Genomic DNA, 45532 nt, shown 5'->3' on the forward strand with positions numbered 1-45532 from the left:
GTACACCCGCATGTTGCGCCGCCGCTCCGATTTAAGCTTGAACAGCAGCGGAAAATCAACCTGCGTACTACCAATTTCCTGGTTCTCAATCTCCTTGGGGTCGTTGGGATAGGCCTCTGTATTCTGCGTATACCCCTGGCTTTTGAACTCGATCCGGCGGGTCAGGAAGCTCACGCCGGGCGCAAAGTTCAGGGCCCCATAGCGGCCCAGGCGCAAATCGCCCAGAAAGCCCACCGAAAAGCCCGGGCTGATTATCGAGTTGGCCGACACCTCCTGATCCGGATAAAGATCGGACTGCTCGACTAAGTAGCGCGAGAAGTTGGGGGCTATATACAGGCCCAGGTGCAGCGCCCGGTCGTCGTAGCCCACCAAATTATCCGTCGTTACCGACTTCACCTGACCGTTGCGGCCGATGCTGGCGCGGCTACGGCTGGTTTTCTGGGCGGCGGCGCCCAGCGGCAGGGCCAGCACGGCGGCGGCCAGCAGGGTGTGCCGCATTATTTTTGCGCCGTGTAGATGGAGCTTATGCCGAACGTGAGGGGTTGCCATGCGGGAGAGTTGAAGCCGATTTTGCGCAGAATCGCCAGAAATTCCGGACCGTCCGGGAAGGCCTGCACCGATTCGGGCAGGTAGGTGTAGGCGGCGCGGTCTTTGGAAATTAGCTTGCCGAAAACCGGCAGAATGTTCTTGAAGTAGAAATTGTAGGCCTGTTTCATGGGGAAGGCCGTGGGTTTGGAAAACTCCAGTACCACCAGCTTTCCACCCGGCCGCAGTACCCGGTACATTTCGGCCAGTCCTCGTTCGAGGTGAGCAAAGTTGCGCACTCCAAACGAGGCCGTTACGGCATCGAACGAGTCGTCTTCAAACGGCAGGCTTTCCGAGTCGCCCAGCTCCAGCTGGATGCGGTGGCCCAGCCCCTTGGCGGCCAGCTTGCGCCGGCCCACTTCCAGCATGCCTTCCGAAATATCGATGCCTGTTACCTGGGCTTCGGGCGCAGCAGCGCGCAACGTTTCGATGGCGAAATCGGCCGTGCCGGTGGCAATATCGAGGATGCGGGCCGGGCGTAGCTGCCGCAATTCATCGACAGCCTTACGGCGCCAGTAAATATCAGTACCCGCACTCAGAAAGTGGTTCAGGAAGTCGTATTTGCCGGCAATGCTGTTGAACATCTGGGCAACCTGCGACTTTTTGTCGGCGGCGTCATCTTTGTAAGGAACTACGGACATGGCTCGTGGAGCAAGAAACGGCGTAAGGGCGGGCAAAATTGCCTCATTACAACGGGTTTCGCCCTATTAAGTTAAAAAAAGGCGGGCCAAGCATAAAGCCCGGCCCGCCCGTTTTATTCAGAATACCAACGTTTAGTCGTTGTCGGTCTTCACTTTAACCTTGTTGCCTTCGGCGTCTTTGGCCTTGGCATCAATAGTACCGTCCTTGGTTACGGTCTTGCTTTTCTCGTCGTTCGGGCCTTTGGTTTTCACCTTCACTTTGTCGCTGTCCTCGTCAACCTTGGTTTTGATCTTGGTGCCGTCTTCGAGCTTTACCTTGCTTTTGCCAGGCTGCAAGGGTACAGTTGTGCTGGTGCCCATACCCATTCCGGTACCGGTGCCCGTGCCCGTGCTGCCCGAAGGCTTAGGAGCCGCCGGACGGTTCATGTTCGGCACGCCTTCTCCTTCCTTCACAATCACGCGGAAGTCGGTGCGGCGGTTGAGCTGCATGTTCTCCGGCGAATCGTTGGGGGCTACCGGACGACGCTCGCCGTAGCTTACCGTTACCATGCGGGTTTCGGCAATGCCGGCCTTCTTGAGGTAGTTGTAGGCTACGTTAGCACGATTCCGGCCAAGTACCATGTTGTACTCGTCGGTGTTGCGCGAGTCGGTGTTGCCTTCAATCGAGATGTTGATGCCGGGGTTGGCGGCCAGCAACTGGCTCACCTTGTTCAGCTCCACAATCGACTCGGGCCGCAGCGTGTACTTGTCGGTGTCGAAGTAAATCGGGTTGATGTTGGCCATGTTGGCCGCCGTCGTATCGATGTAGTTGACGTAGAAGTCCTTTTCGATAACCGTCGAGTCGTTGGTCGAAATCGGCACAGCAAACTCCTGTGTTTCGATATTCTTGCCATCCTTGCTCACGGCCACCTGGTAGGTACGGCCCGATAGCAGGTTCACTTGGTACTCGCCCGTCAGCGGCTTACTTACGTCGCGGTAGCTCAAAGCCGTTTTGTCGGCCTGGGTTCCGCTGAACACCAGTTCGGCACCCGGAATGGCGCTGCTGTCCTGCATGGCCAGCACGCGGCCCCGAATGGTCGCGTTCTTGATGTAGTTGATAGTGTAGATGTCCTTCTCACCGTAGCCACCGATGCGGTATGACGACAGGTAGGCGTACGAACCATCGGGGCTCAACCGGTAGTACGTATCATCGTCGGGCGTGTTGATGGGGTAGCCCATGTTCTCGGGACGGCCCCACTTGCGGCCAATCGAGTCGTACTCCGACTTGAAAATGTCGTAGCCGCCCATGGTGTTGTGGCCCCGCGAAGAGAAGTACATCGTCTTGCCGTCGCGGCTCAGGTACGGGCTATCGTCGTCGTAAGGCGTGTTGATGGCATTGCCGATGCTCTTGGCCGGACCCCAGTCGCCGCCGGGCACACGCGTCGACGTGTAGATGTCGAGCGAATTGTCTTCCGAGTATTTGCCCGTAGAGAAATAAAGCGTCAGGCCATCGGGCGTAATGAAGGCGTCACCCTCATAAGCCGAAGTATTGATGTTCTTGTTGAGCTTCTTGGGCTCGGTCCAGTCAGCAGCCCCCTTCTCCGAATAGAAGATGTCACCATCCTCATCGTTGCGGTACATGAGCAGCTTGGTGTCGTTGTCGAACACCTGAATCGAAGCATCGTGGCCTTTACCGTTGAGCACACCGCTCAGCGAGCGGGGCTTGTCCCAGTTATCATCGTCGATGCGGCGGGCCTCGTAAATGTTCTCGTAGTACTGTCCGTCGGCGGCCAGCTTACCCTTGTCCTTCGTGTTACCGGCCTCACCCACCACCGGGGTGTTGCTCATGTTGTCGGAGCGCGAAGTGAAGAGTAGGATTTTATCGTCGTTGGAAATCACGGGGCTGTGTTCCGACCACTGGGTGTTGATAGTCGGGCCCAGGTTTTTAACGAAGATGTCCTTGGGGCTGTTGAACTGCACCTTGGCGTTCTTGCTGTGCTGAATCAGCTGCGCCAGTTCGCGCTTGCGGCTGTCTTTAGCCTTAAGCGTGGTGTTGTAGGCCTGGAAGTGAGTAATGGCCTCGTCGAAGTTGTAGTTCAGGTGGTCAACCCGGCCAAGCCAGTATTCCACGTCCTTGGCTACATTTTTCTTCAGGCGCTGTGCTTTATAGATATAATCGCTGGCCTTCTCCTTATCAAAGGACATATAAGCAATACCTGCCCGGAACAGCGCCTCGGCGTTATTCGGGTCTTTAGCCAACACCTGCTCATAGTAAGGCAGTGAAGCCCGGAAGTTTTCCTGGCCGAAAAACTTATTAGCCGTTTTCAGTTGCTGTCGGGTGCTTTGAGCCAGGGCAGGCTGGGCCATAGCAGTCGTGAGCATGACAGCGCACGAGGCTTTTAATAACCTTCTGACTAAGTTGTCCATTGAGGAGGGGTTAGGGAAACGAGGGATTGCAAGGGAGAAAGTATCGACCGCCAATTACGCAAGCTCAGTTTAGGAGTTGCCTCTTATTACTGAATTTTGGCAACAGAGTTGAGAAATGGAGGGAAAAAAAGTCAGACCCAGGGGTTGAAAACCGCCTTTTGCTACCCCATTCCGCCCTGTCAATCGGTGGGTGATACGCTTAACGGGCAAAGATATAAATTTTATAATACAGCCTTAGCCCTATCCTATTCCAACAGAATGAGGATATTGGAGTACTTATCACCGTTGCCAAACAAGCGCTTCAGGCGCTCATTCAGTAGCGAACGAATGTGCAAATATAGGTCAGCCTTATAAACTACAAGGTTTTTCTTCAAAAAATGATGATCCGATCCGGCCAAGATGGAATATTTACCTTTGTCCTTTCCAATCAACTGCCCCAGATGCTTATTCAGGACGCCAGATTTTTAACGAGTAACTCGCGGGCCGAAGAATGCCCTGCCCCTACGCTGCCCGAGTACGCCTTTATCGGCCGCTCCAACGTGGGTAAGTCGTCGCTCATTAATATGCTTACCAACCAGAATGGCTTGGCTAAAACATCGTCGCAGCCCGGCAAGACCCAGCTTATCAACCACTTTCTTATAAACAATGAGTGGTATCTGGTCGATCTGCCAGGGTATGGCTACGCCCGTATCAGCAAGGATGCCCGGGCCAAGTGGGCGCGCATGATTAACTTCTACCTGCGCCACCGGCCCAACCTGACCTGCGTAATGGTGCTGCTCGACTCGCGCCATGCCCCGCAGGCCGCCGATTTGGAGTTTATGGATCAGCTCGGCACCGAGGGCATACCGTTTGTAATGGTGTTCACTAAGGCCGATAAGCAGTCGTCGTCGCGGACCAGCCAGAACGTGGTGCAGTACCTGGAAAAAATGCACGAAACCTGGGATGAGCTGCCCCAGCACTTTGTTACATCGGCCGAAGACAAGATGGGCCGCGACGAGCTGCTGGGTTTTGTGGCCGATACCAACCGGCAGTTGGCTACTGAGGCCCAGGGCGAAGCCTAAGATGGCGTTGTTCTTGCTGGTAGCGAGCCGGCTGGCTTTCCCGCGGCCTCTTCTTTTTACCTCAACTCTGTTTCCTTTGAAGATGACTAAAGCATTTTTCCTGCTCGGCCTTGGTGGTCTGCTGGCTCTTACCACGGCCCGGGCCCAGGCCCAGACGGCTCCTAAACCCGCTACCGAAGCAGCCGAAGCGACTGTTAGTAGCAAGCATACCAGCAAGGTTATTCCGGTGGCCGAGTACTACGAGGGTGGCCAGGAGGCCATGTATGCCTTTATAGAGCAGGAGCTGAAATACCCTGTTATGGCCCGGCGAAACCGCATTCAGGGGCAGTGCATTGTCAGCTTTACGCTCAACACCGATGGCACGCTCTCGGGCATCAAGCTGGTAAAGCAAATCGGTGGTGGCTGCGGCGACGAGGCCCTGCGGCTGGTTAAGCTGCTCAAATTCAACAAGCCCGATTACGCCGTCCTGACCAGTCTGCCCATCACCTTTAAGCTGTAAGCAGCTGCGCCGCCGGCCCGTTCGCGGGCGTTGCGTACCTTCGCCACTTCAACCACTGCTTTTTTTGCTATGCCCTACGACCTGAAGGAAATTGCTGCTATCAGCGGAATGCCCGGTCTGTACCGCCTCGTTCGCCCCACGCGCGCCGGCGTCATCATTGAAGCCCTCAACGACAAGGGCACCCGCTCGGTAGCCGCTGCCCAGAACAAGGTGTCGCTGCTCCAGGAGATTTCCATCTACACCCAGGATTACGACCAGACGGTACCCCTGACAGAGGTGTTCGACCGGATCCATCAGCAGCACGGCGCCGAGTTGGCACTGAACAACAAATCGAACGACCAGGAACTGGTGTCCTTCATGGAAGGCATCATCCCGGATTACGACCGCGAGCGGGTGTATCTGTCGGACATTAAAAAGTTGGTGCAGTGGTACAACATCGTTGGTCAGCGCCTCGAGTACCAGGCCCCGGCCACCGAGGATGAGGCCACGGAGCAAGCCGATCAGCAGGAAGCGCCCGCCGTTCCGGTGGCCGCCGACACCGCGCCCAAGAAGAAAGCAGCCAAGAAAGTGGCCGAGCCCGCCGCCGATGAGGCCATGAGCACGGCCGGCATCATTCCGGCGCCCGAGGCTGATACGGCCCCCGGCAACCCCGAAGCTGCCGTTGCCAAACCGGCCAAGAAAGCGCCGGCCAAGAAGAAGGGCGAGTAGTCTTTTGGCAAACCATAAAAAAGCGCCGGCGGCCCATGGGCCGCCGGCGCTTTTTTATGGGTGCTGAACTGAGGCGCTTACTGTGCGGCCTCGTTGTGCCGCACCTCGGCAGCCAGGAATTCCTCGGCCTTTTCCACCATCTCCATTGAGCCGATGAACACCGGGCACCGCTCGTGCATGTCGGTAGGCTCCAGTTCCAATGTACGGCGGCGACCGTCGCTCGACTTGCCGCCCGCCTGCTCTACGATGAAAGCCAGCGGGTTGCACTCGTACATGAGCCGTAGCTTGCCGTTGGGCACCTTGCTCGTACCGGGATAAATATAGATGCCGCCCTTGAGCAGGTTGCGGTGGAAGTCGGCTACCAGCGAGCCAATGTAGCGGGCCGAGTAGCTCTGCTCCTTGCAGTAGGCCACATAGTTCTTCATGCCCTCAGAGAAGTACTCCGACGTGCCCTCGTTTACTGAGTACACTTTACCCATGGCAGGAATCTGGATGTTGGGGTGCGAGAGGAATAACTCGCCCAGGCTGGGCTCGTAGGTGAAGCCGTTCACGCCATTGCCGGTCGTGTACACCATCATGGTGCTGGAGCCGTAAATCACGTAGCCGGCCGCCACCTGATGGGTGCCGGTTTGCATGCAATCCTGGGCCGTACCTTCGCTGCCGGTAGGCGACACCCGGCGGTAGATGCTGAAAATGGTGCCGATACTCACGTTCACGTCGATGTTAGACGAGCCGTCGAGCGGGTCGATGGCCACCACGTACTTGCCCTGCACGTTGCCCGTCTGGATCATGTCCTCATCCTCTTCCGAGATGATGGTGCACACTTCGCCACCGTTGCGCAGTGCCCGGATGAAGCGGATGTTGGCAATCACGTCGAGCTTCTGCTGGTCTTCGCCCTGCACGTTGCGGTTGCCGTAGGCGCCGGCAATATCAATAAGGCCCGAGCGGTTGATTTCGCGGTTGACGATTTTGGCGGCCAGCGCAATATCGCGCAGCAATTGGCTCAGTTCGCCGGTCGCGTAGGGAAAATCCTCCTGCTTACGCATGATGAAACGGTCGAGGGTGGTGCCGACGGGCAGCGCGAGCTTGTCGTGATTATCCATTAGAAGATGTGGGAAGATGAGATTCGGGGGGAAAGCTCAAAAGTAACCAATTCGGGTCGGCCAAAGCGAATCTTCGCTCCGTTTTTCCCGGCAACGTTTGCGGGCCGGCTTGAGCCGAAGCCGCGCGCCGGCCCTACATTTGGGGCCATGCACGAGTCAGCTCAACTAAAAGTTTACAAATTTGGCGGGGCCTCAGTGAAGGATGCCGCCGCTATTCGCAACCTGGGCCGCATAGTAGCCGAGCACGGCCGCCCCGGCCCGCTGGTGATTGTGGTGTCGGCGATGGGCAAAACCACCAACGCCCTGGAGGCCCTGCTGCAACTCGCCCATGCCGGCCAGCCTTATGCCGCCGAGCTGGCCGAGCTGCGCGACTTCCACGCCAACGTGGCCGCCGAGCTGGACCTGCCCGCCGACGAGCTGTTGGACGAGTTGCTGGCCGGACTTCAGACCCAGCTAACAGCCGCGGCCACCGTTTCTGAGGCCGACCTTGACCGGCACTACGACCAGGTGGTGAGCTTCGGCGAGCTGCTGGCCACGCACATCGTGGCCGCGTTTCTGCGGGCCCGCTGGCTCGACTGCCGCCCGCTCATCCGCACCGACGAAACCTGGCGCGAGGGCCGCCTAGACTGGGTTGCCACCGAAGCTGCCTTGCGTGCCGCTTTGCCACTTGAAGATCTGGTCCAGGGCCCGCCGGTGGTGACGCAGGGCTTCGTGGGCGGCACGGCCAGCGGCCTCACTACCACGCTGGGCCGCGAGGGTTCCGACTTCACGGCCGCCATTCTGGCCTACTGCCTGGAGGCCGAATCGGTCACCATCTGGAAAGACGTGGCGGGTTTGCTGAACGCCGACCCAAAAATCTTTGCTGACACGGTGCGCTACCCGGAAATCAGCTACCAAGAAACCATCGAAATGGCCTACTACGGGGCCTCGGTCATTCACCCCAAAACCATCAAGCCGCTGGCCGTGCGCGGTATTCCGCTGCTGGTGAAGTCGTTTCTGGACCCCACGGCCGAGGGCACCCGTATCCACGACTGCCGCCATGGGCTGCTCGTGCCGGCCTTCATCCGCAAAACCGACCAGTGCCTGGTTTCCTTCGAGTCGAAGGAGCTGGACTTCATTTCGGAGGAAAACCTGGAGGTGATTTTTGGCGTGCTGGCTCAGGTACGGCTGAAAATCCGACTCATGCAGAATTCAGCCATCAGCTTTTCGGTGTGCACCGATTTTCTGCCGGCCCGCCTCGAACAGCTGCTGGCGCGGCTGCGCGACCAGTTCACCATTCACTACAACACCGGCCTGGAGCTGTACACCATCAAAAACTACGATGCCCCCAGCCTGCAGCGGCTGACGGCCGGCCGCGAGCTGCTGCTGGAGCAGCGTACCCGCCAAACGTTCCAGTTCGTATGCCGCGGCGCAGGGGAAATGGAGGGGTAGCAACACGTCATTCAGCGCGAAGCGAAGAACCGCGCGTACCACCGTAGCCCTGATGCAGGCAGTACTTTGACCCGCGCGATTCTTCGCTTCGCGCTGAATGACGTTCTTTGCTCTTCCTGTTCTTTTCAGCTTTTGCACTACATATGACGCCCGAATTCATCCTCGTAACGCCCCAGGCGCGGCCCCAGGTAGCCCTGATTCAACTTAACCGCCCCAAGGAGCTCAACGCCCTCAACCTGCAGCTGATGCAGGAAGTGGCTGCCGCCCTCAAGCAACTCGACCAGGACCCTGAGGTGCGCGTGATTGTGCTGGCGGGCAACGAGCGGGCCTTCGCCGCCGGCGCCGACATCAAGCAGATGGCCGGCCGCACGGCTATTGACATGCTACTGATTGACCAGTTCAGCATCTGGGACCAGATCCGGCGCACCACCAAGCCGCTGCTGGCCGCCGTGTCGGGCTTCGCGCTGGGCGGCGGCTGCGAGCTGGCCATGACCTGCGACATGATTGTGGCCTCGGAAACGGCCAAGTTCGGGCAGCCCGAAATTCGCATCGGCACCATGCCGGGCGCGGGTGGCACCCAGCGCCTCACCCGCGCCATCGGTAAGGCCCGGGCCATGGAAATGGTGCTGACCGGCGAGCCAATGGGCGCCGACGAAGCCGCCCGCCACGGCCTCGTAAACCGCGTGGTGCCCGTGGGCCAGTACTTGGAGGAAGCCTTCCGCCTGGCCGCCAGCATGGCCAAAATGTCGCCCGTAGCGGCCCGGCTGGCCAAGGAATCGGTGAACCGCGCCTTCGAAACCCACCTAGATGAGGGCCTGCACTTCGAGCGCAAGAACTTCTACATGACCTTCGCCTCCGAAGACCAGAAGGAGGGCATGGCCGCCTTCGTGGAGAAGCGGCCGGCCGAGTTTAAGGGCCGGTAAGTAACCAAAACCACTGGCGTCCTGCGCTTGCGAAGGCTCTATGCAGCCGCTGTTCCCAAAGGAAGCGGGTTCTAACCGGGTCTTTCACAAGCGCAGGATGTCAGGCTACTTTATTTCCCCAAACGCCCCGAATGAAACAATTTTTCTTTCGCAATGCTTATAGGCTTATCTTTGCGGAGAATTATTCTTATCTGTGCACGATCATCAACACCCTCATTCAGCTCTTACGCCCGAGCAACTGCAACAGCAGCTGGCTGATGCCGGGTTGCGGGCCACCCGCCAGCGCCTCCTGATTCTGGGGAGCTTGCTGGTGCTGCCCGGCCACCCAACCGCCGAGCAGGTGCACCAGCGCGTGACCGAGCAGTTGTCATCGGTTTCGCTGGGCACTGTGTATAAGGCGCTCGATTCGTTTGTGGCCGCCGGCCTCACGCGCCGGGTCGCCTCGGCCGAGGGCTCGCGCCGCCGCTACGATGCCGACTGCACCGAGCACCACCACCTAGTCTGCGCCGATACCCAAGAAATCATCGACTACTGCGACCCGCAGCTAGATGACCTGATTCGGAATTTTTTTGCGGCCAAGGGACTGCCGGGCTTCCAACCGCACTCCTTCTCGCTGCATGTAACGGGCAACCGCGTGGCTGATTCGTCCGCTGCCGGCCCAGCCAAACAGACCACCTGACGGCTGGGGCTTACGGCCGCTTCTTCCTAACTTTTCTTTTCTGATTCGCCGCCCGGTTGCGGGCGGCCGTCAGCTTACGGGCTTACTTACCCAGTCATCACTCAGTCATTCACCTTCAACCTTAATTTTAAAAACGCATGGCAGTTCTTGTTGGTAAACGCGCTCCTTCTTTCAAAGCCACCGCCGTTATTGATGGCGAGTTCGAGGAGGATTTCTCCCTCGACCGGTATTTGGGCAAGAAGCACGTCATTTTCTATTTCTACCCCGCCGACTTCACCTTCGTTTGCCCCACCGAAATCATTGCTTTTGAGGACCGTCTGGCCGATTTCGAGGCTAAGGGTGTCGCCATTGTGGGCTGCTCGACCGATACGCACTTCTCGCACTTCGCCTGGCTGCAGACGCCCCGCGACAACGGCGGCATCGAGGGCGTAACCTACCCGCTGGTGGCCGACGCCACCAAGACCATTGCCTCCAACTACGACGTACTCGGCGGCCACTACGACTACAACGAAGCCGGCGAAATGACCTTTATCGGCTCGCCCCTGGCCTACCGTGGTCTGTTCCTGATCGACAAGGACGGCATCGTGCGCCACCAGGTGGTAAACGACGGCCCACTGGGCCGCAGCATCGACGAAGCCATGCGCATGGTAGATGCCCTGCAGTACTTCGAGGAGAAGGGCGAAGTTTGCCCCGCCAACTGGGAGGAAGGCAAGGAGGGCATGCAGGCCACTCGCGAAGGCGTAGCCAACTACCTCGGCAAACAGTCTGCTCACTAATAGTAGAAGGGAGACTCGATTACCGTCTCACCTCTCACTTCTGAAACGAGAAGCCTCTGCCCTGCCGGGTGGGGGCTTTTTGTTTGATGTGGGCCGAAGGGCGTACTTTTGTAGTGGGCAGCTTCGGGCTGCTCGTTTCACCCGCCTTCTTTCGCTTGCTTTTGCGCCTACTGTATTCTCTTGGTCTGCGACTGTATGCGCTGCTGCTGCGGCTGCTGAGCCCTTTCGTGCCCAAGGCTGCCGCCTGGGCGGCCGGGCGGCGCGGGCTGCTGGGCCGCATCCGTGGGGAGCTGCGCCACGAAGCTGCACCGATGGTGTGGTTTCATTGCGCCTCGCTGGGCGAATTCGAACAGGGCCGCCCGCTGATGGAAGCCTACCGGGCCGAATACCCCGACCATAAGCTGGTGCTTACCTTCTTCTCGCCCTCGGGCTACGAGGTGCGCCACAACTGGCCCGGCGCCGATTACGTGTTCTACCTGCCCCTCGATACGGCTGCCAACGCCCGCACTTTTCTGGATGCCGTGCGGCCGCAGCTGGCCGTGTTCGTGAAGTACGAGTTCTGGTACTACTTCCTGCGGGAACTACAGCGGCGGGAAATTCCGGCCATCTGCGTGTCGGCTATTTTCCGGCCCAAGCAGGTATTTTTCCAGCCCTGGGGTGGGTTTTTCCGCCGTATCCTGGGCTCCTTCACGCATATCTTTACGCAGAACCAGGCCTCGGCCGGGCTGCTGCGCGGTGCCGGCCTGAGCCGCGTGAGCGTGGCCGGCGACACGCGCTTCGACACGGTGGTGCACACGGCTTCGGCCCCGCCCCGCGCCCTGCCCCTCATCGAGGCCTTCACCGACGACTGGTGCCCGGTACTGATTGTGGGCAGCAGCTGGGCCGAGGATATTGCCGTGCTCACGCCCCTTTTCGAGCAGTACCAGCAGGAGCTGCGCTTTATTGTGGCGCCCCACGAAGTAACCGAGGCCAACCTGCGCCGGGTAGAAACCGCTCTGCCGGGCCAGGTGGTACGCTACTCGCAGGCCACGGAAGCTACTGTAGCCGATGCCCGGCTGCTGCTCATCGACAACGTGGGGCTGCTCAGCTCGCTCTACCGTTTCGGCCATTTTGCCTACGTGGGCGGGGCTTTTGGCAAGGGCCTGCACAATACGCTCGAAGCCGCGGCTTTTGGCCTGCCGCTGTTCTTCGGCCCTACTTACCATAAGTTTCAGGAGGCCGAGGAGCTCGTGGCGTTGGGCTGCGCCTTCCCCATAGCCTCGGCCGACGAACTGCTCAAAGCCTTCGGCGGGCTCTACTACCGCGAGGAGGCCCGCCTGCAGGTGCAGGACCAAAGCCTCGACTACGTACACGACCACAGCGGCGCCACCCGCAAAATTATGCGTTGGGTGGAAGGCGAGTTGGTGAAGTAGCGAGATGGGGCGTTTAACGCTTAAGGGCCCGCAGGCGTCCGCGACGCAAAGCAGTCAACTATTGTTTTCCAACCGATTTGAAATCCCACGCCATCATTCGTATATCCTGCCCCAGCAGGTTCTTTGAACGTCAAACTCACTATCTCACCATTTCATTATCTCACCGCTCATGACCGGAATCATTGTTAGATCGACGGGCTCGTGGTACGTGGTGCGCGAAATCAGTACCGGCCAGTTTCACCACTGCCGGCTGCGGGGCAAGTTTAAGAACCAGGGCCTGAAGGTGAGCAACCCACTGGCCGTGGGCGACGAGGTGGAATTTACGGTGGAGGAGCAAACCGAGGGCGCGGGCGTAATTCACCACATTGCCCCGCGCCGCAACTACATCATCCGCCGCTCGGTGCACAAAACCGAGCACGCCCACATCGTGGCCGCCAACCTCGACCAGGCCCTGCTGGTGGTTACGCTGGCCTCGCCGGCCACCTCGTTCGGGTTCATCGACCGGTTTCTGGTGACGGCCGAGGCATACCATATTTCCACCACGCTCATCTTCAACAAAACCGACCTCTACGACGACGACCTCAACGACTACCAGGGCCAGATTCAGCAGCTCTATGAGCGCCTGGGTTACCCCGGCCTACGCTGCTCGGCCCACACTGGCGAGGGCGTGGCCGACGTGGATGCGTTGCTCGATGGCAAGGTGTCGCTGCTCTCGGGGCACTCGGGCGTGGGCAAAAGCACGCTCATCAACGCCCTGGTGCCCGACCTCGACCTGAAAACGGCCGAAATCAGCCAGTTCTCCGACAAGGGCGTGCACACCACCACCTACGCCGAAATGCTCGAAGTACGCCCCGGCACCTACCTCATCGACACGCCCGGAATCAAGGAACTGGGCCTCGTGGACATGAAAGCCGGCGAGCTGGCCCATTACTTCCCCGAAATGCGCGCCCTGCTCAATCAGTGCCGTTACCACAACTGCCAGCACCTACATGAGCCCGGCTGCGCTGTGCGCGAAGCCGTGGATAAAGGCCGCATCGCCCTCCCCCGCTACGACAGCTACATCAGTATGCAGCAGGCTGAAGACAACCGCCGGTAGGCTTTGATTTGAGCTGTTAGCTGTTAGCGCTGTTCTCGTCAACAACGTTTTTTTCGGCTTTGTGCATCACCAAAAAGCGCCAACCTATTACAGGCTGGCGCTTTTCATATACAAATCATCAGAACGAAAGCTAACAGCTAATAGCTCTCAGCTAACAGCTCAAAATTACACGTCGAGCTTGGCGTACTTGGCGTTTTTTTCGATGAACTCACGGCGGGGGGCTACCTCGTCGCCCATCAGCATCGAGAACAGGTGGTCGGCTTCAGCGGCTGAGTCTACGTTTACCTGCTTGAGCGAGCGGGTGGAGGGCTGCATGGTAGTGCTCCAGAGCTGCTCAGCGTTCATTTCGCCCAGGCCTTTGTAGCGCTGCACGTTCACGCTTTCGGGCTTGCCCCGGCCCAACTCTTCCTGGGCGGCGATGCGCTCCTCCTCGGTCCAGCAGTAACGCTCTTCCTTGCCTTTCTTCACGAGGTAGAGCGGCGGCAGGGCGATGTAGATATAGCCTTTGTCCACCAACTCACGCATGTAGCGGAAGAAGAAGGTCAGAATCAGCGTCCGGATGTGCGAGCCGTCGATGTCGGCGTCGGTCATGATGATGACCTTGTGGTAGCGCAGCTTCTTGATGTTGAGGGCCTTGGAATCGGCCTCAATTCCATTCTCCGGGTCGGCGGCCACGCCGAAGCTCACGCCCAGGGCCGTAATCATGTTCCGGATTTCCTCGTTTTCCAGAATGCGGTGCTCCTGGGCCTTCTCTACGTTCAGGATTTTACCACGCAGCGGCAGAATGGCCTGGAAGGCGCGGTTGCGGCCCTGCTTGGCCGTGCCACCGGCCGAGTCGCCTTCGACCAAGTAGATTTCGCAGATTTCGGGGTCCGATTCGGAGCAGTCGGCCAGCTTACCAGGCAGCGACGTGGAGCCGAGCACCGATTTGCGCTGGACCATTTCGCGGGCCTTTTTAGCAGCAATCCGGGCCTTGGCGGCCAGAATCACTTTCTCCACGATGATACCCGCTTCCTTGGGATTTTCCTCCAGATACTGCGCCAGAATTTCGCCCACTGCCGTATTCACGGCACCGTTTACTTCGTTGTTGCCGAGCTTGGCTTTGGTCTGGCCCTCGAACTGGGGCTCCTGCACTTTCACCGAAATAACGGCCGTGAGGCCCTCTCGGAAGTCTTCGCCCGAAATTTCCACCTTTGCCTTCTCCAGCTTGCCCGACTTATCGGCGTAGGCCTTGAGCGTGCGCGTGAGGGCCGAGCGGAAGCCGGCCACGTGCGTGCCGCCCTCGTGGGTGTTGATGTTATTGACGTAGGAAAAGATGTTCTCCTGGTACGAGTCGTTGTACTGCAGTGCCACCTCAACCGGCGTGCTGCCCTTCTCATTAATGACGTGGATGGGCGCGGGCATGAGCGCGTGGCGCTCCGTGCCATCGAGGTACTGCACGAATTCGGCCAGGCCGCCGGTCGAGTAAAATTCCTCGTTCCGGAACTCGCCTTCGTTCTCGCCGGGCTCCCGGCGGTCAGTGAGCGTGATGCGGATGCCGCTGTTCAGGTACGACAGCTCGCGCAGGCGACCGGCAATGGTGGCGTATTTATACACGCTCTCCGTGAAGATGCTGTCGTCGGGCAGAAACTCCACCTGCGTACCGTGCTCGTCGGTGGTTCCGATTTCCTTTACCGGATACTGCGGAATACCAATTTTGTACTCCTGCTGGTACATTTTGCCGTTGCGACGCACGGTTACTTTCAAATCCTGGCTGAGCGCGTTCACGCAGCTCACGCCCACCCCGTGCAGGCCGCCCGATACTTTGTAGGAGTCCTTATCGAACTTGCCGCCGGCGTGCAGCACCGTCATCACCACTTCGAGGGCCGAGCGGCCTTCTTTCTCGTGGAAATCGACGGGAATGCCACGACCATTGTCGCGGACGGTAACGGAGTTATTTTCGTTGATGGTGACGTGGATGGTGTCGCAGTGGCCGGCCAGGGCTTCATCGATGGAGTTATCGACCACTTCCCACACCAGATGGTGCAGGCCCCGGATGCCGGTGTCGCCGATGTACATCGACGGGCGTTTGCGCACGGCTTCGAGCCCTTCGAGTACCTGAATGCTATTGGCCGAGTACTCGGCGGGGGCTACTTTTTCAGTGATTTCGCTCATATAACAGAGGGGTTCAATGCAGGGTGCGTAAGTAGGCAAAGATACCGAAAAAATCCGGTTTTTGCCAGCGCGAAGGCCGGTTTGGGGCGGTGTCGTATTGGGCTCGGCCGGCCGTTTAAATCGGCATTTGAGCGGGCTGAGAGCTGCTCCCTCACGCGGCGTAGGCCTGAACGCAGAACGCCCGCTACAGGAGCGGGCGTTCTGGGCTTAAGTCAATTCCAAACGCTGGTCCGGAGCCGGTTTTAAAACGGCGGCGGACCGTCGTCGAAGTTGCTGCGCGGGAAAGGCTGGGCCGGGGGCGGCGAGTCGTTGTTGATGCGCGAACCCAGGCGGATGGTATTGGGCGCAAAGCCGGCCTGTTCGTCGTCGAAGGTGCTGCTGGGGAAAGCGCCAGGGTTGAAACCCGAGCCCCCATCGAAGCCACCTTCGCCATCGAGGTCGGCAAACTTGGTGAACTTGCCGATGAACTTGAGCTGCACGGTTTCCAGCGAGCCGTTCCGGTGCTTGGCAATAATCACCTCGCCCGTGCCCTGGGTGGGGTTGCCCATCTCGTCCTCCGTGATTTTGTAGTACTCGGGACGGTACAGGAAAATAACCATGTCGGCATCCTGCTCGATGGAGCCCGATTCGCGCAGGTCACTCAGCTGGGGCTTCTTGTCGCCGCCGCGGGTTTCTACGGAGCGCGAAAGCTGCGACAGCGCCAGCACGGGTACGTTCAGCTCCTTGGCAATGCCCTTGAGGGCTCGCGAGATGGAGGCAATTTCCTGTTCCCGGTTGCCCCCACCCTTGCCGTCGGTGTTGCCGGTCATCAGCTGCAGATAGTCGATGATAATCATCGAAATATCGTGGTGCGCTTTCAGGCGGCGGCACTTGGTGCGCAGCTCCCGGATGCTGAGGCCGGGCGTATCGTCGATGTAAATCGGGGCCGAAGAAAGGTTGGAAATCTTGTGGTTGAGCTGGGCCCACTCGTGGTCGGCGAGGTTGCCCTTCTTGATTTTCTCGGAATCCAGCTCCGCCTCCGCCGAAATCAGACGATTCACGAGCTGCAGCGACGACATTTCGAGCGAGAAGATAGCCACCGGCTTCTTGAACTCGACCGCCGCGTTGCGCATGGCCGACACTACGAAAGCCGTGTTGTGGGTCACGGTGCAGTCGGCGAGCAGAAACAGCCGGTTGCCGTCGATGCTGAAGCCGTAGTAGTCGTCCTGCTTGTCGAACTCCACCGAAATGCCGGTCATGCGCCAATCGACCACTGAGGCCCAGGGCTGGGCCTTTTTGCGGGTTACACGCACCGGCACCCGGCTGATGTCGCCGTAGATGCGGACCCGGTACACCTCACTCTCGTAACCAATGGCGCTGATGGTGGCCCGCTTCTTTTTCAGCGAAGTGCGGAAGCCCAGCGAATCGGCCAGAAACTTGATCTGACGGGCCAGCTGCTGGTTCTTCTGGGTTATTTCGTAGCCGTTGCTCACCGGGTCGAGGTGGCCATCGGAGTCGATAAGGCCGGCCAGCAGTTGCAGGCGGTTTTCGGTGCTGTTGCTCAGGTACTGCTGCGGAATGTGCTTGTTGCCGAGCACGCCGAGCTGGCGTAGGTTCAAAAACAATGCTGAACCGCCCTTCATCCGCTCTTTGGCAGTTATTCTGTAGTCAGGATGCTGCACCAGATTGGCATGGGCCGTTACGCGGCAGTTGAGTTGCTCAGCGTACTGATAAATGTACTCTACAACTTCGTCGTCCCGAGTGGTAATTAGGCTTGTATTTGAACACCCATCACCTAGCCATACGCCAAAAAAATAAGGGTCTACCGACACTTCCTGGGCCGCAAACTCCACGGGCACTTTGTAGCCCTTGTAGTTCGAGCGAAACTTGGGGCTTTTCTGCAGCCAGTCGCGCACTTCGATATTGAGCACGTCGCCGTGGCGGTGGGGGCCCTCGTTGCGGCTGCGCTTGAGCGAGAGGATGTGGCTTTCATTGACCCGGTAGGCCTCGCCCTTGTTCTGGCGCACCCAGTACATGTTTTCGCGGCCCCGGGCGATGTTCAGCACCCGGCGCGGGGTCGAGTCGTCGCCCATCAGCAGCTCGCCTTCGCGCACGTCCTCCACGTTGCGCAGCGTGCCATCAAACATGAGCACCTTGGTACCCTTGCCCAGACACTTACCCATGCCGGGCCGGGCCGCAATAATCACCAGGTCAGAGTTTTGCCAGCCGCTTGTCACTCTATCCAGGGCCGAGAAGCCGCTGGGCACGCCGGTGAGGCCGTCCTTCTGGTCCTTCTTTTCTTCGAGCTCCTTGATGGCCTTGCCCATCAGGCTGCGCATATCGTCGAAGTTCTTACGGATGTTCGACTCCGACACCTCGAACAGCGCCTGCTCGGTGGAGTCGAGCAGGTTGAACACGTCGGTGGTGTCCTCGAAAGCGTCGCGCTGGATGGTGCTGGCAATGTTGATGAGCTCCCGCTTGATGGCGTTTTCGGTGATGATGCGGGAGTGGTACTCGATGTTGGCCGCCGAGTTGACCTTGAACGTGAGCTGGGCCACGTAGTGGGTGCCGCCGGCCGCCTCCAGCTCGCCCATCTCGCGCAGCTCGTGCGTGACGGTGAGAATATCAATCGGCTCCGACTTGTCGAACAGGTTCAGGATGGCCTTGAAGATGCGCTGGTGGCCGTCTTTGTAGAAGCTTTGGGGCTTGAGAATATCGATAACGGTGGTCAGGGCATCCTTTTCGAGCATGAGGGCCCCGAGCACGGCCGCCTCCAGCTCCAGGGCCTGGGGCGGCAGCTTGCCGGCCGGACCGCCCGCCGGCAAGTGGGCCGGCCGGTTGTTCCAGGCAGCTTTAGCCCTTGAACCTGCTTGTTTGAGGCGGTCATCCATCCGGTCGTTCATCTAAAAAAATACACTACAAGGTAAGCAGACCGGACGAGTTTCACGACGGGTATTTTCGCGGCCGGTTGCCCGGCCCGGTGCTCCATTCGGCCAAAGGGCTACAAAGCTAACGGCTGGGCCTTACAATCCGGAAGGGAGGGGAAAGGTTTCTTTCGGGGAAACTGGGGTTGCATTCAGATGCTGTCATCCTGAGCGCAGCGAAGGACCTCATCCAGTATGGGCAATTCGTTCCTACTGGATAAGGTCCTTCGCTGCGCTCAGGATGACAGCATCTCAATTCGTTTGCCCCCCCCCCCCCCCCCCAACAACCCCAAACCGCTACCTTTGCCGCCCTCACTCCTGCTGCCTTATGACTTCTTCTGCTGCTCCCTCCTCGCTTCACCGTCTGCACCTGATTGCCACCGGCGGCAGCATCATGCACAACCTGGCGCTGGCCCTGCACCAGCGCGGGGCCCACGTAACGGGCTCCGACGACGAAATTTTTGAGCCCGCCAAAAGCCGGCTGGCGGCGGCCGGGCTGCTACCCGAAGCCGAGGGCTGGTTTCCGGAAAAAATTACGGCCGACCTCGACGCCGTGATTGTGGGCATGCACGCCCGGCCCGACAACCCCGAGCTGCTGCGGGCCCAGGAGCTGGGCCTGCGGGTGTACTCGTTTCCCGAGTTCATCTATGAGGCCTCGAAAGACAAGCAGCGCATCGTAATTGGCGGCTCGCACGGCAAAACCAGCATTACCTCGCTTATCCTGCACGTGCTGCGCTACCACGGTCGCAAGTTCGACTATGCGGTGGGCGCCCAGCTGGAAGGCTTCGAACTGATGGTGCAGCTCACCGACGACGCGCCCATTATCATTATCGAGGGCGACGAGTACCTGGCCTCGCCCATCGACCGGCGGCCCAAGTTTCACCTCTATCAGCACCATATCGGCGTTATTTCGGGCATCAGCTGGGACCATATCAATGTGTTTGCTACCGAGGAAATCTACCGCGAGCAGTTCAAAATCTTCGCGGAAATGACGCCCAAGGCCGGGGTGCTGATTTATGACCGCGACGACGAGCAGACCCAGCTGGTAACCGTGCCTACCAGCCCCGATGTGAAGTACATCGGCTACGGACCCCACGAAAACGTGGTGCGCGACGGCCAGACGTTTCTGGTGACGAAAAAGGATGAGCAGGTGCCGGTGAAGATATTCGGGGAGCATAACCTGCGCAATATTTCGGCGGCCAAGGAAGTGTGCAAGCAGCTGGGCATCAAGGGCAAGGAGTTTTACGAGGCGCTGGGCTCGTTTAAGGGTGCGGCGCGGCGGCTGGAGCTGGTGCGCGAGGGCACCGACTCAGTGGTGTACAAGGACTTTGCCCACGCCCCGAGCAAGCTAAAAGCGACGGCCACGGCGTTCAAAAAGCAGTTCCCGGAGCGGCGGCTGGTGGCCTGCCTGGAGCTGCACACCTTCAGCTCGCTCAACCCCGATTTCCTGCCCCAGTACGCCCACACGTTTGACGCGCCCGATGTGGCCGTGGTGTACTTCAACCCGGCCGTGCTAGCCCACAAGCGGCTGCCGGCCCTGCCGCCCGAAGCCGTGCAGGCTGCCTTCCAGCGCCCCGACCTGCGCGTGTTCACCGACAGCCGCGCACTGGCCGACTTTCTGCACGCCCAGAACTGGACCGCGACCAACCTGCTGATGATGTCGTCGGGCACCTTCGACGGGCTGGATCTGGTTCAGCTGGCCGAGGAAGTCGTACGGTAGAGCCACTTGGCTCCGCATTTCAACAAAAAAAGCGCCGGCCACTCGAGGCCGGCGCTTTTTTGGCATCCGCAATAAACGGAATACTGATTACTTAGCCAGGGGCAGCACTACTGCGTCGATGACGTGGGTGACGCCGTTGCTCGAAATTACGTCGGCTACCTGTACGGTGGCGGGGGCATCTTTGCCGTTACCGACCATTACCACGCCGTCCTTCACCATTACTTTCAGCTTCTCACCGTTCACGGTGGTCAGCTCCTGGCCATCCTTCAGATCCTGGGCTACCAGGCGACCGGGGATGACGTGGTACGTGAGCACCGCCGCGAGCTTGTCCTTGCTTTCGGGCTTGAGCAGGCCAGCCAGGGCGCCGTTGGGCAGCTTATCGAAGGCGGCGTTGGTGGGGGCGAATACCGTGAACGGGCCGGGGCCGCTGAGCGTGCCGTCGAGGCCGGCGGCCTGCACGGCTTTCACGAGCGTGCTCACGCTGGAGGCCATTACGGCGTTCTGCACAATGGTATTGCTGGGCAGCATGGCTACGCCGTCTACCATTACGCCCTCGGGCTTGCCCATGCGCGCGTCGTCGGCCATCATGGCGGTCGAGTCGACGGTAGTCGGAGTCATGGAGTCGATGCTGGCATCGGCTTTTTCGGTGTTGCTGTCGCCGCAGCTGGTGAGGCCAAGGCTGAGGGAACCGGCTGCCAACAGGGCCAGCGTAGAGGAGCGCAGAAGCTTGTGCATAAAGGGAGAAAAGGGGAGAATTGGAGTGGGCGCCACCACCCGGTGGCGTTACCGGACCTACGAACCATTAGCGTACCCGGATGTTTGGCTGGTTGCTAAATTCTTACCTTTGGCTGCCGTGCGCAACCCACGCCGGCCGGGGGCGTAAGGGCCCCTGAAGCTTTTCGCTCACCCACTTTCCTATTTCACATTTCCACAACCAACACCATGAAAACTGCCGAAATCCATACCAGTAAGGGCGTTATGAAGGTTGAGTTCTACGAGCAGGATGCTCCGAAAACCGTTAAAAACTTCACCGACCTGGCCGAAAAAGGCTTCTACGACGGCCTCAAGTTTCACCGCGTCATTCCCAACTTCGTGATCCAGGGCGGCTGCCCCAACTCGCGCGATGGGGCCAAAGGCAGCCCCGGCACCGGCGGCCCGGGTTACAAAATCGACTGTGAGCTCAATGGCGACCACCAGTACCACGAGCGCGGCGCCCTCAGCATGGCCCACGCCGGCCGCAACACCGGCGGCTCGCAGTTCTTCATCGTCCACTCGCGCGACAACACCGCCCACCTCGACCGTAACCACACGGTGTTCGGTAAAGTGGTGGAGGGCCTCGACATCATCGAGCAGATAAAAGCCGACGACGAAATCCAGAAGATTGTGGTGAGCGAGCAGGCGTAAATTTTCTGCTGGCTCTTCCCATTTGGCCCCCACTGGTTTCGGCTGGTGGGGGCTTTTTGTTGACCTTAAGAGCCCTCTCCTGAACAACTCCTCCGTAGGCCCCCGCGTAAGACTACTTATAGTGGCGCTTTCCAGGCGCCGCGCCTCACTCTCCTTCTTATGAAAAAGTCCAACACTTCCCGCCTGTTCCTGTCGCTTACGTTTGGTACGGCCCTGCTGCTGAGTAGTGGCTGCGCCGCCTTCAAGTCCGACATGGATTCGAGCAACCCCGTTATTGCCGCCCAGGCCCAGCGCATCAGCGACCTGCGCAACCAGATCAGCGACCAGGACCGCCTGGTGGAAACCGAAAAAGCCAAGCTCAAATCACTCGAGTACCAGCTCAAGAGCGCCCAGCAGGAGCTCAAGGCCCGCAAGATGTAGCTCTTGCTGACTTTGCTTTAAAACCAATAAAACGCCCCGCGCACCAATTGGTACGCGGGGCGTTTTTGTTAGTCCTAATCTGGCATTTCTTCTGGAAGTGCTGGTCGAACGCGACTCAGCCATCTTTCCTCACTGGCACCAATTCGGCGAAAACCTTGCCGGGCCTCATTTAAGCTGGGCGAGTTAGCCCCACCATCCATATCAGGCAGGTCGAACTGAACACCATCATCCTCCCACCAACAGACGGAGCAGATATCAAACGTATTACTCCTGCCCTCACCCAGCGTGAAATAGCTACAGCAGGGACATTGGTAATTACCGAAACGGTTTACAGCATACATCTGGTCTACCGACGGCGGCCGCGCTGGGGCTTTTCGTCTTCGTCGTCCTCATCCTCGTCGTCCTCGTCGCCTTCACCGAAGGAGGGCATCGTGAACATGCTGCTGAGCAGGTCCTTGAACTGGGCACCTGCCGTGAGGCGGTTGCGCGAAATCAGGCTGTACTCGCTCAGGCCGTGCAGCAGGAACTCCATGAGGAAGTAGGTAGCCTCGGCGTCCTCGTTGGGGTGCAACTCGGTTACAATGTCGCGCAGGCCGGGCACTTGGTCGAGGGCGGTGTGGTAGTCTTTCGTGCTCAGGTCGTGGAGCAGGTCTACGGTGTGGCCGGCGCCAAACCACTCCTGCACCGTTTTGTAGGGCGAGGGGCGGCCTTTGAGCTTCTTGGCTTTATCGGGGTCGGGGAAGTAGTTGAGGAAGAGCGTGCGGATGGCCTTGCCCATGAGCTTTTCGGCCACGATGCCCGCGCCCTCCTGCTCGCCCTCGTACACCAGCTCCACTTTGCCCGTTACGGCCGGCACGGCGGTAATAAAGTCGCTCACGCGCACATAAGTGTTCTTTTCGCCGTTCACCAGCGCCCGGCGCTCGGCCCCGGCCACCACCTGCTCGAAAGCCGAGATGGTCAGGCGGGCCGACACGCCGCTCTTGGCATCGACAAACTCCGAGCCCCGGGCCTCAATGGCTACTTGTTCCACCAGATCGGCCACGATGTCATTCAGCGTGACCATGCCCCGCTGGGCCGGCTTGATGCGGGCTTCCTGCTGGGTGATGCGCTTGCCGATTTCGATGGATTTCGGATAGTGGGTGATGATCTGGGCGTCGATGCGGTCCTTGAGGGGCGTCACGATAGAACCGCGGTTGGTGTAGTCCTCGGGGTTGGCCGTGAACACGAACTGCAGGTCCAGCGGCAGGCGCACCTTGAAACCGCGAATCTGAATATCGCCTTCCTGCAGGATGTTAAACAGCGACACCTGAATGCGGGCCTGCAAGTCGGGCAGCTCGTTGATAACGAAAATACCCCGGTGGGCCCGCGGAATCAGGCCAAAGTGAATCACGCGCTCATCGGAGTACGGCAGCTTGAGCGTGGCGGCCTTGATGGGGTCGGCGTCGCCGATCAGGTCGGCCACCGATACGTCGGGCGTGGCCAGCTTCTCGGTGTAGCGGTCGGCGCGGGGCAGCCAGGCCACGGGCGTGTCGTCGCCGTGCTCGGCCAGCAGGTTTTTGGCGAACACGCTCAGCGGCTGCAACGGGTCGTCGTTGAGCTCCGAGCCTGCCACTACTGGCACGTATTCATCGAGCAAACCGATAAGCAGGCGGGCAATGCGGGTTTTAGCCTGGCCGCGCAAGCCAAGCAAGTTGATGTGGTGGCCGGCCAGGATGGCGCGCTGCAGCTCCGGAATCACGGTTTCTTCGTAGCCGAAGATGCCGGGAAACACGTCTTCGCCGCTTTGCAGCTTTTTGATGAGGTTGTCGCGCAGCTCCGTTTTCACGGAGCGGGGCTGGTAACCGGATTTTTTGAGGTCTTTGAGGGTGGTTATTTGCTGGAGTTGGTCAGCGGAAAGCGAATCGTAAGCGGGCATATATCGGAAAGTAGTGGGATGTGTGGGGTTGAAAATTTACTGTCATCCTGAGCTTGCGAAGGACCTTATCACGATTGAAGGAAATGTTCGAACGTGATAAGGTCCTTCAAGCGTGATAAGGTCCTTCGCAAGCTCAGGATGACAGACGGGCGGGGCCGTTCAGCGGATTACAGGCTCTTGCGGCGGTTTTTCTTGTAGTCCTCGAAAATCAGGTGGCCCAGGCCCTTGAGGCTGGAGTAGTACGCCTTGCCCTGGTTGACTTCGGTGAACTCCTCCACGAAGCGCTTCAAATACGGGTCGTCGGCAATCATGAAGGTGGTGATGGGCACTTTGAGGCGGCGGGCGGCGGCGGCCAGGTTTAGGGTTTTGTTGATGACTTTGCGGTCGAGCCCGAACGAGTTTTTGTAGTAGCCACCCGCTTCTTTCAGGCAGGTAGGCTTGCCGTCGGTAATCATGAAAATCTGTTTGTTGCTCGTTTTGCGCTTGCGCAGCAGGTCCAGGGCCAGCTCCAAGCCGGCCACCGTGTTGGTGTGGTAGGGGCCCACCTGCAGGTAGGGCAGCTCCTTCACCTCAATCTGCCAAGCATCATTGCCGAACACGATTACGTCGAGAAAATCCTTGGGGTACTTCTGCTTCACGAGCTCGGCCAGGGCCATGGCCACCTTTTTGGCGGGCGTGATGCGGTCTTCGCCATACAGAATCATCGAGTGCGAGATGTCAATCATGAGCACCGTGCTGGTCTGGGTCTTGTGCTCGTTTTCGCGCACCTCCAAGTCGCCCTCGGTCAGCATAAAGTCGTCGCCGCTGCCAATGCCGTGGTTGAGCTGGGCATTGCGGATGCTCTCGGTCATCGAAATCTGGTCGAGCGAGTCGCCGAAGCGGAATTCACGCATATCGGTGCTCTGCTCGTCGCCCTGGCCAGTGTGGGGCGTGCGGTGGTTGCCGGGGCCCGATTTCTTGAGCTTACCGAAGATTTCCTCCAGCGCCGACTTGCGGATTTTCTGCTCGCTCTTGGCCGTAATCTCAAACGAGCCGGGCTCCTGGGCATTTTCGTCGATGTAGCCCTTTTTCTTGAGGTCTTCGATGAAGTTGCCCATACCGTAGCCGTCGTCGGTCAGGCCGTACTGCTTGTCGAGCTCATTAAGCCAGGAAAGCGCCTCGCCCACATCGCCGCTGGTGATGGTAACGAGCTGCATGAATATTTTGAACAGGGAGTCGAAGCCCTTATCGGTCGTTTCTTCGGGCACATAATCCCGGAATCGGAAGCCTGCGGACATAGGATAGTAGTAGGGAGAAGCGGCGGCAAAACTTAGCCGCACTAGGCCCAACACGGCCCGGCGGCGGAATGTTTCTTGGGGTGTACTGTAGCCAAGAATCCCAGGGCTAAAGCCTTGGGCTAATCAGCGTTTCAGTTGTTGCGCTGCGTAGCCCAGGGCTTTAGCCCTGGGGCACTGGGCCGGCCTATGCCCGCCGACGCAGCCAAGCCCTCACCAGCGCCGTGCGGGCCGCTTTCAGCTGACGCACGGGCCAGGGCAGCTGGTTGAGGGTAATACTTAGAAACGGGGTTTTCACTGAGCCGAAGCTGGCATAGAACCTATCGAGGCTGGGTACCTGGGGCGACTCGAAATCGAAGCGTAGCGGCTGGCCGGCATAGCGTTGCAGCAGCGCATCCACAAGCACCGAAATAGCCCGTTGCTGCTTGCCCAGCCGGCTGGAACTGTTGAACAGGTAGATCAGCTGGCCGTTGAATTTCCACAGCAGCACGGCCGCCACCACCTCGCCGGCCGGCGTGCGGGCCTGCCACAGCTCGGCCATGCCGCGCTGCCGGGCGGCGGCATACAGGGCGCGCAGCAGCGGATATTCGTAGGCCTCGCCCAACAGGCCCGCGATGTTGGCGGCCGTGTTTTCGGCAAACAGCCGAATCAGCGTTTCCAGCGCCTCGGGCCCGTCTGCCGCCTCTACCCGCAGGCCGTGGGACCGGGCCTGGCGCAGCTGTCGGCGCCGACTGGCGTGGTAGCCGGCCGCCAGCTGTGGATAGGCAGGCTGCAGATCTATATAATAGGTGTGGCGGGTAGCCACTCCAAAGTCTGCCAGCGCCGGCACATCGGCCGCCAGCAGCCCGGTGTTGGCGGTGTTGGTGGTGTTGGCGGTGTTGGCGGTGTTAAAGGAATACTGGGTAATGAAGCGAAACCTACGCCGTAGCAGCTTGCTTATTTGCTGTAAGTCGGCGGGCGTGGGTGGCTCGCGGCTAAACAGGCCCAGCTGCTGCGTAAATACAGGCTGGCGCAGGAAGCGGAACCCGAATTTCGAGCGTACCGGCAGTGGCAGGCCGGCTATGTAGCGGCCCTGCGCATCGTACTTCACCAGCGCAGCCCAGCCCGGCGCCACCCTATCGAGATACCAGCTGAGCGCGTAGACCAGGCCGTTGGGGTCGGCGGTAATCAGGGCATCCCATTGGGCACGGTCAAGGTTTTCGGGGCCGATGTAGCGGAACATAGACTATCGGAGCATAGCGGAAGACGTAGGTTTTAGCGGCGGCCAAACATCCGGCAAAGATGCACGTTTAGCAATATCGGCACGGCGGCTCAGTCCCGGTAGCCGCTGCCTCACTTATCCATCCGTAATCTACGCCCATGAAAGCCATCTGGAATGATACCGTTATTGCCGAGAGCAACGACACTGTAGTAGTGGAAAACAACCATTACTTCCCCGCCGAATCTCTCAAACGGGAATATTTTGAAGACAGCATTGCCCACACCAGCTGCCCCTGGAAAGGCCGGGCCAGCTATTACTCGCTACGCGTGAATGGCGAGTTGAACAAAGATGCTTCCTGGTTCTATCCCGAGCCCAAAGAGGCAGCCAACCACATCCGGGGCCGCGTGGCCTTCTGGAAGGGGGTCCGGGTAGAATCCTAGGCTGCCGCCATAGTCCCGGACAGGTATTGATCCGGACAGTTTGGTTTACCAAGCTTACAGGCAATCAAAAAAATACAACTCAATCTTCGTACATTGCGTTAAATTGGTCTAAATCCTCTCCCGGATTGCTTCTTAACTCCGGCTGTTACCGGGGCCATTACTGCATCTTCCCTAACTTTTTACCTATGCGCATTTCCTCCTTTTCCTGCTTGCTGCTGGCAGCTGGCGTTGCTTCTACCGCCCTATCGGCCTGCGATTCTACGCGTCAGGTAGCCACTACCGAGTCGTCGTCGAGCCCGCTACCCTCCACGCCTGCCATCGATGAGGGTGATGTTACCTTCAACCAAGAGGTAACTCAGGGTGAGTACCGCTTTGAGGTGAAAACCTTCGGTTCGGACGATTCGCGCGTTATCAGCATCCGCTCTTACCGTGGCTCCTCCTTGACGACTGATCCTATCCGCACTTCGGTAATGGGCGCCGTGACGAGCGTGCTGGCCGGCGACATGAATGGCAACGGCAAGCCTGAGTTGTACGTGATGACCGACAACAAAAAAGCAAACGGTGGCCTCTACGGCTTCGAGTTTACTGACCGGGGCTACTCCCCCATCACAATGCCCGGCACGCCTATCGGGCAGGCCGGCATGGGCTATATGGGTCAGGACACTTACCAGATCAGCGGTAGCAAGCTCGTACGCAGCTTCCCCATTACTCCCGCCGACGGCACTGCTTCTACCGGTAACCGCACCGTTGAGTACACCCTCGACGGCTCCGGCAAGCTGGTTATGGGTCAGTCGATGGACCGCTAGAGCGTAAAGCCTAAAAGCATATACAAAATGCCCCGCCGTAATTACGGCGGGGCATTTTACGTTTCCGTTGGCCTTCAAGCTCCTTTAGCTGAGTCCTGGTTCTTTAAAAAAATTAAAACCTGAAACCGCTAGTCAATCCATTTGAATTTGTATTCGAGCTTAGGCACGGGCATACGGTCGGCAACGCGGCGCAGGCGGTTGGGTAGGGCCACCACGTAGTCGCGGGCTTTTTCGGCGGCGGGCGTCAGGTCGCGGAGCTGTTCGATTTTCCAGTCGGTGATGAGCGTATCGAGGATTTCGGTGTAGTCGTGGCTCGTGTACACGCCCAAGCGCTGGGCGGCATCGGTAAAGTGGCCGAAGGTTTTACCCATATCGACCCCTAACTCTCGCATGTAATGCGCGGGCATCACTATTTTCTTGCGCATCATGTCCTCGAAGGCCAGCATCATTTCGGATGGGTCGGATTCGAAAATTTTCTCTACGAACGTTTTGTACACCCGGGCGTGGCGGTTCTCGTCGCCGGCAATCATGCCGCAGATTTTTGACAGCTGCTCGTCGCCGGCGGTGCGCGCCAACTGGCCCACGCGGCGGTGCGAGATATTGGTGGCCATTTCCTGGTACGACGTGTACACGAACGCCCGGTAAGGGTCGTGGGCCGTTCCCAGGTCGAAACCGTCGTTAATCAGGTACTGGGTACTGATTTCGAACTCGCGCATGTTCACGCGGCCCGAGAGGTAGAGGTAGCGGTTGAGCAGGTCGCCGTGGCGGTTCTCCTCGGCCGTCCAGCCCCGAATCCACTGGGCCCAACCATTGTCCCGGTTGCGGTTCAGATCTTCGAGTTCGTGAAACCAGGCTTCATAGTTGGGCAATGCTTCCTCGGTGATGGTGTCGCCGATGAGTACAGCCAGCAGGTCGTAGCTCAGGCCCTGGGCCCGCTCGCGCAACAGCTTTACTTCATCGAAAAAATCATCCTGGCGCGAGTCGGGCAGAAAATCCGAAGGCTGCCAGTTGGTTTCTACAGGCTTGAGGAATGTATCGATATTTTCCTTCAGAAAGCCCTCCATTTGTTGGAGCACTTCGCTACGGGTGGCAACTGAGGCGGTGATCATGGGGATGGGGGTCGAGAGAGTGCAGTAAAAGGCTAAAGATATATACTTACTACACCTGCGCTGCTAAATACCTCCCTTTCTGGCTATACAAAATTATGGCGTTGGGACAGTCTGCAAGCTATTAAATACTGGTTTATAGGCCCTTATTCCTGTTGCCAGCAGTGGGCCGGGTACCGGCGCCAGCCGGCAGCCGGTGTCGGCGGCCATCAACTGGGCATTGAGCACCCGGGCTCCGCCAGGGGTGAGCACCCAAGCCACATCGGGCTGCCGCGCCAACCGGAGCAAGGCCGGAACGAAGGCACGGGTGCCGGTGAGGAAAGCCAGCAACCGGGGTTGGGCGGGGCTATAGGTAGGCCAGCCGGCAAGTGGTAGTATGCGGTGCGGGCCGGCCGGCCAGGGTGCGGGGGCAAAGGGTGAGTTTGACTTGTAGGTGGCCGCAAGGCCATCGGTGACCAGCACGTTGCTGCCCCCGGCCACGGCCAGCAGCCGGCGCTGCTGCTGCTCGTTGGTAGCCTGCTCCTGGGCCAACATCTGGCGGCGGTGGGCAGTTTTGTAGGCGTAGGCGGCAGTGGCCAGCAGCAGCGCCAGCCCCGCCACGCGCGCGGGGCCGGCAGCCAGCGGCCAGCGCGGCAGCAGGCCCTGGCGCACCACAAAAACCAGGTTGGCCAGCACCCAGAAATCGAGCAGCGGCAGGGCGGCGCGGGGCGGCAGCTTCAGCAGCGTGCCCAGCCCCAGCAACAGCCCCACAAAACCCAACTGCACGACCCAGAACAGCCGCTGACCAGCGGGCCGGCCCCGAACCACCGCCAGCGCCGACAGCCCCAGCAGCAGCAGCAGCGGAAAATAGTCGCGCCCCAGCCCCAGCAGGGTGCGGCCGAGCTTGGCCGGGGCCGTGTGGCGCAGGTATTCGGCCGGCCGAATCTGCACCAGCCGCTCGAAAAACGCTTCGCTGGTGAGGGTAGAGTCGGAGTACATCCAGCGGCGGGCGGCGGCCAGGGCCAAGCGGTCGGTGGGAGCCGTAAGGCGGCGGGCGGCGGGTGCGGTACTCAGGCGGTAGTCGTTGAAAAAGGCCACTTGCGTATCGAAGCGGCGGTAGGCGGCAACGTTTTCACCTTGGCCTACCACCAGCGCCAACGCCCCTACTACCAGCAGTTGGCCGGCCAGCACGCCCAGCGTCGGCCGGCCGCCCAGCCACCAGGCGGCGGGCGCGGCGGCCAGCAGCCCCAGCAGCGCCCCGCCGGGCCGGATGCCGGCGGCGGCCCCCACCAGCAGCAGCCCCGGCACCACCACCCGCCAGCCCCGCCCCGAGTAGCGGGCCGCAGTATAAAGCAGCGCGGCCCCGGCCAGCAGCAGCGGCACGCGGGAGTAATTGAACCAGAAACCGTGCTCCAGCCAGCCCAGCCCGAACAGCAGCCCCAGCACCAAAGCCCGCGCTACCGGCCGCAGATGGGGTTGCAGCAACTGGTTGAGTACTGCGACTACCAGCACAGTCGCCGCGTAGAGCAGCCCGTAAAGCGTCAGGCCGTACCAGGGCACCAGCGGCCAGGCGGCGTACAATCGGGTCCAGAGGGCCGCGTAGCCGTGGAAATACAAGTACAGATCGGACTGCGGGTTGGCGGCCGTGGCCCCGCGCACCAGCCCCAGAATGGCCAGGTCGTCGTTGGTTTCAAAATACGTGCCCAGCAGCCCGCCACTGAGCAGCAGCAGCCCCAGAGGCAGCAACAGAATCCAGAGCCGACGACGCATAGGCCGCAAGGTAGCGGTGAATGAGGGAATGACGTTCTCACCGAGCCACTCATTCCCTCGTTCACCGCTACCTTGCGGCAGTGAACCGATTGTCTGACTCTCTGCCCCGCTGGACGCTGCTGTTCGTCGTGCTTTTCACCGGGACCTATTTCCTGCTGACCCACGAAGGCATATACGGCGTAGACGATTACTACTATGCCCGCCACGCCTACCAGCTGCTGCACGGCACCCTGCAGCTGGGCCCCGATCCGCAGGAGTTGCTGCACGACCCACTGCACGAGCGGTGGCTGATTTTTGGGCCGGTGGCGGGGTTCTTCGCGCTGTTTGGGGTCAACATCATCAGTGCCACGCTCTGGCCACTGCTGGCCACGCTGGGCTGCGCGGGGCTGATTTACGTGCTATATGGCCGCCGCGAGCCGGTGGCCGCCGCTGCGGCCATGCTGCTACTGGGGCTGCACTACTTCACGCTCAACCTGAGCAACTACCTCTACCCCGATAACATCCTCATGTTCTGGTGCCTGGCCGGGGCGGCGGCGCTGCTGCGGGGCCGCGAGCCGGGCCGCCGGGCCGGGTGGTGGGGCCTGGGCTTTGCGCTGCTCAGCTTCGCGGCCCTGCTTAGCAAGGAAACCATTGCCTACTACCTGCCTTTCTACCTGGTCGTGCTGGCCCTCGATGCGGTGCGGCGGCGGCACGGCCGGTTCTGGGCCGTGGCACTGGGCGCGGGGGCGCTGCTGCTGGCGGCGTACGGGGCGTTCTACTACGCCGTTACCGATGATGCGCTGTACCGGGTGCACTTGATTGAGCAAACCAACATGTTTTTGAGTGAGGGCAACTACCTCGCCGGCAACCGCGCGGCGCTATTGGGCCGCATCACGTGGCAGCCGCTGGGCTTTTTTGCCGGTATTGGGCTGGGGCTGATGCTCACGCTGGCCGCCGCCGCCCTGGGCCGACCAGCCGGCACTCCGGCCCCAGGTGAGGATACCAATGAAGCACCCGACCGGCGGTTCTGGCTGGCACTAGCAGCCAGCACGCTGGCTTTCTATTGGTTGGGTAGTACCTCTCTCAGCAGCTACAACCCCATCACCCTGCTGCCGCGCATGACTACGCCATTGCTGCCGCCGCTGGCCCTGGCCGCCGGCTTCGGCCTGCAGCGGCTGGTGCGGCAGGCTGGCTTGCGGGCCCTTGTGGTGGGCTTGCTGCTGCTGCTGCTCACCGCCTGGCTGCGCACGGCGGTGGCCGTAGCCTACTTGCTGCCGGGGCTGGCGCTGCTGGCCGTGGGGCTAAGCCGCTGGCTGCCGCGCTGGCCCACGGCGCTACGAGCTGGCCGGCCCGCACTGGCGGCCGTGGTGGTGGCGGTGCTGGCGCTGGCGCTGGCCGTGCGCCCGGCGTACTTTATGCGCAAGCCGCCGGTTTCGGCGCACGCGGCACAGGTACGGGTGCTGCGGCAGCAGCTGGCCGGGCCGACGGTGCGGGGCACGGTGCTGGTTGATGATTTCCTGTTCCCCAACTACGATTTCAGCTACGGTTTCCAGGTACCCAAAGGCCTGCGCTTCCGCCGCTACTTTGCCCGCGACTCCATCCGCATCAGCCCCGCGCAACCCGCCTGGCTGCTGCTCAACCGCGCCACATTAGCCAACGACGAGCTCACCCGCAAACTCATCCGCTACTCGCCCGACTCGGTGCTCAGCTGGTATCCTAATCGACGGCTGGTAGCGCAGGACGGGCTGGTAGAGCTGTATGAGGTGAAATCAGTGAATAGTGAATAGTGAATAACGGCTATTGGGGTTCATTATTAACTATTCACTATTCACCATTAACTGATTTCATCCCAGCACCTTAAACGCCAGCCAATCAACCGGCCTGACGGCGCCTAACTCGCCCAGCAACTGATACAGTTCGCGGGCCTCGGGGCGGCTGCGGTGGCGCAGGGCCTGACGCAGCTCCCAGCGCACGCGCACGACCAGCGCGGCCCGCTCGGCGGGGGTGCGGCACAGCGCCAGGGCCTTGCGGCACACTATGATAGTGGAGGCCAGGTGCGGGTCGTGGCGACGGTAGCTTTTGGCCGATTTGGAGCGCGGGTGCAGGTGTTTCTGGGTGCTTACGATGTCGAGGAACTGAAACTCCCAGTCGCGGCTGGCACGCACCCAGAAATCGAAATCCTCGTAGCTCAGGGTTTCGTCGTAGCCGCCCAGGGCATCGAGCGTAGCCCGGCGCATGAGCATGGTGGGCGTGCTGATGAAGTAGCGTTCCAGCACATCGGCAAACACCAGGCCCGAGGCGGGGCGCGGGTGCAGGCCGCGGGCGTCGCGGCGGTAGTAGTGGCGCACAAACCGGCCCGATTCGTCGAGCAGCTCGGCATCGGTGTACACCACGCCGCAGCGCGGGCCGGCCTGCTCGAAGGCTGCCACCTGCCGGGCAATGCGCTCGGGCAGCAGCACGTCGTCGGTAGCAAAATCAATCACGAACTCGCCCCGGCTCAAGGCCAGCCCCCGATTGAAGGCGCGGCAGTTATTCAGGTTTTGGGGCAGTAGCAACAGCTGCCAGCCGGGGTTTTGGGCGGCGTAGCGCCGCAGAATATCGGCGCTGCCATCAGTGCTGGCGTCGTCCACCAGCACCACCTCCAGGTGCGGGTACGTCTGCGCCAGAATCGAATCCAGGGCCGCCTCCAGAAACCGGGCGTGGTTGTAGCACAGGGCAATAATAGTGACGAGGGGCATTTGTTTAGTGCTTAGTTGATAGGGCTTTGGGCTTAGGCCGTTTCTTTGCTTTGCGATTGGCAGCGCTTTGCTTTTAGAATCCAGTGTCAAGTACAGCAAGACCTAAGCACCAAACACTATCAACTATCCACTAAGAAAATACTTCCCGCCGAAAATACCACAGACTCCAGAGTAGCAGCAGGGCATAGTCGGCGGCTTGGGCCCAGGGGGCGGCCAGCAGGCCCAGGCGGGGCAGCAGCAGCACCAGCAGCAAGGCGTAAGCAGCCGTCGAAACGGCTTGGAACACCACGTAGCGGCCCACCTGGGCGCGGGCCGTGAGCAGAAACAGTAGCGTCCAAGTTAGGAATTTCAGCCAGTCGGCCAGCAACTGGGGTCCGAGCAGGTAGCCGGCGGCGGCGAAGCGCGGCTCGAACAGCAGCGGCAGCAGCCAGGCGCGCGTCAGCCACAGCAGTGCTAGGCCCAGGGCCAGCGCCGGAGCCAGCACCAGCAGCACCAGCCGTACAAAGCGGCCCTGCGCGGCGGGCGCGCCGCCCAGCGCCGCCAGCCGCGGGTAGTACACGGTACCCAGCACCGACGATACCACCATGCCGTAGTTGTCGGAGAGCTTGGCTACGGCCTGCCACAAATCGGTGGCTTCCAGCCCGAACCGCTGCACCAGCACCTCGCGCAGCACAAAGCTGACGGCCTTGGTAAACAGCAGCGTACTCAGGGCCATCAGCAGAAACCTGCCCAGCCCCCGTAGCGCCGCCCGGCTCAGGCGCCCACGCAGCCGGGGCAGCAGCCCGGCCCGGCTGGCCACTACGGCGGCGGGCAGCAGCAGCAGCCCCTGGGCCAACAGGTAGGCCAGCAGCGCCTGGGGCACCGGGCCGCCGCGCAGCAGCACGGCCGCCACGGCCAGCGGCCCGGCAATGCTCAGCCCCACCGTCAGCCACACGTAGTCGCGGAGGCGGCCGGCGGCCAGCAGCACGGCCACCGCCAGGGCGTAACCCATCAGCAGCAGCAGCCCCAGGCCCAGCAGCACCTTTTGGCCCGGCCCCAGCCGCAGCACCCCTACCAACGGACCAGGCAGCACCAGCGCCAGCAGGGCCAGCGCACCGGCCAGCAAATTCAGCAGCAGCGCGGCCCCCAGCCAGGCCCGGTAGCGCCCCGAACCGGGCCGCAAGGGAGCCAGATACTTCACCGCGCCCACGTGCGTGCCGTCGTTGGGCAGCGTAGTGAACAGGGCCATCAGGTTCTGGAAGTGCGCCAGCAGCGTGAGCCCGCCCGGCCCGCCGTACACGGCCAGCAGCTTATTGAGCACCAGCGCCCCCGCCGTGCGGGCCGCCACCGCCACTCCCGAGCCCGCCGCCCCGCGCACAAAGCGCCCGATAACAACGCGGCGGGATTCAGTCATTTTTTTGGTGATTTTGGTGATTAAGGATTAAGGATTAGGAAAAGAACGTCATGCTGAGCGAAGGCGCAGCCGTAGTCGAAGCATCTCTACCGCAGTGCCAACCCTAATTGGTCGCAACGAAGCGGTAGAGATGCTTCGACTCCGCTCCGCTGCGCTCAGCATGACCGTTCTTTTCATCCCTTCACCCACCACCTCCCAGCTCCTTGCTGAACGTCAGCTTCAACCCTGAAACAGCCCCCAGATGCCGCTTGAAGCGTAGCAGCGCCTCATCGACGCCGGTGGGCAGGGCGGAGATGCCCAGGTCGAGCAGGCGCATGCCGCTGGCCCGGCCGAAGGCGTGCAGGCCGGCGTTCAGCAGCACCATGGGGCTGAGGTGGTTATAGGCCAGTGGGCTGGCGGGCAGGAAGTGGTAGAGCACGTCGGGGCGCACCTCAATCACCACCGACACGGCCGCCCACCCGCCGGCCGCGTCGCGCACTGAAAACAGCAGCACCTGCCGCGGTAGGGCCCGAAACAGCGCCTGCAGCTGCTCCAGACTCATATTGAGCGGCTTGCCTTTTTCCTGGCGGCTGCGCGAAATCAGCTCATAGGCCAGTGGCAGCAGCAGCGGCGGCTCCTGCTCGAAGTGCAGGCCGTGGCGCGCGCATTTGCGCAGCCGCCGCCGCTCCGAAGGGTGCAGGTGGGCCTCGTAGTCGCGGCTCAGGGGCAGGTAGCTGTTGAGTTCGACGGGGCCGATATGGTAGCCCAGCCGGCCGAGTACGCTGGTCAGGCGGGCGCTGGCGGCGGGCTCGTAGGCAAAAGCCGGGGGGCGCAGCACTAACTGGCGCACGCCCCGCGCCCGCAGATGGGTTTCCACGGTTTCCAGAAAGGCCTGCAACACGCTTTCGGGCAGGTGGGAGGCGGTTTGCACGGCGCCGAAGGGCGCCCGGCCGGGGCTGCGGGCCACGTGGCCATCGGCGCTCAGGTACACGGCCAATTGCGCGACGGTGTACGCGTCGTCTTCCAGAAAGAAGTGCAGCACCTCACCATCAGGCCACTGCTGCAGGGCCTGGTGGGCGGGCCGCAGGTATAGCCAGGGCACGTAGGCCGGGGGCCGCACCGGCTCGGGCGCCGGCCCTGGTAGCAGCCGCAGCCCGTAGCCCGCCCCAACCGGAGCAGGCAAAGGCAGCAGGTGAGCAGCGGCGACGGAAGTAGGCAGCAAAGGCAAGGATAAAACCGGAATCAGGAGGCGAAAGTACGATGATTTGCGCCGGACCGGGACCGAGGGCCGACGCACTTTCCCGGCAAAATCCCGTAAACTGTTCCCGTTCTGTTTTTCCGCCTCCCCTATGACGCCGCCCCCCGCCCCGCCTGCCCCCCCCGCTTCGCCCCTGCCCGCCGCGCCGCCCCTGGCCGCCCGGCCCGACGAGGACGAGGATGACCACCAGCTTTCCGCCGCCGATTTGGTGGAGCTGGAAGAGGCCCGGCGGCTGCGCGAGGAGCGCATCGGCCAGCGCCCCGGCACGCTCACCATCCCCCCCGACGCGCTGCCCCCGCGCCTGCTGCTGACTACCTACGACGAGGAGTTTTTCCACGAGCAGGAGTACGCCGGCTACGACGAGCTACGGGCGTTTTTCCGGCAGCATCCGGATAAAAAGCACTGGCTCGATGTGCGCGGCTACAACGACCTGGACCTGATAGAGCGGCTGCAGCAGGATTTCAACATTCATCCGCTGCAGATGGAGGACGTGCTCAGCGACTACCAGCGGGCCAAGGTCGAGGAGACCGACGACGGCCTGTTTCTGGTGTCGCGCATGACCGAGTTCACCCGCCTTTTCAACATAGAAGACGACCAGCTCTCCATCTTCACCGGGCCCAACTACGTGCTCACCTTCCAGGACGACTACGACGACTGCCTGGAGCCCGTGCGGCTGCGGCTGCGCACGGGCCGCAGCAGCCTGCGCCGCCGCCCGCCGCTGTACCTGGCCTACGCCCTCACCGACGTGGTGCTCGACCACTACTACCCCACCATGGCGGCTATCGGCGACTATCTCGAAACGCTGGAGGAGCGCATTTTTCAGGGCCGCTCCGACCGCCGGGTGCTCGCCCGCATCCTGCACGTAAAAAAGGATATCGTGCGCTTCCGCCGCCTGGTGTACCCCGAGCGCGAGAAAATTGCCGAGCTCCTGCGCATGCCCGACGACGAGGTGCCCGAGGAAATCAAGGTGTTCTTCAAGGACTGCTACGACCACGCCATTCAGGCCCTGGATCTGGCCGAGAGCTACCGCGAAACCGTGAGCAGCCTTATCGATTTGTACATGTCGGACCAGAGCAACCGGGCCAACGAGGTGATGAAAGTACTGACCATTATCAGCAGCATTTTCATTCCCCTGAGCTTCATCGTAGGCCTCTACGGCATGAATTTCCAGCGCGAAGGCCCCAACGGCCGCGTCAACGTGCTCAATATGCCCGAGCTCTACAGCCCCTGGGGCTACCCGATACTGCTGGCTTTTCTGGCGCTCATCGTCGTCTTCCAGCTCGTGTATTTCTACCGCAAAGGCTGGCTGACGAACAAGTGATTAGTGGTTAGTGATTAGTGATTAGTGAAGGAACGTCATTCTGAGCGCAGCGAAGAATCTCGCCCGGAATCGTTGGGGCGTCGTTGAAACATCAGCACGCGAGATTCTTCGCTGCGCTCAGAATGACGTTCCTTCACTAATCACTAACCACTAACCACTAACCGCTAATCACTAATCACTAACTGCTACTTCACCAGCACATCCGTTCTGCGCAGCTCGTTGCCATTTACTCTAAACAGGTGGAAAGTGCTGGTGGCGGGGTTGTAGGTGAGGTCGACGCGGGGCGTGGTGCTGTCGAAGGGCTTGCCACCGACCAGGCGGAAGCGGGCGTCGTAGAGGTAGGCCTTGCCGGGGCCGGTTTCGGTGAGCACGTACACCTGCCGGTCGGGGCCGAAGTTGAAATACTGCACCGAGCGCGGGGCCGTGGTCAGGAACGACTGGCTGAGCAGGGCTTTGCCCTCGGGGTTGAAGAGCGTGAGCCGGCCGCCTTCTTCGCGGCTCACCACGTAGCTGTCCTGCTTCTGGTCGGCCACCAGGCGGAAGCGCGAGTCGCGGCTCCAGGTGGCCACCCGGCGGCGGGCCACCACATCGCCGCTCAAATTAAAGCTCACCCGCTCGCCGTGCTGGTTTACCACCGTCAGGCGGGTGCGGCGCAGGGTGGGGCCGGTTTCGACGAAGGCCGCGCTGGCCAGCCGGGCGCCCACGCTCAGCGGGAAGCCCGGGTAGGCCCCGCCGGCCTGGTCGAAGGCGTACACGTAGCCGTTTTCGAGCAGCACCAGCACCACGTCGCGCCCGTCTACGGTCAGGTACTGCGGCGGGGCGGCCAGCCGGAACTCCAGCTGCTTGGGCTGCCAGCCGGCATAGATGTGGCCCTGGGTGTCGTAGAGAAACAGGTTGCTGCCGCCGCCGGCCACCAGCAGTCGGCGCGGCCCGCCCTCGCGCGTGGCCGGCGACACGCTCAGGGCGGTGGCCCGCACCGTATCGGGCAGGTTGAGCGGGAAGTTGGGCTGCAGCTGGCCACGGTTGTTGTACTGAAAGAGCTGGCGAGGCGTAGCCAGCAGAAAGCCCGTGGCCCCCGGCAGCCGCACGGTAGGCCCCACCAGCGGCCCGGGCAGCGAGTCGGACCAAGCCACCACGTTTTCGGGCGTTACGTAGTGCAGCACGTGCGCCGTATCCTGCACCAGCACGCCCGGCAGCTTGGCTCCCGCCACCATTACGGCTTCGGGCGAGCTGCGCAGCGGCGTCTTGAAATCGAGCACGGCGCCCGTACCGTCGGCGTTCTGAGGCCGGGCTTCGGCGGGCCCTTCGGCGGGGTGGCGCAGAATGAACTGGGTGAAATACTGCGCTCCGGCCTCCTGCTCGTTGTCGGCGGGCACCCAGTTCAGGGCTACCTGTGGGAAGCGCTTGAACAGCGTTTCGTTGCGTAGCAGGCCGGCCCGGCGCTGCTCCTGCAGGCCCCGCAGCAGCAGGTTCCAGCAGTTGCGCGTATCGAGCAACACCCGCAGGCGGGCCAGCGGCGGGGTGTCCTGCAAAAAGGCCACCTGGGTAGGCGAGCGGCTCCAGGTGTCGCCCGCGCTTACATCGGCCAGGTACTGGCGCAGGGCCGCCTCATCATCGCCAAACACCACGTAGCTGCCCACCTGCGCCACCACCGGCCGCGGCCCGAAACCCGTGAACAGGTCGCCCAATAGCTGCTGGGGCAACTCAGCCACGCCGGTCTGGTAGAGCTGGTAGCCGCCCACCTTGCCAAACGACGGGCTGGCCCCCACGGCCCGCCGCAGCTGGCCCAGCAGCGCCGTTACACGGGCCGGACTGGCGGTATAGACCAGCGCCAGCTTGCCGGGCCGCAGCCGCGCCGAGTTCGTGCTCAGGTAGCACAGCGCCACCTCGCGGCTCAACTGGGCGCGCAGGCTGTCGAGCAGTGGCGGCGCGGCCGGGGCCAGCGAATCGGGGGCGGCCGGGGGGCGGGGCCCGCGCAGTGCCGCCACCGACCCCAGGCCCAGATGCACGACCAGCGCCGCCCGCAGCGGCAGCACTTCGGCCATGCGCAGGCGCTGGGCGGGTTGGCCCACCAGGCGCTGGTGCAGGCTGCCGCGGGCCACTTCGGGATTGGCAAAGCCCCGAAAAACCACCTTGTTGCCGGCCAGCCGCATCTCGGTCAGCTCGTTGCGGGCCAGGCTGGCCACGGCCGCTATTTCGGGCGTTAGCTCGGTGCGGAACAATACGCCCAGCAGCTGGGGTAGCCGCCGCTGATTGAGCAGCAGCGTAGCATCCACGTCGCGGAGCCGGAAGTAGTCGATGCTCTGAAACTCGGCGGCCACGGTGGGCGCCTCGGGGCGGGCCAGGCGGCGCACCACGGCTTCCACCAGCTTAGGGTTGCTACTGAAAACGAGGTGGTTGCGGTAGTTGAGCAGCGTCAGGCCGGCACTTTCCTCGCCTTCGGGCGGCTCGCGGCGGCGCACGTCAGTCAGCACCTGGCCCTCGTAGTCGCGGGTGCTCACCTGAAAATCGGGGGCCCGGCCCAGGCTTTCGAGTAGCCCGCGCACCTGCCGGTACTCGCGCACGCTGGCGATGGGCACCTGAAACAGCAAACCGAACTGCTGGGGCCCCGTTACGTGCACCGAGGTGAGCACCCGTTTGCGCCCCAGAAAGCTCAGCAACACGTCGCGCCCCCCCACCAAGCTGTCTACCAGCACCAGGTTTTCCTCTACCTGCTGGAAGTAGCGCACGGCCGTCAGGTTGTCCCAGACCTGGGTTTCCTTGAGGTGGCGCACCAGCGTGGGGTGGTCGCGGGTCATGGTCACCAGCACGGCATCGTCGGGCACCAGGGCCCAGGGGTCGACGGGCACGCTGGCCATGGTACGCCGGTAGTACACGTAGGAGCCCAGTGCCGTAAGCAGCAGCAGCAGAGTAAGCCAGACGAGTACGCGGTTCGACATGCAGCGGGAAAGCGGGCCGTGAAAGGGACGGGATGAGCAAAAATAGGCAATCGGGGCGGAGCGGGTGGGTTGGGCTCAAAACGTCATTCAGAGCGCGGCGCAGAATCTTGCGTGCTGATGTTGGAGGACTATTACAAAGTCAGCACGCGAGATTCTGCGCCGCGCTCTGAATGACTTGCTTTATTCTTCTACCCTCATTCACCGCCCATGCCCTATCTTCCGGCCCCATTCCCTCTTTTCTTTACCAGATGTCCGAAAAAGAAGGCCATTTCCAGCGGGCCATTACGCTGTTTGATGCCGTAATGATTGTCTCCGGCAGCATGATTGGCTCCGGTATTTTTATTGTGTCGGCCGATATCAGCCGCAAAGTAGGCTCGACGGGCTGGCTGCTGGTCGTGTGGCTGCTGACGGGCGTGATTACGCTGGCCGGGGCCGTGAGCTACGGCGAGCTGTCGTCGATGTTCCCGAAGGTGGGCGGCCAGTACGTGTACCTGCGGGAGGCTTATAATAAGCTAGTGGCCTTTTTGTACGGCTGGACGCTGTTTCTGGTGATTCAGACCGGCGTAATTGCGGCCGTGGCCGTGGCGTTTGCCCGGTTTACCGGCGTACTGTTTCCCAGGATTTCGGAAACCAACGTGCTGTTCGAAGTCAAGAATATGCTGTGGCTGGGCTCGTTTAAATTCAGCATGGTGCAGCTGGTAGCCATTGTTATGCTGGTGTTTCTCACCTACATCAACTCGCGCGGGGTGCGGGCCGGCAAATGGATTTCCAACGTGTTTGGCAGCACCAAACTCGTGGCGTTGGGCCTGCTCATTCTGTCGGGCCTTTTTCTGGGCATCAAGCAGGAAGCGCTGAGCCAGAACTTCCAGAACGTGTGGCAGGCTGTGAGCTTTGATGCCGCCGGCCAGGGCACGCCCCTCACGGTGGCCGCCCTCGTTACGGCCATCGGCCTGGCCATGACGGGCTCCCTGTTCAGCTCCGACGCCTGGAACAACATCGGCTTCGCGGGCGATGAAATTGTAAAGCCCGAGCGCACCATTGTGCTCAGCATGGCCCTGGGCACCGGCATCGTAACGGGCCTGTACCTGCTCATAAACGTGGTGTACCTGCTGGTGCTGCCGCTGCACGGCGACCCCGCCGCCACCGATGTGCTGGGCCGCGGCATCCAGTACGCCACCGACGACCGCGTGGGCACGGCCGCCGCCGAAAGCATTATAGGCCCGGCCGGCGCTTACGTGATGGCCGTGCTGATTATGATCAGCACCTTCAGCGCCAACAACAGCATTCTGCTTTCGGGCGGGCGGGCCTACTACGCCATGGCCCAGGACGGCGTATTTTTCCGGGGCATGGCCCGCCTGAACAAGGCCGGCGTACCGGGCGTGGCGTTGTGGGGGCAGTGCGCCTGGGCCTGTTTGCTGTGCCTGTCGGGTTCGTACGGCGAGTTGCTCAACTACGTGATGTTCTCGGTGATTCTGTTCTACGTCATCACCATTATTGGCATTTTCGTGCTGCGCCGCAGCCGCCCCGACGCCCCCCGCCCCTACCGCGCCTGGGGCTACCCGGTGGTGCCGCTGCTCTACATCGTGCTGGCCTCCACGTTCTGCTTCATCCTGCTCACCGACCCCGACAATTCCAAGTTTGCCCAGCGCGGTCTGCTACTCGTGGCCCTGGGCGTGCCGGTGTACTACCTGTTCCGCAGCCGGTTCAAGAAGCAAGCCGACTAGCGGTAAGTCAAAAGTAAAAGCCGTTGAACGCCAGCCTAAGGGCCCGTTCAACGGCTTTTACTTTTGACTTTTTCTCTTTGACTTACTTTCTACCGCCGGCGGCGCTTGCCGTTTTCCGTGGGCACCAGCGTTACGTTCTGGGTTTTGGTGTTGCGCGAGCGGAGCAGTTGGTCCTCGTAGCCGCCGTAGCCGTAGAGTAGCGTGTTGTCGGCGCCGGCGGGTACTTCGAGCGAGTAGTTGCCGCTGGCATCGGTGCTGGTGGCGGCCTTCGAGCCTTTGAGCAGAATGGTGGCGCCAGCCAGCGGACGACCGTTCTCATCGAGTACCCGGCCATTCATTTTCAGGGTGGTAGGAGCCAGTTCGGCCGGCTCGGCCACCACTACGGGGGCGGCCGGCACAACCGGGGCCAGCGCTACTTCATCCGCCTCATCAGCGGCAGCGACGGCAGCGGCTTCGTTGCGGGCGGCAACCGTTCGGGGGGCCTTCGGGGCCGGTTTAGCCGCATCATCAGACGTAGCGGCGGCAGTAGCGGAGGCCGAGGTGGCAGCAGCTTCCGGCGCCGGTTCGTCGGTTGGGCGCGTGGCCGTTATGGAGGCTTCCCCCAGCTCCATTGTGGGCGTGGGCAGTTCGGGCGTGCTGTTGGGCTGCGTTATGGAGGCTGGCAGCAGCAGGTAACCTACCAGCACAAAGGCCACAATGCCCCCGGCAATCATGGCCAGCCGGCTGTTTCCCGATGATAATTCCTCTTCGTACTGGAGCGTATCGGGCGAAAAATCCTCGTTTTCGGGGGTGATTTCAGGTGTGGTGGGAGTAGAAGAGTCCATAGACGCAGCTTGATAAAAGCAAAAAAGGATGTTGCCATAGCTACCGGACTCCGACAATGGCTTCTGCATTATCTTCATCCGACACTATCGGCTCCTAAAGATATAGTATTACTGTTGTCTTTTTCAACTATTCTTCCGGTTTAAAAAGCACTTTTGCCCGAAGAAACGGTGCTTCTGGTCCATTATTCGCAATTTCCTCCTGAACCAGCGGGGCCGGTAAAAGCCAGGGCCCCGGAGGACGTCTGGTCTTCCCCAACCGAGCCCAACGACACGATTAAAGATAGCCAAACGTCCTCCGGGGCCCCGGCTTTTGCCGACCCCGCTACACCTCAGAAACTGTTGGAGTTACCAGGAAACGACGTAGCGTTGAGAAATAACTCAAATAGCCGTTTAGTCCTGGGCCGGCTTGGCGGGGCCGCTGGGGGCATCTTCGCCAAATTTCTGCTCCTGGCTGCGAATGGCGTTGCCCATCTCGTAGCTGCCTTCCACATCGAAGCCGGGGCCGGTGTTGGGCTGAGCCGTGTCGGAGTGGTCGTTGCCACCCTGGGGCACGCCTTCGCTACCCCGGATAGTCAGGTTTTCGAGCTGGTCCTTCTGGTCGGCGCGCTGGGTGTAGCCGCCGGCACCCACGTTGCGCTGGGCCGAGGGGTCGGAGGCGTCTTTGCCATTGCTGAGCAGCTCGTCGTACTCTTTTTTCTGCTGGAGCTGTTCGTTGTCAGGAATGGCGCTTTGCTGGGCGTTTACTACTTCGTCGTTGCCGGTGAGGCCGGTGTTGTTCTGGTTGGAATCAGCCATGGAGAAAGAATTCTAAAAGTGGTGAAGGAAGATGGTGGCAGTACGCGGGGCCAGTGGCCGGGGTTAGGGCCGGGAGCAGAGCGGTTTGGTGGCCAAGCCGATTTAACTCAACTTTAAAATACCTTGCAGCTGTAAGTAAGTCCGGCGGCCCGCGTCTATCGGGCATATAACCAGCCAGCCCTGGTTTCGTTTTCTTTTGATTGACGCTATGCACCTCGTATTTATCGGCAACGGCATTACCGGCGTAACGGCGGCCCTCACGGCGCGCCGGCTGCAGCCCGAGGCCCGCATCACGCTGGTGTCGGCCGAAAGCGCCCACCACTTTTCGCGGCCCGCCCTGATGTACGTGTACCTGGGCGATATGCGCTACCAGGATATCAAGCCCTACGAAGACTGGTTCTGGACCGAAAACCGCCTGGAGCTGGTACACGCCACCGCCACCGGCCTCGATACCACCGCCAACACCGTGCAGCTCGACGATGGCACCACCCTGCGCTACGACAAGCTGCTGCTGGCCACCGGCTCGCGGGGCCGGCGCGGCACCTGGCCGGGCTCGGAGCTGGGCGGGGTGCAGACCTTCGTCACGCTGCCCGACCTGGAGCTGATGACCCGCGACACCCGCCAGGGCGTGCAACAAGCTGTAATTGTGGGCGGTGGCCTGATTGGGGTGGAACTGGCCGAAATGCTGGCCGCCAAAGGCGTAGCCGTCACCATGCTCATCCGCGACGCCCGCTACTGGGGCGCGGTGCTACCCCCCGAAGAGGCCGCTTTGGTGCAGCGCCAGCTCGACGCCCACCACATCGTGTGCCGCTACGAAACCGAGCTGCAGGAAATTCTGGCCGACGAAAGCGGCCGGGTGCGGGCCGTGCGTACCAAAACCGGCGAGGAGCTACCCTGCCAGTGGCTGGGCCTGGCCATCGGCGTCGAGCCCAACCTGGACTTAGCGAAGGTGGGCGGGCTGGAAACCGACAAGGGCGTGCTCGTGGACCAGCACCTGCAAACCAGCGCGCCCCATGTGTACGCGGCCGGCGACTGTGCCCAGCTGCGGGCATTTGCGGAGGGTGAGGTAGCCGTGGAGCAGCTCTGGTACACTGGCCGCCAGCAGGGCGAAACCGTGGCCTATACCCTCTGCAACGCCGATGCGCCCCGCTCCTACCAGCGCGGGCAGTGGTTCAACTCGGCCAAGTTTTTCGACCTCGAATACCAGACCTACGGCCGCGTACCCGCCGAACTGGCCGTGGGCGAGCATAGCTTCTGCTGGCAGCACCCGACTCGTGAGGCGCTGTTGCGCATCAACTTCCGGCCCGGTTCGCTGGCCGTAACGGGCCTGAACGTGCTGGGCCTGCGCCAGCGCCACGACACCTGGGCCGCCTGGCTGCAGGCCGGCACGCCCGTTACCGAGGTACTGGCCAACCTGGGCGCGGCCAACTTCGACCCCGAGTTTTTCCGGCAGTACGAAGCCGCTATTGTAACGTACTTCAACCAGCAGTTTCCGCAACACGCGGTGCAGCTGCGCCGCCGCAAGGGCCTGTTCAGCCGTTAGCCGGAGTTTTCGGCGGCATAGGCCACAACTCTCCGGCACTTTCCTCTAGTATCTTTTTCGCATGGATTTCAGCAAACTCTACCATCCCAGCGCCCTCAACAGCTTCCAGTACATTGCCGTGGTGGGCGCCATCATGAGCGGCGGCGCGCAGCTTATCATCCACCTGCTCGACTACCCCCGCCCCGAAGGCTACCTCTACCTCTACTGGTGCTGGCTGGGCCTGTACATTTTCGGCTCCTTGCTCAACCTGTTCGGCAAACCGCCCGAAGGCCACCATCACCATCATTAGGGCTTAGGGCTTAGGGCTTAGAGCCTGTTATGGACTGGTGGCCCGGAAAACGCCTTTTGCCAGCAGGAGCGTGACAAAGGCCAGGAAGTGAAATTGCTGCATGGTCAGGGCCAGGCGTTCGTAGTCACGAGCCAAGCGTCGGAAGCGGGCGGCCCAGCCGAAGCTGCGTTCGACGACCCAGCGGCGGGGCAGCAGCACAAAGCCGGTTTGGCCTTCGGGCTTGGCAATAACCTGTAAGTCAATATCGTGCACGGCGGCAGCATACGCGGCGTTTTCGCCCGTGTAGCCCTGGTCGACATAGGCCACCTGCACTTTTTGGCCCGTGACCTGCTGCACCC

The 45532-nt window shown here is 61.2% G+C and carries 39 protein-coding genes (1 of these 39 cut by a window edge); 19 read left to right on the forward strand and 20 right to left on the reverse strand.

Features of this window, described 5'->3' with window-relative positions; all coding sequences use genetic code 11:
- The 3 genes from porT to BLW21_RS02300 form a co-directional block, all read right to left on the reverse strand.
- On the reverse strand, positions 1-498 hold the 5' portion of the coding sequence (gene porT, locus BLW21_RS02290; protein ID WP_175470824.1) for a type IX secretion/gliding motility protein PorT/SprT. It extends 273 nt beyond the left edge of the window; 498 of the gene's 771 nt are visible here — the first part of the coding sequence; the start codon lies at positions 496-498; the stop codon falls past the left edge of the window.
- Positions 498-1226 (reverse strand): bifunctional demethylmenaquinone methyltransferase/2-methoxy-6-polyprenyl-1,4-benzoquinol methylase UbiE, encoded by a 729-nt coding sequence (ubiE, locus tag BLW21_RS02295; protein ID WP_092737455.1) that lies wholly within the window; start codon positions 1224-1226, stop codon positions 498-500. The genes porT and ubiE overlap by 1 nt, the downstream gene beginning before the upstream one ends.
- A 132-nt stretch (positions 1227-1358) precedes the next feature.
- On the reverse strand, positions 1359-3587 hold the full coding sequence (locus BLW21_RS02300; RefSeq protein ID WP_245711781.1) for an OmpA family protein: 2229 nt from the start codon (positions 3585-3587) through the stop codon (positions 1359-1361).
- 485 nt (positions 3588-4072) lie between these two features.
- On the opposite strand from BLW21_RS02300, the gene yihA reads away from it, so the two are divergent.
- From yihA to BLW21_RS02315, 3 genes are all read left to right on the forward strand, one after another.
- Complete coding sequence (yihA, locus tag BLW21_RS02305; RefSeq protein WP_092737459.1) at positions 4073-4693, forward strand: ribosome biogenesis GTP-binding protein YihA/YsxC; 621 nt, start codon at positions 4073-4075, stop codon at positions 4691-4693.
- Between the two features lie 82 nt (positions 4694-4775).
- The gene (locus tag BLW21_RS02310; protein ID WP_092737461.1) at positions 4776-5192 is read left to right on the forward strand and encodes an energy transducer TonB; all 417 of its coding nucleotides are present in this window, start codon (positions 4776-4778) and stop codon (positions 5190-5192) included.
- 69 nt (positions 5193-5261) lie between these two features.
- Positions 5262-5900, forward strand: a complete 639-nt coding sequence (locus BLW21_RS02315) for a DUF5606 family protein (RefSeq protein WP_092737463.1) — start codon at positions 5262-5264, stop codon at positions 5898-5900.
- A 77-nt stretch (positions 5901-5977) separates the two neighbouring features.
- On the opposite strand, the gene fbp is transcribed toward BLW21_RS02315, so the two are convergent.
- On the reverse strand, positions 5978-7003 hold the full coding sequence (fbp, locus tag BLW21_RS02320) for a class 1 fructose-bisphosphatase (RefSeq protein ID WP_092737465.1): 1026 nt from the start codon (positions 7001-7003) through the stop codon (positions 5978-5980).
- 147 nt (positions 7004-7150) lie between these two features.
- Between fbp and BLW21_RS02325 the strand changes: the two genes are divergently transcribed.
- The 6 genes from BLW21_RS02325 to rsgA all read left to right on the forward strand — a co-directional run bounded on the left by BLW21_RS02325 (position 7151) and on the right by rsgA (position 13320).
- On the forward strand, positions 7151-8434 hold the full coding sequence (locus BLW21_RS02325) for an aspartate kinase (protein ID WP_092737467.1): 1284 nt from the start codon (positions 7151-7153) through the stop codon (positions 8432-8434).
- Positions 8435-8577: 143 nt separating this feature from the next.
- The gene (locus tag BLW21_RS02330; RefSeq protein WP_092737469.1) at positions 8578-9357 is read left to right on the forward strand and encodes an enoyl-CoA hydratase-related protein; all 780 of its coding nucleotides are present in this window, start codon (positions 8578-8580) and stop codon (positions 9355-9357) included.
- A 193-nt stretch (positions 9358-9550) separates the two neighbouring features.
- A complete protein-coding gene (locus BLW21_RS02335; protein ID WP_092737471.1) occupies positions 9551-10036 on the forward strand; it encodes a Fur family transcriptional regulator in 486 nt (161 codons plus the stop codon).
- Positions 10037-10173: 137 nt separating this feature from the next.
- Positions 10174-10812 (forward strand): peroxiredoxin, encoded by a 639-nt coding sequence (locus BLW21_RS02340; RefSeq protein WP_092737473.1) that lies wholly within the window; start codon positions 10174-10176, stop codon positions 10810-10812.
- A 161-nt stretch (positions 10813-10973) separates the two neighbouring features.
- Complete coding sequence (locus tag BLW21_RS02345; protein ID WP_092737585.1) at positions 10974-12224, forward strand: 3-deoxy-D-manno-octulosonic acid transferase; 1251 nt, start codon at positions 10974-10976, stop codon at positions 12222-12224.
- A gap of 169 nt (positions 12225-12393) precedes the next feature.
- On the forward strand, positions 12394-13320 hold the full coding sequence (gene rsgA / locus BLW21_RS02350) for a ribosome small subunit-dependent GTPase A (RefSeq protein WP_092737475.1): 927 nt from the start codon (positions 12394-12396) through the stop codon (positions 13318-13320).
- Positions 13321-13485: 165 nt separating this feature from the next.
- Here rsgA and gyrB read toward each other — a convergent pair whose 3' ends face one another.
- Positions 13486-15474 carry a DNA topoisomerase (ATP-hydrolyzing) subunit B gene (gyrB, locus tag BLW21_RS02355; protein WP_092737477.1) on the reverse strand — a complete coding sequence of 663 codons (1989 nt, stop codon included), beginning with the start codon at positions 15472-15474 and terminating at the stop codon, positions 13486-13488.
- Between the two features lie 242 nt (positions 15475-15716).
- Positions 15717-18356, reverse strand: coding sequence for a replicative DNA helicase (dnaB, locus tag BLW21_RS02360; RefSeq protein ID WP_092737479.1), 2640 nt, complete (start codon positions 18354-18356; stop codon positions 15717-15719).
- A 349-nt stretch (positions 18357-18705) separates the two neighbouring features.
- On the opposite strand from dnaB, the gene BLW21_RS02365 reads away from it, so the two are divergent.
- Complete coding sequence (locus BLW21_RS02365) at positions 18706-20097, forward strand: UDP-N-acetylmuramate--L-alanine ligase (protein ID WP_092737482.1); 1392 nt, start codon at positions 18706-18708, stop codon at positions 20095-20097.
- A gap of 87 nt (positions 20098-20184) precedes the next feature.
- Here BLW21_RS02365 and BLW21_RS02370 read toward each other — a convergent pair whose 3' ends face one another.
- On the reverse strand, positions 20185-20832 hold the full coding sequence (locus BLW21_RS02370) for a fasciclin domain-containing protein (protein ID WP_092737484.1): 648 nt from the start codon (positions 20830-20832) through the stop codon (positions 20185-20187).
- 207 nt (positions 20833-21039) lie between these two features.
- Here BLW21_RS02370 and BLW21_RS02375 point away from each other — a divergent pair, with 207 nt between their 5' ends.
- Both BLW21_RS02375 and BLW21_RS02380 read left to right on the forward strand, forming a co-directional pair.
- Entirely contained in the window at positions 21040-21501 is a 462-nt protein-coding gene (locus BLW21_RS02375) for a peptidylprolyl isomerase (protein WP_092737486.1), read from the forward strand.
- A gap of 159 nt (positions 21502-21660) precedes the next feature.
- Positions 21661-21921, forward strand: a complete 261-nt coding sequence (locus BLW21_RS02380; protein WP_092737488.1) for a hypothetical protein — start codon at positions 21661-21663, stop codon at positions 21919-21921.
- Between the two features lie 74 nt (positions 21922-21995).
- Here the strand turns inward: BLW21_RS02380 and BLW21_RS02385 are convergent, their stop codons facing one another.
- From BLW21_RS02385 to BLW21_RS02400, 4 genes are all read right to left on the reverse strand, one after another.
- Positions 21996-22262, reverse strand: coding sequence for a CPCC family cysteine-rich protein (locus tag BLW21_RS02385; RefSeq protein ID WP_092737490.1), 267 nt, complete (start codon positions 22260-22262; stop codon positions 21996-21998).
- A gap of 5 nt (positions 22263-22267) precedes the next feature.
- A complete protein-coding gene (locus BLW21_RS02390) occupies positions 22268-23836 on the reverse strand; it encodes a sigma 54-interacting transcriptional regulator (protein WP_092737492.1) in 1569 nt (522 codons plus the stop codon).
- 167 nt (positions 23837-24003) lie between these two features.
- On the reverse strand, positions 24004-25113 hold the full coding sequence (locus tag BLW21_RS02395; protein ID WP_092737495.1) for a vWA domain-containing protein: 1110 nt from the start codon (positions 25111-25113) through the stop codon (positions 24004-24006).
- A gap of 184 nt (positions 25114-25297) precedes the next feature.
- Complete coding sequence (locus BLW21_RS02400; protein WP_092737497.1) at positions 25298-26332, reverse strand: GNAT family N-acetyltransferase; 1035 nt, start codon at positions 26330-26332, stop codon at positions 25298-25300.
- Positions 26333-26469: 137 nt separating this feature from the next.
- Between BLW21_RS02400 and BLW21_RS02405 the strand changes: the two genes are divergently transcribed.
- Both BLW21_RS02405 and BLW21_RS02410 read left to right on the forward strand, forming a co-directional pair.
- Positions 26470-26751 carry a DUF427 domain-containing protein gene (locus BLW21_RS02405; protein WP_092737499.1) on the forward strand — a complete coding sequence of 94 codons (282 nt, stop codon included), beginning with the start codon at positions 26470-26472 and terminating at the stop codon, positions 26749-26751.
- A gap of 185 nt (positions 26752-26936) precedes the next feature.
- On the forward strand, positions 26937-27557 hold the full coding sequence (locus tag BLW21_RS02410; protein WP_092737501.1) for a hypothetical protein: 621 nt from the start codon (positions 26937-26939) through the stop codon (positions 27555-27557).
- A gap of 128 nt (positions 27558-27685) precedes the next feature.
- On the opposite strand, the gene BLW21_RS02415 is transcribed toward BLW21_RS02410, so the two are convergent.
- Positions 27686-28666 carry an acyl-ACP desaturase gene (locus BLW21_RS02415; protein ID WP_092737503.1) on the reverse strand — a complete coding sequence of 327 codons (981 nt, stop codon included), beginning with the start codon at positions 28664-28666 and terminating at the stop codon, positions 27686-27688.
- A 93-nt stretch (positions 28667-28759) separates the two neighbouring features.
- Entirely contained in the window at positions 28760-30412 is a 1653-nt protein-coding gene (locus BLW21_RS02420; RefSeq protein ID WP_139255055.1) for a hypothetical protein, read from the reverse strand.
- A gap of 89 nt (positions 30413-30501) precedes the next feature.
- Here BLW21_RS02420 and BLW21_RS02425 point away from each other — a divergent pair, with 89 nt between their 5' ends.
- Positions 30502-32178: an ArnT family glycosyltransferase gene (locus BLW21_RS02425; RefSeq protein WP_175470825.1), complete on the forward strand. Its 1677-nt coding sequence runs from the start codon at positions 30502-30504 to the stop codon at positions 32176-32178.
- Between the two features lie 57 nt (positions 32179-32235).
- Here the strand turns inward: BLW21_RS02425 and BLW21_RS02430 are convergent, their stop codons facing one another.
- From BLW21_RS02430 to BLW21_RS02440, 3 genes are all read right to left on the reverse strand, one after another.
- Positions 32236-33129: a glycosyltransferase gene (locus BLW21_RS02430; protein WP_092737509.1), complete on the reverse strand. Its 894-nt coding sequence runs from the start codon at positions 33127-33129 to the stop codon at positions 32236-32238.
- 130 nt (positions 33130-33259) lie between these two features.
- On the reverse strand, positions 33260-34522 hold the full coding sequence (locus BLW21_RS02435) for an MATE family efflux transporter (protein ID WP_092737511.1): 1263 nt from the start codon (positions 34520-34522) through the stop codon (positions 33260-33262).
- A gap of 181 nt (positions 34523-34703) precedes the next feature.
- The gene (locus tag BLW21_RS02440) at positions 34704-35723 is read right to left on the reverse strand and encodes a GNAT family N-acetyltransferase (RefSeq protein ID WP_092737513.1); all 1020 of its coding nucleotides are present in this window, start codon (positions 35721-35723) and stop codon (positions 34704-34706) included.
- A gap of 127 nt (positions 35724-35850) precedes the next feature.
- On the opposite strand from BLW21_RS02440, the gene corA reads away from it, so the two are divergent.
- Positions 35851-37080, forward strand: a complete 1230-nt coding sequence (gene corA / locus BLW21_RS02445) for a magnesium/cobalt transporter CorA (protein ID WP_092737515.1) — start codon at positions 35851-35853, stop codon at positions 37078-37080.
- Between the two features lie 185 nt (positions 37081-37265).
- On the opposite strand, the gene BLW21_RS02450 is transcribed toward corA, so the two are convergent.
- Positions 37266-40019 carry a hypothetical protein gene (locus BLW21_RS02450; protein ID WP_092737517.1) on the reverse strand — a complete coding sequence of 918 codons (2754 nt, stop codon included), beginning with the start codon at positions 40017-40019 and terminating at the stop codon, positions 37266-37268.
- A gap of 248 nt (positions 40020-40267) precedes the next feature.
- On the opposite strand from BLW21_RS02450, the gene BLW21_RS02455 reads away from it, so the two are divergent.
- Positions 40268-41743 (forward strand): APC family permease, encoded by a 1476-nt coding sequence (locus BLW21_RS02455; RefSeq protein WP_092737519.1) that lies wholly within the window; start codon positions 40268-40270, stop codon positions 41741-41743.
- An 89-nt stretch (positions 41744-41832) separates the two neighbouring features.
- Here BLW21_RS02455 and BLW21_RS02460 read toward each other — a convergent pair whose 3' ends face one another.
- Both BLW21_RS02460 and BLW21_RS02465 read right to left on the reverse strand, forming a co-directional pair.
- Positions 41833-42567, reverse strand: a complete 735-nt coding sequence (locus BLW21_RS02460) for a carboxypeptidase-like regulatory domain-containing protein (RefSeq protein WP_175470826.1) — start codon at positions 42565-42567, stop codon at positions 41833-41835.
- A gap of 390 nt (positions 42568-42957) precedes the next feature.
- Entirely contained in the window at positions 42958-43362 is a 405-nt protein-coding gene (locus tag BLW21_RS02465) for a hypothetical protein (RefSeq protein ID WP_092737524.1), read from the reverse strand.
- Between the two features lie 208 nt (positions 43363-43570).
- On the opposite strand from BLW21_RS02465, the gene BLW21_RS02470 reads away from it, so the two are divergent.
- Together BLW21_RS02470 and BLW21_RS02475 are read left to right on the forward strand one after the other, a co-directional pair.
- Entirely contained in the window at positions 43571-44905 is a 1335-nt protein-coding gene (locus BLW21_RS02470; RefSeq protein WP_092737526.1) for an NAD(P)/FAD-dependent oxidoreductase, read from the forward strand.
- Positions 44906-44966: 61 nt separating this feature from the next.
- On the forward strand, positions 44967-45194 hold the full coding sequence (locus BLW21_RS02475; RefSeq protein ID WP_092737528.1) for a hypothetical protein: 228 nt from the start codon (positions 44967-44969) through the stop codon (positions 45192-45194).
- Positions 45195-45221: 27 nt separating this feature from the next.
- On the opposite strand, the gene BLW21_RS02480 is transcribed toward BLW21_RS02475, so the two are convergent.
- On the reverse strand, positions 45222-45532 hold a 311-nt coding region (locus BLW21_RS02480; protein ID WP_175470827.1), incomplete at its 5' end, for a transposase.

The sequence above is a fragment of the Hymenobacter psychrophilus genome, from assembly GCF_900107135.1.
Taxonomy (GTDB): Bacteria; Bacteroidota; Bacteroidia; order Cytophagales; family Hymenobacteraceae; genus Hymenobacter; species Hymenobacter psychrophilus.

Coding starts and splice junctions, on each gene's coding strand:
- BLW21_RS02420 (WP_139255055.1), bottom strand. CDS start 30,412: ATGCGTCGTCGGCTCTGGATTCTGTTGCTGCCTCTGGGGCTGCTGCTG.
- ubiE (WP_092737455.1), bottom strand. CDS start 1,226: ATGTCCGTAGTTCCTTACAAAGATGACGCCGCCGACAAAAAGTCGCAG.
- BLW21_RS02435 (WP_092737511.1), bottom strand. CDS start 34,522: ATGACTGAATCCCGCCGCGTTGTTATCGGGCGCTTTGTGCGCGGGGCG.
- BLW21_RS02390 (WP_092737492.1), bottom strand. CDS start 23,836: ATGCCCGCTTACGATTCGCTTTCCGCTGACCAACTCCAGCAAATAACC.
- BLW21_RS02430 (WP_092737509.1), bottom strand. CDS start 33,129: ATGCCCCTCGTCACTATTATTGCCCTGTGCTACAACCACGCCCGGTTT.
- BLW21_RS02395 (WP_092737495.1), bottom strand. CDS start 25,113: ATGTCCGCAGGCTTCCGATTCCGGGATTATGTGCCCGAAGAAACGACC.
- BLW21_RS02385 (WP_092737490.1), bottom strand. CDS start 22,262: ATGTATGCTGTAAACCGTTTCGGTAATTACCAATGTCCCTGCTGTAGC.
- BLW21_RS02315 (WP_092737463.1), top strand. CDS start 5,262: ATGCCCTACGACCTGAAGGAAATTGCTGCTATCAGCGGAATGCCCGGT.
- BLW21_RS02475 (WP_092737528.1), top strand. CDS start 44,967: ATGGATTTCAGCAAACTCTACCATCCCAGCGCCCTCAACAGCTTCCAG.
- BLW21_RS02405 (WP_092737499.1), top strand. CDS start 26,470: ATGAAAGCCATCTGGAATGATACCGTTATTGCCGAGAGCAACGACACT.
- BLW21_RS02370 (WP_092737484.1), bottom strand. CDS start 20,832: ATGCACAAGCTTCTGCGCTCCTCTACGCTGGCCCTGTTGGCAGCCGGT.
- rsgA (WP_092737475.1), top strand. CDS start 12,394: ATGACCGGAATCATTGTTAGATCGACGGGCTCGTGGTACGTGGTGCGC.
- BLW21_RS02310 (WP_092737461.1), top strand. CDS start 4,776: ATGACTAAAGCATTTTTCCTGCTCGGCCTTGGTGGTCTGCTGGCTCTT.
- yihA (WP_092737459.1), top strand. CDS start 4,073: ATGCTTATTCAGGACGCCAGATTTTTAACGAGTAACTCGCGGGCCGAA.
- BLW21_RS02375 (WP_092737486.1), top strand. CDS start 21,040: ATGAAAACTGCCGAAATCCATACCAGTAAGGGCGTTATGAAGGTTGAG.
- BLW21_RS02330 (WP_092737469.1), top strand. CDS start 8,578: ATGACGCCCGAATTCATCCTCGTAACGCCCCAGGCGCGGCCCCAGGTA.
- BLW21_RS02325 (WP_092737467.1), top strand. CDS start 7,151: ATGCACGAGTCAGCTCAACTAAAAGTTTACAAATTTGGCGGGGCCTCA.
- fbp (WP_092737465.1), bottom strand. CDS start 7,003: ATGGATAATCACGACAAGCTCGCGCTGCCCGTCGGCACCACCCTCGAC.
- BLW21_RS02340 (WP_092737473.1), top strand. CDS start 10,174: ATGGCAGTTCTTGTTGGTAAACGCGCTCCTTCTTTCAAAGCCACCGCC.
- BLW21_RS02460 (WP_175470826.1), bottom strand. CDS start 42,567: ATGGACTCTTCTACTCCCACCACACCTGAAATCACCCCCGAAAACGAG.
- corA (WP_092737515.1), top strand. CDS start 35,851: ATGACGCCGCCCCCCGCCCCGCCTGCCCCCCCCGCTTCGCCCCTGCCC.
- BLW21_RS02470 (WP_092737526.1), top strand. CDS start 43,571: ATGCACCTCGTATTTATCGGCAACGGCATTACCGGCGTAACGGCGGCC.
- BLW21_RS02380 (WP_092737488.1), top strand. CDS start 21,661: ATGAAAAAGTCCAACACTTCCCGCCTGTTCCTGTCGCTTACGTTTGGT.
- dnaB (WP_092737479.1), bottom strand. CDS start 18,356: ATGAACGACCGGATGGATGACCGCCTCAAACAAGCAGGTTCAAGGGCT.
- BLW21_RS02365 (WP_092737482.1), top strand. CDS start 18,706: ATGACTTCTTCTGCTGCTCCCTCCTCGCTTCACCGTCTGCACCTGATT.
- BLW21_RS02455 (WP_092737519.1), top strand. CDS start 40,268: ATGTCCGAAAAAGAAGGCCATTTCCAGCGGGCCATTACGCTGTTTGAT.
- BLW21_RS02465 (WP_092737524.1), bottom strand. CDS start 43,362: ATGGCTGATTCCAACCAGAACAACACCGGCCTCACCGGCAACGACGAA.
- BLW21_RS02410 (WP_092737501.1), top strand. CDS start 26,937: ATGCGCATTTCCTCCTTTTCCTGCTTGCTGCTGGCAGCTGGCGTTGCT.
- BLW21_RS02400 (WP_092737497.1), bottom strand. CDS start 26,332: ATGTTCCGCTACATCGGCCCCGAAAACCTTGACCGTGCCCAATGGGAT.
- gyrB (WP_092737477.1), bottom strand. CDS start 15,474: ATGAGCGAAATCACTGAAAAAGTAGCCCCCGCCGAGTACTCGGCCAAT.
- BLW21_RS02415 (WP_092737503.1), bottom strand. CDS start 28,666: ATGATCACCGCCTCAGTTGCCACCCGTAGCGAAGTGCTCCAACAAATG.
- BLW21_RS02300 (WP_245711781.1), bottom strand. CDS start 3,587: ATGCTCACGACTGCTATGGCCCAGCCTGCCCTGGCTCAAAGCACCCGA.
- BLW21_RS02450 (WP_092737517.1), bottom strand. CDS start 40,019: ATGTCGAACCGCGTACTCGTCTGGCTTACTCTGCTGCTGCTGCTTACG.